Origin of the sequence: Mesorhizobium sp. Root695, from assembly GCF_001428185.1 — a bacterium.
Lineage (GTDB): Bacteria > Pseudomonadota > Alphaproteobacteria > Rhizobiales > Rhizobiaceae > Mesorhizobium.
This window is the reverse complement of sequence record NZ_LMHO01000002.1, coordinates 112,244-166,942: the sequence shown is the minus strand read 5'-3', so window position 1 is coordinate 166,942 and position 54,699 is coordinate 112,244. Positions and strand designations below refer to the sequence as shown.

Genomic DNA, 54,699 nt, shown 5'->3' with positions numbered 1-54,699 from the left:
TCGATGCCGGAGAAAGGCCGCCGGTCTAGATCGGCTCGCCCCTACCCCTCCACCGTCTCCAGCACGCTCAGCAGCGTGCCTTCCATATCCGGCTCGTCGCCGGAGCAGACGCACAGCATCTCGGCGTCGCCCTCGCCGACCGAGAGGTAGGCATGGCCCATGGTGGAATCGATGTAGACGCTTTCGCCCTGTTTCAGCCGCACCGGCGCGTACTGGTCGGTGTGCAGCTCGATCTCGCCCTTGAGCACGATCAGGAATTCCTCGCCGGCATGCTTGGTCAGTGGGCCGAACTCCTGCGGTGTGCGGGCGCGCGCATAGGCGTGGATCGGCACCATGCGCTTGCGCACCAGATCGGTGGCCAGATAGCGGTAGTCGTAGTTGCGGGTCAGCTGGCGCAGCGTGTTGGACTGCGAGGTCACCGAGCGACGGGTGCGCGCTGACGGCTGCTTACGGTCGCCGTTGAGCAACTCGGTGACATGGATGCCCAGCCCTTCGCAGATCTGCAGCAGCTTGTCGTAGCTCAGCGACATCTGGTCGTTCTCGACCTTGGATAGCGTCGAGACCGCAACGCCTGTGAGCGTGCTGACCTCCTGCAAGGTCCAGCCATGCGTTTTCCTGAGGCCGCGCAGGCAATCACCGAGGTTCGGTTGCTCCGACATCGTCAGCTCCATGGCGCGGCGATCACGCCGCCTGTCATTCCTAGGTAGTCGAACTCCCTGCCGCTATCAACAACGCTAACTATTTTCTTATACGCTAAATATTGACTGGATGCGAAATTATTTCTATCCCTAGTGGATGCAATCGAAGTCCCCCCAGAAAATCGTCGTCATCGGCGGCGGCATTGCCGGCCTCTCGCTGGCGGCAGCCGTGCAGCCCTGGGCCGAGGTCACCGTGCTCGAGCGCGAGCCGCAACTCGGCTACCACGCCAGCGGCCGCTCGGCGGCACTGTTTTCCGAAACCTACGGCAATGCGCTGGTGCGGGCGCTGTCGCTGGCCAGCCGGCAGGCGATCATCGATGGCGGCTTCGCCGCCCACCGGCGTGGCGCGCTGCATGTCGGCGGTGTCGAAGACAGTGCAGCCGTCGACCGCATGGCGGCCGAGATGCAGGCGCTGGTGCCCAGCGTTCGGCGCCTGTCGGCCACGGAAGTCACCGCGCTGGTGCCGGTCATCGCCACGGCAACCACCTGCGGCGGCGTGCATGAACCCGGCGCGCTGGATGTCGACACGGGAAAGATGCTTGCGGCTTCAGCCTCGGCGCTGAAGGCCGGCGGCGGCGTCATCCGCACCAGCGAGGAAGTGCTGGAGATTTCCCGCATCGCAAACGGCTTTCGCGTCGCGACCAATGCCGGTGCCTACCAGGCCGATATCGTCGTCAACGGCTCCGGCGCCTGGGTCGATGCCGTCGCCGGGCTGGCCGGTCTCTCCGGTCTCGGCTTCCGGCCGAAGCGCCGCACCGCCTTCCTGTTCGATCCGCCCGCCGGGACCGACATCAGCGCCTGGCCGCTGGTGGTTGACCTGCACGAACAGTTCTACTTCAAGCCGGATGCCGGCAGGCTGATCGGCTCGCTCGCCGACGAGACCGATTCCGAGCCCTGCGACGCGTATCCGGAAGACATCGACGTCGCCATCGCCGTCGACCGCATCGAACAGGCGACGTCGCTGCGCATCGGCCGTCCGTCGACGCCCTGGGCGGGCCTGCGCACCTTTTCGCCCGACCGCACACCGGTCGTCGGCTTCGACCCGCGCCTGCCCGGCTTCTTCTGGCTCGGCGGCCAGGGCGGCTACGGTTTCCAGGTCTCGCTGACGCTGGCGCGGCTGGGTTCGGCGCTGCTGCACGGCCAACCCCTGCCGGACGATCTCACAGCGCGCGGCGTCACCACGGCGGCGCTGGCGCCTGACCGTTTCCTCGCCGCGGCGGCGACGCCATGAAGTTCACCGGCCTGCCCTTCTCTCAACCCATAAAGTGTCATCAGGAGCGTTTGCGATGAAATCCACCGTTCTGCGCGCAGTGCTTACCTCGTCCCTGCTGGCCTCATCCGCCCTTCTCGGCGGGCAGGCTTATGCCAAAACCCTGGTCTATTGCTCGGAAGCCAACCCCGAGACCTTCAACCCGGCGATCGGCACCGCCGATTCCACCATGGATGCCGCCGCCAAGACGATCTTCAACCGGCTGGTCGAGTTCAAGCCCGGCACAACCGAGGTCGGCCCGGCGCTGGCCGAAAGCTGGGAGGTCTCGGCCGACGGCAAGACCTACACGTTCCATCTCAGGCACGGCGTGAAATTCCAGTCGAACGACCATTTCACGCCCTCGCGGGATCTCAACGCCGACGACGTGCTCTACACCTTCAACCGCCAGCGCGACGCCAACAATCCCTACCACAAGCTCGGCGGCGGTGCTTACGAGTACTTCAATGCGCTGGGCATGGGCACGCTGATCGACAAGATAGACAAGGTCGACGACTACACCGTGCGCTTCACGCTGACGGCGGCCAACGTCACCTTCCTGCCCGGCATCGCCCTCGACTATCTCTCCATCCTGTCGCTGGAGCAGACCGAAAAGATGGTCGCCGCCGGCACGCCGGAACTGATCGACTCGGAACCCGTCGGTACCGGCCCGTTCGTGCTGCAGGCCTATGTCCCCGACAGCCAGATTCGCTACGCCGCCAATAAGGATTACTGGCGCGGCGCGCCGAAGATCGACACGCTTGTCTTCGCCATCACGCCCGAGCCGACCACCCGCGTCGAGCGCCTCAAGGCCAATGAATGCCAGGTCGCCGCCCCGCCGCCGCCCAGTGCCGTCGCCGATTTGCGCACCGATCCCGACATCACCGTGCTCGACCTCAAGGGCCAGAACATCGGCATTCTCGGCTTCAATGTCGAACACCAGCCGCTCGGCGACGTGCGCGTGCGCATGGCGCTGGCCAAGGCCGTCGACCGCAAGGCGATCGTCGACGCCGTCTATGCCGGCGCCGGCACAGTGGCCGGCAGCGTCGTGCCGCCGGCACAGATCGGCGCCGTCACCGACGCCGGCATCGACTATGATCCGGATGGCGCGAAGAAACTGCTGAAGGAAGCCGGCCACGAAAGCGACCTGAAAATCAGCCTGTGGGCGATGCCGGTGTCGCGGCCCTACAATCCCAATGCCAAGCGCATGGCCGAGATGATCCAGGCCGACTGGGCGAAAGTCGGCGTCAAGGCCGAGATCGTCAGCTTCGAGTGGGGCGAATATCTCAAGCGCACCGCCTCGGGCGAACAGGACGCCTACCTGCTCGGCGGCAGCAGCGACAATGGCGACCCCGACAACATGCTGAGCTACCTGCTGTCCTGCGACGGCGTGAAGGGCGGCTCGAACCGCTCGCGCTGGTGCGATCCGGCCTTCGAGAAGCTTCTGCAGGACGGCCGCGTCGCCGCTGATGCGAAGCACCGCGCCGACATCTACGCCAGGGCGCAGGCGATCCTGAAAGTCGAGGTGCCGGTGGCGCCGATCGCCCATTCGGTGGTGGCGATCCCGATCCGCAAGAGCGTGCTCAACTACGTGCTCGACCCCTTCGGCCGGCAGAATTTTGCCGCGGTCGACGTGGCGGAGTGAAGCTTGGCGGCCCTGCCCTCGGGTTCGGCTCGAGGGCGCACCGACATGTATGAAACCAGCAATTTAGCGGCGAAAGCAGAATCCATGCGTGAAGACCTGAACGCCCTCCTGAATACCTATCTCGCCGACGGCGCGGTGGGCGCCTCGCTGGCCTACTCGACAGGCGCCGCACCAACCGCCCTCACCGCCGGCCTCGCCGACCGGGAGCATGGCGTTGCCGTCTCGCCCGACCGCCTGTTCAAGATCGGCAGTTGCACCAAGACCTTCGTTGCCGCGGCCCTGGTCAAGCTCGCCCAGGACGGCAAGCTCGATCTCGGCGCGCCGATCGCCTCCTGGTTTCCCGACCTGCCGGGTGCCGGCGCCATTTCGGTGCGCCAGTTGATCAACCATCGCAGCGGCCTGCCGGAGTTCGAATATTACATTCCGATGGACCCGAGCCGGCAGTGGACGCCGCAACAGCTGGTCGACATCGCCTTCGCTTCCGACAAGCAGAAGGCGCCGGGCGGTGCCGCCGTCTACAACAACACCGGCTATGTGCTTGCCGGCATGGTGATCGAGGCTGTCTCCGGCCAGCCGCTGGGCGGCTACGTCAGAAGCGCGGTGCTGCAGCCGCTCGGCCTGACAAACACGTGGTCGCCGGCCACCGAGGCCTTTCCGGAAAAGTCGATGGTGCGCGGCTACTACCACCGGCCGCCGCCGGCGGCGAATGCGCCCACCGACATCGCCTCGGGCGGCGAGATGTGGCGCATGGACGGCGTGCTGCCCTATTCCGACGACTTGCAGGATTCTTCCGATTCCTTCCCGTTCGGCGCCGCCTATGGCTGCGGCGACATGGTGTCGACGCCGTTCGACATGGTGAGCTTCATGCGCGGCCTGTTTTCCGGAAAGTTGCTGTCGCGGCCCTTCTTCGCCGAGATGTTCGAAGGCCGTGTGCCGGCGAGTTTCCCCGGCACGCGCATGCGCGAAACCGGTGCCGGCATGTTCCAGAGCGCCTATGCCGACCGCGCCTTCTACGGCCACCAGGGCAGCATTCCCGGCTACGTCGCCGTCATGCTGCACGACCCGCTCTCGGGGCTGACCATTGCCATGACCAGCAATGTCGGTTCCGGCAACCGGCTGTCCTTCCAGGCCAGCGGCTTGCATCCGGTGGTCGACAAGGCGATCCAGATCATTCTGGGGTGATGACCTCCAGCAAGGAGGTATCGATCGGCAGCTTTCACAGAGAGATAAGACGGCGGACGTCAGCTACCTCTGCGTCTTTCAAAGAGCTGGAGGTATCGTTCGAACACGAAAAGCCGATTGCGCCTTTGGCCCGTCACCTCAACCAGCACACCGTGGCTCATGAAATCAGCAATCAACGACGTGGCTGTGTTTGTCGTCGTATCCAGCAGAACGGCGACGCCTTTCACGTCAATCAACGGTCGTTTGTAGAGATGCCTTACAAGCCGTTGCGCGTTTCCTTGACGGCGATGACTGAAACGCGGCAGCGTTTCGCGCTCTATCCGCTCCTTAAGCACCAGAATCTGGCGAAACACATCGGCGGACGCACGCGCCGTCTCTTCAACTCCGTAGAGGAAGAAGATCAACCAGTCGCGCATGTGGTTGCCTTCGCGCACTGCCATAAGGTGATCGATGTAGGCGGTCTTGTTGCGTTCGAAATAATCCGAAAGGTAAAGCGCCGGTTTGACAAGGAGACCCTGCGAGGCAAGGTAAAGTGAGATCATAAGGCGGCCCAACCGGCCGTTGCCGTCTAGGAACGGATGGATGGTCTCGAATTGATAGTGGGCAATCGCGATGCGGATCAGCGGCGGCACGCGCAGGCTGTCGTCGTGGATGAATTTCTCCATGTCGCTCATAAGTTCAGATACGTGCTCATGATGCGGGGGCACGAACACAGCGTTTCTTAAGCTTACGCCAATCCAGTTCTGACTGGCTCGAAATTCGCCAGGCTGTTTGGTTTCGCCGCGCACACCTTGCATGAGGATGGCGTGTGTTTCTTTCAGAAGCCTGTTGGAGAAAGGCAGGCGGTCCAAACTGACAATGGCGCTATTGATCGCCTGGATGTAATTCTGCACTTCGCCCCAGTCGTCGCGTGCTTCCGGAGACAGGTCCTCCATCTGCTTGAAGGCGTCCTCGATATTGGTCTGGGTACCCTCGATGCGGCTCGATTGCGTGGCCTCCTTCGCGACATACATACTGATGAAGAAATCAATGTCAGGGACGAGTTGCGCGAACGCGTTCAATTCGCCCAAGGCACGGTCGGCTCGACCAAGGACGTCTATAACTTCAGGGTCGGAGACTATCCAGGGATGGTTGATCGAGGTCGGCACGAAACTGCGGTACTCTAATCGCTTTTCATAGCGCCCCGCCCTATAGGTCGACAGTTCCATATTTCAGAAAATACCCTCATTTCTGCAATAAGAAAATCCATATGTCAGATTCGGTCGACTTCCAACAGCTATTTCATTTTCAGACCAGGTTTCTGAAATAAGAGGCGCGCCTATTTCAGAAACTTCCACACCCCTGCTTGAGCGCTGAGGTAGCCCTCAATCTTCGTCGGTCCAGATCAGGCGCAGCAACCGAAGCAGCGTCGCCCGTTCCTTCTTTGTCAGCCGATGCAGGAACCGGTCCTCGTGCCGGCGCACCTGTTGCCGCCATCCGGGCATCGCCTCTTTTGCGGCCGGCGTCAGGGCGAGCATCTGCACGCGTTTGTCGCCGGCATGGTCGTCGCGTTCGACAAGCCCGCGCTCCTCGAGTTCGGCAAGCAGCGGCGCCATGTTGGCGCTCTTCATGCCGAGCAGGCGGCACAGTTCCGCGGCGCGGATGCCGGGCTTTTCGTCGATCAGCGCCAGCATACCATAGGTGACAGGGCGCAGCGCCGCGTCAGCCATCTCGACCGCGAAATCATTGAGCGCGAGTGACGAGGCGCGCCTCAGATTGTAGCCGATCTGCGCGTCGAGCGCGTCTTCGGGACTGGTGCGGAGCCGTGCCTTTTCCATGCTTCAACCGATCGCCGCGAACATCCCCTCTTGTCAAGCAAAAAAGACTATGCGACATAGCAAATATGATAGCTATGGCGCATAGCAACTTGCCAAGCGAAACGGGAGGACCTTACCGTGACCGAAGAGACCGTTGCCTTCGACGTCGAGAACGGCATCGCCTGGGTGCGCTTCAACCGGCCGGACAAGCGCAATTGCATGAACCCGGCGCTCAACCGGCGTATGATGGAGGTTCTCGACGAGCTTGAATTCCGCGACGATGTCGGCGTGCTTGTGCTGTCCGGCGAAGGCAGCGCCTGGTCGGCGGGCATGGACCTCAAGGAGTATTTTCGCGAGACCGAGGCCAAGGGTCTTGGCGCCATCCGCAAGGCGCAATCCGAAGCCTATGGTTGGTGGCGGCGCTTGCGCTGGTACGGCAAGCCGACCATCGCCATGGTCAATGGCTGGTGTTTTGGCGGCGGCTATGGCCCGCTCTTCGCTTGCGACCTTGCCTTTGCCGCCGACGAAGCGCAGTTCGCTCTGTCCGAGATCAATTGGGGCATCCTGCCCGGCGGCGGCGCCACCAAGGTGGTGGTCGACCTCCTGTCGATGCGCGATGCCATGTACCACGCGCTGACCGGCGAACTCATCGACGGCAGGAAGGCCGCCGCCTGGAAGCTGGTCAATGAAAGCCTGCCGCTGGCGGACCTGAAGGCACGTGTCACCGAGGTTGCGACCATCCTGCTGAAGAAGAACCCGATTGCCCTGAAGGCGACCAAAGACGCCATCCGCCGCGTCGCCGAGATGACCTATGACAATGCCGAGGATTATCTGGTCCGGGCGCAGGAAGCTGCCAATTCCTACGACAATGACGGCCGCAAGGAGGGCATTCGCCAGTTCATCGACGAGAAGAGCTACAAGCCCGGCCTTGCCGCCTACGACAAGGCAAGGTGATCGTGCAAGCATAAGGCAATCCTGGGGAGGAGCTGCGAATGCCGGCCTGGACGACATCCGATCCCGTGGCCCTGCACGCCAGGACGCAGCCGGATCGTGTTGCCTGTGTCGACCTGGCATCCGGCCGGCGCTGGACCTATGCCGCGCTTGACGAGGCCATCCAGCGCGCCGTCGCCGTGCTCGAAACCGGCCATGGCATCGAACAAGGGCAGCGCATCGCCACGCTTGCCCGCAACAGCGCAGACCTGCTTATCCTGCAGCAGGCCGCGATGCGGCTCGGCGCTGTCTTCGTGCCGCTCAACTGGCGGCTCGCCAATGCCGAACAGCACGCGATCCTGGCCGATTGCGATCCGGTGCTGCTGCTGCATGACACCGCCCTTGAGATGGCAACGCCCAAGGGCTGCGTGCCAAGCGAAGTCGCGGCCTTCGCGGCGGCAGTCGAGACACAGGTCCCGGCACCGCGCCGTCCTTTGCCGGCCAGCGATGCGCCGTCGATCATCCTCTACACGTCGGGCACGTCAGGCCGGCCGAAAGGGGTCGTCGTCACCGAGGCCAACGCCTTCGCCACCGCAGTCAATTTCGGCGTCCTGGGACGCGTCGGCAATGCCAGCGTCTTCCTCTGCGACGCGCCGATGTTCCATGTCATCGGCCTCATCACCAGCCTGCGTCCGCCGCTGCTGCAGGGTGGCACGGTGCTGATCTCGCCCGGCTTCGACGCCGGCCTCACCAATCGTCGCCTGGCCGATCCCACGCTCGGCGTCACCCATTATTTCTGTGTACCGCAGATGGCCAGGATGCTGCGCGACCATGCCGATTTTGCGCCTTCGAATTGGACCGCGCTCACCGCCATCTTCACCGGCGGCGCGCCCAATCCGGCGGCCGACATCAACTGGTGGCTGACACAAGGTGTGCGCATGGTCGACGGCTTCGGCATGACTGAAGCCGGCACCGTGCTCGGCATGCCTATCGAGGCCGACCGCATCGCCAGCAAGGCGGGCTCGGCGGGCCTGCCGGCGCCGACCATCGGCCTGCGCATCGTCGATGACGCTGGCCGCGATATCGCGGCCGGGGAACCAGGCGAGCTATGGCTGTCCGGTCCCAGCATCACATCAGGCTACTGGAACCGGCCGGACGAGACCGCGCGTGCCTTCACCGCCGATGGCTGGTTCCGCACCGGCGACATCGGGTGGCAGGATGAAGAGGGCTTTGTCACGCTCGTCGACCGCCGCAAGGACATGTTCATTTCCGGCGGCGAGAATGTCTATCCGGTCGAGGTCGAGACGGTGCTGCTCGACCATCCCGACATCGCCGAAGCAGCCGTGATCGGCGTCGCCGACAAGCGCTGGGGCGAAGTCGGGTGCGCCTTTGTCGTGGTGAAAACCGGTTGCGTTGTCGATCCGGCTGACCTGGCAAGCCACTGCGGTGCCCGCATCGCCCGCTACAAGGTGCCGAAGGAGTTTTTGCTCACCGATGCGCTGCCGCGCACCGCATCCGGCAAGATCCAGAAACACATTTTGCGCAGCTGGACAGCACCGGCCAGCGGGCAGACCTGAGGGCGCCGTTCAGACCGCAGGCGCACCGCGAAAGATCGCCACGGCCGCAGCGACGATTTCCGCATTGTCCTTCGCTGTAGTTCCGTCCGCAAGCGTGTTGCCGTCTTCCAGCCCGACCCGCGTCGACCAGCGCTTTTGATACGCAAGCGCGACGAAGGGCCAGACGGTGGCGTCGACGCCGTGCAGCAGGATCGGCCGCCGCACTCCGGCGCGTTCGAGCACCGCGGCAATGCCGTGCGCCTGGTCCAGCGCCGCCGGCAGGTCCTGGATGTCTATCTCGATCAGGATACGCAGCACCCGGTCATGATCGGCAAGGCCGACGAAGCGCTCTGCATCGGCGACCGCGGCAAGCCCGGCCTCGATGCCGACACCACGCTGTCGCAGCAGCTCCATCACGGCGGGCGCGTCTGCCTCCGATAGATTGACCGAGGCATAGTCGGGCAATTCCCGCCAGCCGGCGATCGCCTCTCGGGTCCGCTCGACATCGTTCTCGATCCAGGCGCCGGTTGAGACGCCGACCAGCGTGCCGGGACAGGCCCGGCGCACCGCCAGCACGGCGGCATTGACGGCGGCCAGGCTTTCGTCGCCGTCAGCGCCGCGCGGGTGGATGTGCAGTTCGGCCCCACCTGCGGCGACGCAGACGGCCGCGTCGCTCGCCATCGCCTCGGCAGTCAGTGGCAACTGAGGATGAAAATCGCGCGGACGCGCACCGTTGATGCAGGCCTGGACGATCATCGGTCTCACCTCGGACAAAGGGAGGCCGCAGTGTAGGCTGTGCGGCACGGCATGGCAAAGAGTTGGGCCGCGTCTATCCTGACAGCGCGGCCGTGGAACTGCGTCGCTGGCGGCGCCCTTCCCTGCAACATTGAAAGGCAAGGCCGCAGCGTCCCAAGGTCTCTTCCCACAACATTGGACAGCATTTGAATAAAAGCCGCCTGTGGATATTTACCCGGCGTTCCCTCGCCTCCGGCAAGGTATTTTAGGGTGGGATGATGGAGAGACCATTGACCAGCGATTTTTCAGCCGCCCGCATCCACCTCGAACGCGCCTATCACTATCTGCAGGGCAATGACGAGACGAGCCGCACGGCCTGTGACGCCCTCGATCTGTTGATCGAAACAGTGGCGGAAGCGCAGCACAGGCCATCCGAAGCTGGAGTACTGGAGTTTCCGCAACCGACGACGCGGCGAACCGGATAGAATATGTTGAGATTCAGGCCGGCCCGGCCTGAATCTCCTTGGATCACGATGCCTTGCGGGCCGCCACCACCCCGGTTGCCCGCGCGACAATCTGCTCGAGCGGCTCCGGCCGATGCAGCAGAAATCCCTGGCCATAGGCGACGCCCATGTCGCTCAGCATCGCCAACGTGTCCTGCCGTTCGATCTTCTCGCCGACCACGTCGCAGCCGAGGCTGCGGGCGATGCTGGTAATGGCCAGCACGATCTCGCGGTCGAAGCGGCTTTGCGTGATGTGCTCGATGAAGGAACCGTCGATCTTGATCGTGTCGACGGGGAAGCGCCTGAGATATTCGAACGAGCTCATGCCGGCGCCGAAATCGTCGAGGCTGACCCGGCAGTGCCGCTCGCGCGCCTTGCACACGAATTGTTCGGCGGCGTCGAAATTGGTGACGGCGGCGGTTTCGGTGATCTCGAAGCCGATGCCCGAATGCGGCGCCCCGGTTTCTTCGATAACGGTGTCGACAAAGTCCCACAACTGCGGATCGCTCAGCGTCTGCGCCGACAGGTTGAAGCCGAGCGTCAGCGCGCCCGAGCGCAGTGCAGCGCCATGCCGCGACAGCGCGGTGCGGATGATCCAGCGGTCGAGCCGCGACGCGATACCGAAGCGCTCGGCCACCGGAATGAACTCGCCGGGCGGCACCAGCCGGCCGTTGCGTGCGACGAGCCTGGCCAGCACTTCGACATGGCGGCTTTCCTGCCAGGGCCGGCCCAGCAGATGGATTTCCTGCCCGAACAGTTTCAGCCGCCCGTCTTCCATCGCATCGACGGTGTCGGCGGCGACGCGCGCGGCATTCAGCCCGCCCGATCCCGCTGCCGCTGCAGCGGAGAACACCGCGAAACGGTTGCGGCCAGCAGCCTTGGCCGCGTAGCAGGCGTCGTCGGCGCAGGCTAGCGCGTCGGCGACCGTGGTGTTCGCGTCGTCGACGAAGGCGATACCGATCGAGGCCGCCAGCTTGCGCGTCGACGCGGCCGGGCCGAGATCGGCCTCACGCACCGCGCCGAGCACCGCGGCGGCGATCCGCTCGGCCTGTGCGGCATCGCAATGCGGCACCAGCAGCGCGAATTCATCGCCGCCCAGCCGCGCCGCATGTGCAGCGGCCGGCAGGCAGCCGCGAATGCCGGCGGCAACGCTCTTCAGCGCCAGGTCGCCGGCGGCGTGGCCGGCAAAGTCGTTGAGCGCCTTGAAGTAGTCGAGATCGACATAGAACACCGCCAGAGGCGCACCCGCCGTGATATGGTCGGCGAGCAGCCGGTCGAAGGCGGAGCGGTTCCACAGGCCGGTCAGCGCGTCGTGACGGGCGGCATAGGCGAGTTCCTGTTCACGCAGTTTTTCCTCGGTGATGTCACGCACGGTGCCAAGGACCTGGCCAGCCGCACCGGCGGCGGCGATGAAGCGGACCAGCGATTCGACGTGGCGGATGACGCCGTCGCGCTTGATGATGCGGTACCGCGAGGCGGTGACTGCGTCCGAGCCGGGTGTCGGCAAATGCGCCTGCTCGGTGGCTTCCCTGTCGTCGGGGTGCAGGAAAGTATGCCAGAGATCGGCGGTCACCTCGTCGGCATCGGCGACGAGGCCGAATATATCCCTTGTGCGGGCGTCCCAATAGCTCTTGTTGGTGGCGAGGTCATAATGCCAGATGCCGGTGCCGCTGGCGGCGAGCGCCAGGCGGAAGCGCACATTGACCTGTTCGAGTTCGGCTTCGGCGGCCTTCTGCTTGGTGATGTCGGTCTGCACGCCCATTAGCCTGAGCGGTTTTCCCATCGCGTCGCGTTCGACGATGCCGCCGCGATCGAGCACCCACACCCAGTGGCCCTGCTTGTGCTTCAGCCTGAGCTCGGTCTCGATGGCGTCGGTCTGTCCGGCAATGTGTAGGTCGCCGCTGGCCAGCGCCCGCTCGCGATCGTCGGGATGTGTCAGCTGCAGCCACAGGTCGCTGGTGTTGGCAAGTTCGCCTTCATCATAGCCCAGCATCCGCGCCCAGGTCGCGGAATAGAAGCACTCGCCGGTCGCAAGATCCCAATCCCAGACGCCAAGATGGGCGCGCTCCAGGGCTTTTTCCCAGAACGTTCCATTGCGATTTTTCTTGTCTCGACCAGCCATTGTCGGTTTCGCTCATCCCCGCTAAGCGGCAATCTGCAGCAAAACCAGAGAAGAAACAGTTACCGCGTGGGGGCGCGGGATGATCCGCGCGGCGCCGCCGTTGTTTAGTCATTCGTGGTGCTCGCCGAACTGCGCCTGAATCGCGGCAAAAACAATCCGCCCAGTCTGTTATCACGCCGGTGCCCTCCCGCCTTTCGATTGGCCGGCAAGAACCGGAGTTTTGTGCCTGCCGGATCGTCCTAGTGCTTGCCTCAGGTCATCGGCGAAGACCGGTGATCCCCGGCAAAAGCATGCCGCCCAAAGTGCCCCGCGGTTTGGGAAAACGGCATGCGCGACAACAACAAGGACCTCCCAATGACCAAGCAAGAAGACAACAAGGCCGTCGTCGTCAGATGGTTCACCGACTTCTGGGGTGAAACCTGCGATCTGTCCGTCGTCGACGACATCGCGGCACCCGACATGCTGCTGAAATATTCGCTGCACGAGCCGCGCCGCGGCCGCGACGACATCAAGGCCTTCATGACCGACTTCCGCGCCGCCTTCCCGGACCTCAACTTCTGGGCCACGGCCGACCTGATCGCCGAGGGCGACTATGTTGTCGGCCAGTGGGAGGGCGGCGGCACGCATACCGGCCCGGGCTTCGGCGATTTCCTCGCCGGCTCGCTGCCGGCCGCCACCGGCCGCACCATGCGCTTCACCGGCACCACCGTGCTGAAGGTGGTCGACGGCAGGATCGTCGAGGAGATCGGCCTCGATGACGGCGTCGCCGCCCTAACCCAGCTCGGCCTGATCAAGGCCGCCTGATCGAGCCGCATGATTGAAACAGGGCCATCGCCACCCAGGCGATGGCCCTGTTTCAATCGTAGCCGAAGCCTGATGACACCGAAGCCTGCGACAGTTGAAACCAGCGCACGAAGGTGATGCCGGGGCGTTGCGACGCAACGTCTTCGTCAATGAATCCTTGCCAACAAAGTATGCATTATAACCATCTAATTTAGGAAATTTTACTTTCCTCACGGTGCAACCCGATGTTAATACTTGATCTACAAAATACTCCACAACAATCTTTTGGGCAGCTGGCGGGGTGTCCTTCCATGAATGAGCACACCGGTCAGCGCGGCGGCAATCGCCGCCCAGCTGCAATCCTTGACCCGGACATCGCGACAACCAGGAGCGGCTGGCTGCTGGTTGCCTTGTGTCTGACCTATGCCGTGACCGCTCTTTGCCTGCAGCCTGATCGCTACCTGCATCTGGCGCAATCCTATGCCGAGCCGTTCGCCTTCTTCCTGCCCGCGCTTCTGGCGGCTGGCCTCGGCGTGGCGGGGCTGGCGTTTGCCCGACATAACCCGACAAGATTCATCCTCGACATACTCAGGCAGCGTTGGCTCGCAGCCGCGCCCGTCATCCTCTTGTTCTTTCTTGGCGTCACCGCCTTCACCACCTTGAAGGTCGCCATTCCGGACACGATACCGTTCTACGCCGACCGTGCCCTGGCGGACCTCGATCTTCGGCTGCATGGCGTCGATCCCTGGACATGGGCGCACAGCGTCGTTTCCGAACCGATCTCGCTCGCCATTTTCGCCGGCTATGGATATGGCTGGCTCGTGCAATGGTTCGGCGCGGTTCTCTTCGTCGCCTTCTGGAACAATCCGGTCGGCCGCTTGCGCTATCTATGGGCGTTCGCGCTGACCACGATCCTGTGCGGCACCGTTCTGGCGACCCTGCTGTCGTCCACCGGCCCGATGTTCCACGACCAGTTCTACGGCGGTGACCGGTTTGCCGGGCTGCAAACCGCCCTGGCGCAGAACCGTTACGCCGCCGCGTCGGTCCATGTTTATGCCGACTATCTGCTTGCAGCCTACCAGAGTGGCCGCCCGGAACTGGGCGGCGGCATCTCCGCCATGCCAAGCATGCATGTCGCGATCGCCACGCTCAACGCACTCTTCCTGGCCGGCTTCGGCCGCCGGTGGGCAATCGCCGGCTGGTCCTTTACGGCGTTCATCCTGTTCAGCTCGGTTTACACCGGCTGGCACTATGCCGTGGATGGCTATCTCTCGATCCTTGTCGTGTCTCTGCTCTGGTACGTGACCGGACGCTTCGTCTTGCCGCAAGCGCGCCGGGATACCGCCGAGGTGGGATTGGCGATTCCGGACCAGGCGGCATAAAGACGCCGTGAGGAGCAGCAGCGGCACGTACAGCGGCCCAGCCTTTCCTCGCCGAAAGCGACCTTTGGGACGCAGCGTCTCGACTGACTCGGGAAAGCGGCCAGGCGGCATTGGCGCCGCCTGGCCTTGCCGGCTACTGGCTCGGCGCCATCGTGTGTTCGCATGACACTTTTGGGTTCATGTCGGCGAAAGTGCCGGTCGGATTGCCCTTCCAGGCCCAGACATGCAGTTCGTAGAATTCACCCAGGCCGTAGCGGTTGGGCGCACTGTTGAAATTGAACAGCTGTCCGTCCAGCGACGCCGGCCCCTTCGAGGTGATGTATTCGACCGCCACCAGTTGCAGCCTGCCGTCAGCCATCGGCTCGTACATCACCGCTTCAGGCCGGGCGATATCGATCTTGTCGTCCTTCAGATACTGGCCGTTGACATAGTGGATGCCCATGGCGCCGCCGGTGATGCCGCTGGCGCACGGAATGGGCGCATAGCCCTCGGCCGTAGCTGCCTTGACGTCGAGAAACCGGCTGTTGGCGGCCCGCACCTTGTCGGCCAGCGGATTGGCGCCGGACGCCCGCGCTGCTTCCTGATCCGCCCGTGCGAAAGTGGTGCAGACAGCCAGCATGGCCCCGGCCATGACAAACCTATAGCGAAAATTTGGTCTGTTGTGAAAGTTCGATATCATCTTCATTCCATTCTTCTTGAAAAAGCACAGCTGGCCGGCCGCCGAAAATACGGAGGCCCGGCAGGCAAGCGCTGTGACTGTTGTTGCTTGGAGATCCCGAAATCGCTGTGACGACTGCCAGGAAGGATCATCCCTTCGGCAAATACGGGATCGTTCCGGCCAGATCGGTGTTGTCGATCACCTGGAAACGGCTGTCGCTGCCGCCCTGACGGGCCGAAACGAAGGGCGCGTAGGCCGGATCGTTGGTGAAGGCGCGCGCCGCCGCCTCCGACGGGAACGCCATCAGGGCGATCAGCGTGGTGTCGAGCGGCTTGCCTTCAAGCGTCTTCACATTGCCGCTGCGCGACAGATACCTGCCGCCATGCTTGTGGACGAGATCATGCACCGATGCGGCGTAGGCCGGCACCCACTGCGGGTCGTTTATCTTGATGTCTGCGATGACGTAAGCGGTCATGGTAGTCTCCTGGTTGCGGTGCACAGGGTATCCGGTGCAGCCGGCCAAAGGGCTCGCATGGCAGGCCCCTCGCCAGCCAGTCCGCGATCTGTACTGGGGTAGTACAGTTTCCGTACTGGCCGCTTCATTCATGAAGGCCTAATGTTCGACCCAGGTTCGAGGGAGGGACAGAGATCATGGCCCAGCACGGATACAAACAGTTCTGCCCGCTATCGATGGCCGCCGAGGTGCTGTGCACCCGCTGGACGATGGTGCTGATGCGCGAATTGGTGGCGGGCTCCACCCGCTTCAACGACCTGCGCCGCGGCGTCCCCAAAATGTCGCCGACCCTTCTGTCGCAACGGCTCAAGGAACTTGAACTGGCTGGGATCATCGAGCGCAAGGAAGTGCTGGGCGAAAAAGGGATATTCGAATATCGGCTGACGGAAGCCGGCCGGGATTTGCGGCCGGTCGTCGAAGCAATGGGCTTCTGGGGGCAGAAATGGGTCGAGTCCCGGCTGTCGCTGAAGAACCTCGATCCGTCGCTGCTGATGTGGGACATGCGGCGCAATCTGAACCCTTCGCCGCTGCCCGAGGGGCGCACGGTGATACAATTTCTATATCAGGAGCTACCAGCGTCCAAACGGTCGTGGTGGCTGATCGTCGAGAAGCACGGCGAGGTCGATCTGTGCTGGTACGATCCGGGCTTCGATGTCGATCTTTACGTCTCGACCGACCTGCACACGATGACGGCGATCTGGATGGGATTGCTGACCGTCGAGAAAGCCGGTGCGAAGGTTGCCCTGACCGGCAACCAGGCCATCGGCAGGAAGATGCAGACCTGGCTCGGGCTCAGCCCGTTCGCGGTGGAACCCAAGCGTGCGGCTTAGGAAGCGAAGCGAGCACTCGACGTGGGCGATTGGTGGCGCTTGGCGGGAAACGGGTGGCGAGGCGGGCTTTTGGCGGCTTCAATGCGGTCATGTTCATCACCCTGGCCAAGAATCTGAAGTCCGCGCCGCTGCCGGTTGCCGACGATCCGCGCTGGGCGCGTATCGTTGCGCGCGAGAAGTCGGCCGACGGCGAGTTCTGGTATTCGGTGGCGACGACCGGCGTCTATTGCCGGCCTTCCTGCCCATCGCGGCGCGCCAACCCCAGGAATGTGCAGCTGCACGGCACGCTCGATCAGGCCAGGGCGACCGGCTTTCGCCCGTGCCGGCGCTGCAACCCGGATGGCCCGTCGCTCGAGGCCAGCAAGGCGGCGATGGTCGCCGCTGCCTGCCGCAGGATCGAGCAGAGCGAAGAAGAACCGTCGCTGGCTGAACTGGCTGATGCCACCGGCCGCAGCGCCGGTTATTTCCACCGTATCTTCAAGGCCGTTACCGGGCTGACGCCGAAGGATTTCGCCGCCGCGCACCGCGCCGCCCGGGTCCGCCAGGGCCTGGAAGACGGCGCCAGCGTCACGACGGCGATCTACGACGCCGGCTTCAATTCAAGCGGGCGTTTTTACGAGAAATCGACCGGCATGCTCGGCATGACGCCAACGCGCTATCGCGCCGGCGGCGCCCATGAAGAGATCCGCTTCGCTGTCGGCGAATCCTCGCTCGGCGCCATCCTGGTCGCCTCCAGCCAAAAGGGCGTCGCCTCGATCCTGCTCGGCGACGATCCCGACGCGCTGGTGCGCGACCTGCAGGACCGTTTCCCCAAGGCAGGGCTGATCGGCGGCGACCGCGACTATGAGGCGCTGGTCGCCCGCGTCGTCGGTTTCGTGGAAGTGCCGGCGCTCGGCCTCGACCTGCCGCTCGACGTGCGCGGCACCGCCTTCCAGCAGCGCGTCTGGCAGGCCTTGCAGGACATCCCCGTAGGCCGCACACTTTCCTATGCCGAGATCGCGCAGCGCATCGGCGCGCCGAAGGCGACCCGCGCCATCGCCGCCGCCTGCGCCGCCAACAGCCTTGCCGTCGCCATTCCCTGCCATCGCGTGATCCGCAAAGACGGCGCCCTGTCCGGCTACGCCTGGGGCGCGGAGCGCAAACGCGCACTGCTCGACCGTGAGGCGTCGTCGTCCGACAATGCCAACCTGCCGGTACGGGCCTGACGAGGACCGGCAATGCGCACGATGACAAGGTCTCCCACCGCCGATGCGACCAGCCAGACCCAAGCTGCCGGCAGCCGGCGCGCCCCTGACGCAAAATCACGGGTGATGACCGCCATCGGCCAAATGGTCGACGACGGCAAAGCCGAGTGGAGCCGCACCGCGACCGGCGATATCGAGCTGCGGCTTTTGACCGGTGAGGTGTTCGTGCTGGGGGAACTCGCTGTCACCCGTGTCGCGTGAGAACGGTTCAAAATCAGCGCTCTACGGCGCGCCCCTCTGTCCTGCCGGACATCTCCCCCACAAGGAGGGAGATTGGCAGTTCTGGCGCCGGCTCTCTTCTTGCGACGTTGAAGATTGGCGAAGGCCGTCGTGACGGCCAATCTCCCCACTCGTGGGGGAGATGTCCGGCAGGACAGAGGGGGCGCCGTAGAGCGCTTACCTTTCGCCGTTCATCCTCAGATCCTGAGATTCGAATTTGAAAGCAAGCACCGGAGTGAGCGCGAGAAGCCGTCTCTGTAGGGTTCACTCACAGACAAAGGAGTGAAGGCAATGAACCTCATGCAAACTCAAATGGCCGCACGGGCGACCGTCCACGACGCCCTCGACACCATCGCCTACGCCATCGGCGAATCCGCGATCGGCAACATCCTGGCTGCGCGCAGCCACATCGGCGTCTGCGCCATCCTGATCGGCTCGGACGCTGACGCGCTGGAGCAGGACCTTGGCGATCGCTTCTCCGGCAAGGTGCTGGTCGAGGACGAGACCACCTTGCGCGACGATCTCGCGGCAATCGCGCGCTTCATCGAGACGCCCAGCATCGGCCTCGACTTGCCGCTCGACATGCGCCACGGCACGCCATTCCAGCAGCGTGTTTGGGATGTGCTACGCACCATCCCATGCGGCGAAACCATCCCTTACACCGCACTGGCCCGGCGTCTCGGCCAGCCGAACGGCGCCCGCGCCGTGGCGACGGCTTGTGCGGCCAATGCGATCGCGCTGGGTATTCCCTGCCACCGCGTTGTCCGCGCCGACGGCACGCTGGCTGGCTACCGCTGGGGTGTCGAACGCATGCGTGCCCTGCTTAACAAGGAGGCTGCGATATGAACGCCCGTGCCAAAATTGCCCCATCGGTGGTCGAAGCCGCTCAGACGCGCGTTGGCGGGTACGACTGGCCGCCCCTTGCCGCCGAACTCGACGGCTTCGGCTGTGCGGTGATCGAAAAGCTGCTGTCGCCCGAAGAGTGCCGGCAGATCGCCGGCCTCTATCCCCGGGAAGAGCATTTCCGCAGCCACATCCATATGGCCAGGCACGGCTTCGGCAAGGGCGAGTACCGCTACTTCCGCTACCCCTTGCCCGACCTGCTGGGCGGCCTGCGCAGCGCGCTCTATCCCAGGCTGGCCGAGGTCGCCAATCGGTGGAACGAGCGCATGGGGCAAGCCATGCGCTACCCGGCGACGCATGCCGCGTTTCTCGAACAGTGCCATGCCGCCGGCCAGACGCGGCCGACCCCGCTGCTGCTGCAATATGTGCCTGGCGACTTCAACTGCCTGCACCAGGACCTCTATGGCGACCTCGCCTTCCCGCTGCAGGTGGCGATCCTGCTTTCCGAACCGGGCAGGGATTTCACCGGCGGCGAGTTCGCGCTGACCGAACAGCGGCCGCGTATGCAGAGCCGGGTCGAAGTGGTGCCGTTGTGCCAGGGCGATGCCGTTGTCTTCGCCGTCCACAACCGACCGGTGCAGGGAACCAAAGGCAACTACCGCGTCAATCTGCGCCACGGCGTCAGCCGCTTGCGCTCAGGCATGCGCCACACGGTCGGCATCATTTTTCATGACGCGAAGTGAGCGCTTCTCCCTCCTCCCCTTGTGGGAGAAGGGAAGGCCGCGCTTCATCCTGCGTCCTCGAAGACCAAATCCAGTATCCAGGGGCAGGCATAGTAGTCGGCAATGCGGTCGATGACGCCGCCATCGGTATGGATGCGCACGGGATACGCCGGCCGCCATTCCTCGCGATGCAGCCTGTCGACGACCAGCACGATCTCCCCTTCGATCGCTCCTTGCCGCATACGCCAAGGCTCGCCGCGCTCATATTCGACGAAGTAGGGCGAGCCCGACAGCAAGCCGTTGTAGCAGTCCGAGACCCGCAGCCGTGCATCGGCGCTAGCCATTGCCCGCACGCCGTCCCAGTCTCGCCTGTTGAACAATTCTACATAGCGATCGAGCAGCCGCGCCAGTTCGGGGTCGTGTGCCGGTGCCGCGGCCTGTTGCGCAGGCAAGGCGGCGAGCTTGGCGCGGCCGCGGTTGAGCGCCGATTTGACACCGCCTGATGTCGAGCCGACCAGCTCGGCGATTTCCTCAAGCGAATGGTCGAAGACATCCTTGAGCAGCACGCAAGCGCGCTCCTTCGGCGGCAGGTGCACGACCAGTCGCTCGATGGCGCGGCCCGCGCCGGGACCGGCGGGCTCGACAGGCAGCACGATCTCGTCGCTGGCATAGCCGGCCTCGGCCCGCTGTCGCGCCTGGCTGTTGCGGATAAAGTCGATGCAGCGGTTGTGGGCTATGCGGAACAGCCAGGGCCGCAGCGCCTGCGCATCGTCGAGCTGTTCGATCTTGCGATAGGCCTCGAACAGCGCCTCCTGCATGATGTCCTCGCCGTCGAGGGCCGAACCGGTCATGCGCGCGCAGTACCGGTGCAGCTTGATACGCAGATGCGACACCGTCTCAAGGAACGCTGCGTAGCGCAGATCGAACAGGCCTTCGGGGACGAGGCGCGGCTGCATGCCTCGCCTCGTTTCACGGGATTTGCGGATCTGCTGGTTCATAGCGGCACGTCGGTCAGCGTCACTACACCATTGCGCGAGTGCAGCACTTCCACAAGCACGAAGCACGATGCGACCAGCCAGCGCATGCTCATGCTGCCCTGTCGCCGGCAGCTTTGTCACGCGTAGCTGACAGGCCCAGTTTCGGCCGCACCCAGGTGGCGAAGCGGCCGATCGCGTCGTCGGCTTCCGGCGCCCGGCCTGCCATCATCTGGAATGAGTGCAACATGCCCTCGAAGACGTCGAGCCGTGTCTCGACCCCAGCCTGCCTGGCGCGCTCGGCGAACATGCGGCTTTCGTCGACCAGCGTCTCATCCGCACCGGCCTGCAGGAACACAGGCGGAAAGCCGGTGAGGTCGGCATAGAGAGCGCTGACCTCCGGATCGAGCCGGTCGCCGTCACCGATGAAGTTGGTCACCAGCCAGTCGACGGCGGCCTTTGCGAAGGCCGGGTCCTTCTCGCGGTTGGTCTCGTAGCTGGCGCCGGTCAGCGCCATGTCGAACCAGCCGGAGATGATCAGCGTCGCGGCAGGCAGCGGCCGCCCTTCGGCCCGCAGCCGCTGCAGGACTCCATAGGTCAGGACCGCGCCGGAGGAATCTCCGGCGATCACGATCCGCCCGGAGTCGAAGCCCTGGTCGATGAGCCAGTTCCAGGCGGTCATTGCCGCCTCGAGCTGCCCCGGATGCTTGGCCTGGTGCGCCAGCGGATAGTCGTAGAGCAACGCCCTGCAGCCCACGGCCTTGGCCAGATGGCCAACCAGCTTGCGGTGCGTGTAGATCGAGCCGCCGATGAAGCCGCCGCCATGCGCATAAAACAGCACACGCCCCTCGTCGGCGCCCTTCGGCGCGATCCACATCGCCGGCACGCCGCCGGCATCGACCTCGATATAGTCGACGCCGCCCGGTTCGCCGGTCAGCGCCGTCCAATGCGTGTCGTTGAAGTCGATGATCGCTTGCGGGCTGGTCAGTTTGCCCGCATTGTCGGCGATCGCCGCGTAGTGGTTCCTGTTTGCCTCGCTCTGTACGCTTGCCATGATGGTCTCCTGGGGATTGCGGATCGCGGGCCGCGCGACCTTCGAAGCCTAGGACGAACGAGTGGGCAAAAAGGATACGTCGCAGCGAATGCTTTTTTCACGGAGCGCGGTTAACCCTTGCCGCCAAACATCGCGGCATGACGCCGGGCGAATTCGATAAACGGTGTTGCCCGCACGCCGAACATCTCGTGCGTCGCCAGATGCACCCGCGATTTCGGCCGCCGCAGCCGCTCCGCCAGCTGTTCGTCCAGCGCATCGGCGAAGCCGGGCGAAATCCCGGAGGCGAGCAGATTTCTCCGCCGCACTTCAGGGCTGACGTCGACATAGCGGACCGGCTTGCCGATCGCCTGTGATATCCGTTCCGCCACGTCGCTCATGGTCAGTGCCTCCGGCCCCGTCATGTCGAGGCTCTCGCCTTCGTGGCCGCCATCGCGCAACAGTCGGAAGGCCACCTTGGCGATGTCCTCGACGTCGACGGGCGACAGTTCGGTATCGCCGAGCGCGAGAGTGAACGCACCCTCGGCGGCAATGGCCGGCGCGTCGCGCAGATAGACCTGCATGAACTGGCTGGGGCGCAGATGCGTCCACGCCATGCCTGCCCCTTCCAGATAGCGCTCGGTCTCCTCGTGCATGCGCGTGAAGCGGAATTTCGTTGCGTCATAGCCGATGTTGGATTCCGCGCCGGAAAACTTCACCACATGGGCAACGCCGGCCTGCTTGCAGGCATCGATGAAGCGGCACTGCGTTTCCGTCATGTCCTCAGCGGCGGTCGAAATCATCAGCACGCGGTCGACACCGTCGAGCGCGGCGCCCAGCGTTTCAGGCCGGCGCATGTCGCCCTCGATCGGTTCTACACCGGCAAGCTCGTCAAGGCCCGCCGCCGATGCCCGGGCCGGATCTCGTACCAGTGCCCTCACCTCATGGTTCTCCCGTGCGAACTCCCGCACGATCGACTTGCCGTTCAGGCCCGTGGCGCCTGTCACCAGGATCATGATCTTCTCTCTCCGTTCGGGATTGTCGCGGCTTGCCTGTCAGGCGACCGCACCTTGAAGACGAAGAAACGCGGGCAAAGGATTCCATCCAAACATTTTTTGTCGGCGGATGCCTTTCACGCCTTCCTCATCTCGCCGATGCGTAGCGGTTGACCACCATGCCGCAGGCATAGGCCTTCGAGCCGAGCAGGCGCAGGGTTTTGAAACCACCTTGGTCGAAGATGCGGCGTCCGGCGCCCAGCACCGCCGGGTTGATGAATAACTGGAACTCGTCGACCAATCCGGCCGCGATCAGCGCCGACGCGAAACCTGCCCCGCCGAACACGACCATGTCGCTGCCCTCGCCCGCCTTCAGCGCGCTGACCTCACGCGGCAGGTCGCCGCTGGCCACCCTCGTGCGCTCCCAGGCCGATTGCTTGAGCTTGTCGCTCAGCACCACCTTCCGGGCGTCGACGATGCGTTGCGCAAAGGCATAGAACGGATCGCGCGGAAATTTCTTCGCCGCGTTGCCCCAATGGGTGAGATAGCCCTCCTGCGCCATCTTGCGGCTGAGCAGGATGGTGTCGATACCGGCGAAGACGGCGTTGAAGTCCTGCTTCAGCTCGCCGTCCCAGGCGCTCTCGTCACCCCATTCCCAGAGCTGCCAGGGATGGTCCTCATTGGCGCCGACAAAGCCGTCGACCGACATCTGCATCTGAAGGATCAGCTTTCTCATCATCATTCTCCTCGGTTTGTCCCTGCTCAAAGCGTGCGTCCGGCGAGCCGTCGCGATCAACGTTATATGGTTTACATTTGGAAGCATTGACGCACGGCCAAAATGGTGTCAATAGTAAAGTGATTTAAAAATGGAACCATAGATGTCGACGCGCGAAAAATCCGGCTGCCCGATCAACCTGTCGCTCGAACTCGTCGGCGACCGCTGGACGCTGCTCATCATCCGAGACCTGGTCTTCGCCGGAAAAAGGCATTTTCGCGAATTCCTGCAATCCGACGAAGGTATCTCCTCGCGCACGCTGGCCGAGCGGCTGCAAACCCTTCAGGACGAAGGCATCCTCACCAGAAGCGACGACCCGACGCATGGGCTGAAGACGGTCTACCGGCTGACCGAAGCCGGCATCGACCTCTTGCCAGTGCTGGCGACGCTCGGCGCCTGGGGCAGCAAGCACCGCAAGGCCGACGACAAGCTGGCTCGCATCGCCGAAGAGCTGACGGCCGGTGGCGAGGCGGCGCTGGAACAGATGAAAACGGCGCTGAGGGCCGAGCATATTGTCTAGGCAGGGCGCTCAAGCCGAACCGGCGCGGCTCTTTGCTGCACAAATCGCTCTCCACTTGACAATGATCCGCCTTTGTTCTCTATTTGTTCAGATCTATCAGCAACTGCGGATGTGCGGTCGGGATGGAAACGACAGCCACCATCCTGCATGCCGATCTCGACGCCTTCTATGCCTCGGTCGAGCAATTGCTCGACCCGTCGCTGCGCGGCAAGCCGATCGCGGTGGGCGGTGGCGTTGTGCTCGCTGCCTCCTATGAGGCACGCGCCTTTGGCGTGCGCGGCGGCATGCCGGGGCGCAAGGCGCGTGAGCTTTGCCCGCAGCTGATCTTCGTCGGCGGCAATTTCAGCCATTACCAGCGGCTGGGCGACGCGGCGATAAAAGTGCTCGACGATTTCACCCCGCTGGTCGAGCGCATTTCCATCGACGAGGCCTTTGCCGATGTCGCCGGCTGCACGCATCTGTTCGGGCAGCCAGAAGAGATCGCCACGACCATCCGCCGCCGCGTGCGATCCGAACTCGGCCTGCCGATCTCGATCGGCGTGGCACGCACCAAGCATCTGGCCAAGATCGCCTCGCAGGTGGCCAAGCCCGACGGGCTGGTCGTCGTCGAGCCTGGCACGGAGATCGCCTTCCTGCACGATCTGCCGGTCGGGCTGATGTGGGGCGTTGGCCCGGCGACCAAAGCGCGGCTGGGCGAAATCGGCGTCGAGACCATCGGCCAGTTGGCCAGGACGCACAGCGGCACGCTGACGCGGCTGCTTGGTCCCGCCGCCGGCGAGAAGCTCGCCGCCCTGTCCTGGAACCGCGACCCGCGGAAACTGGAGACGAAGCGCCGGGCGCATTCGGCCGGTGCGCAATCGGCGCTTGGCCAGAAGCCCGCCGTGGCTGATGTCATCGTGCCCACTCTGCTGCATCTGGCCGACCGCGTCGCCAGCCGGCTGCGCGCCAAGGCGCGGCCCGGCCGCACGGTGACGGTGCGCGTGCGCTTTGCCGGTCTCAGCGCCGTCACCCGCTCAATCACCCTTGACCAGCCGATCTCGGCGACAACGATGTTGGCCGAGATCGCCGGCGATCTGGTGCGCGGCGTGCTTGCCGACCACCGCCAGGAGAAGACGATCTCGCTGCTGGCGATCTCGGTATCGCACCTGGAGGAAAGCCTCGAGCTACAGCTCGAACTGCCGCTCGGCCTCGCGGACGAGAAACGCCGTCCCGGCACGAAGAAGGGCCTGGCACGCTTCGGCGCCGACCGCGCCATCGACAAGATCCGTGAGCGCTTCGGCAAACAGGCGGTCGGCTACGGCACGGTGGCGCTGGACGCGGCGCGCTCGGTGCCCGACGAATTCAGGGAGCTGGCGCAGAAGGAGCTGTGAGCGCGGTTGACGCCATCCTGAATGTGACCGCGTCGGCATTGTAACCGAGGGGCGGCAGGCCGTGAAAAATCTTGATCTCCTCACTGGTGGCTATTCGAGTAAGATGTCCCTGACACAAGCCATGGAATCTCATGTTCGCACCCTTCATCGTTTGCGCGTTGGTCACAGCTCTCAGCGCGGTTGTCAGTCTCGGTTTCTCCTTGGCTGCCGTCATGAACGAAACCGGCAGCGCCCGGACGGTGGCATTGTACGGCTGTGCACGCAGCGCAGCTTTGGTGGTCGTAAGCGCCGTGCCATTTTTTACGGGTTCGACGGAATGGCTTGAGGCCATCGCCTGGACAACGATCCTCGTGCAGGCTGGAGATGCCGTCATAGGCGCCACGATCGACGATCGGATGAAAACCTTCGGCCCGGCCGGCGCATCGCTCGCCAACCTTCTGGCTCTCCTATGGCTCATCCAGTCTGTTCAATGAGATCACGACAAACAGCTTCAGCGCGCGATATCGGTGCGGCTGGAGCGTCTTATTCCGTCTCTTCACCATCCCAGTACCGCCTCACCGCAGCCATGTCGAAAATGCCGTCGCGCCGGCGCAAGGCGTCGACCGCCATCTTGTTGGAATCGGGATAGACGCAGACCTCGTTGGGATTTTTCTCGCCGATCATCAGATAGCGGCACGGTCCCGTGCCGCTGTTGAGGAAGGAATGCCCGACCGCCAAACCGGCGGGAAAGCAGACATAGTCGCCGGCCTTCATCTCGTGGCGCTCATCGCCAAGCAGCAGCGTCACCTGCCCTTCCAGGATCAGCGCATGCTCCTCTTCCAGCATGTGGTAGTGCCTAGGCGCCAGGCGCATGCCGGGGGCCGGCGCCTCGATCAACATGCCGACATGATAGTCGGGCCGTCCCAAGGCGGCATAGGTGAGGTGTTTGGACTGACCACCGAACCGCGCCCCCTCGCCTTCCTGTTTCCACTCGACAGCATCGCTGGCGACCGGCGGGACCGGAGTGGCTGCTGCCTTGGTGACTCCGGCCATCCCATCCGACGGCAAGGGGTCGCCGGCGGCAAGGCCGGTGTTCTCGCCGTCCCAATAGCTTCGGGTTGCCGAGAGATCGAAGATCGCGCGGCTGCCCAGCGCGCGCACCAGCACCTTGTTGGAGGCGGTGTAGACGACCACGTCGTTCGGGTTGCGCTCGCCGACGATGACATAGCGGCACGGCGCGTCGCTGGTGTTGATCAGGCAATGCCCCGCCGCCGCACCCGCCGGAAAGCAGATGTAATCGCCGGCCTTCATCGCATAGGGGGCGTCGCCAACATGCGCGGTAAGCATCCCTTCGAGGATGAAGACATGCTCCTCCTCGAAAATGTGGTAATGCGCCGGCGAGGTCTGCTTGCCAGGCGGCAGCTCCTCGATCGCCACGCCAACATGGTAATTCTCGCCGAGGGCGGCCTGCGAAAGATGCCGGTAGCGCACACCGAAGCGCGGCACATCGGACCATTCGGTCCACGGCACTTCATCCGATGCGAATGGCACGGGCGCTTTGTCGTCTGCCATAGGGCCTCCTGGTCCTGTCGCCTGCCCTCGTCGCGACGGAACAAAGCTGCCGCTTCCGACGTCATCGCCAAGCGGTGTTCGCCACGCTCCTGACGGAGCCGGACAGGAGCCGCTTGTCTCAGCCTCGGATCGCCTTACCGGCTTGCTGCAGCAGTTCGAACGCGGCGAAGCGCTTCGCGTGCCAGTCGGCCAGCGCAGCATTGGGATGATAGAAGTCGCCGAGTTCCGACATGCCGGCCATCGCCGTCGCCACATCCCTATAGGTTCCGGCGGCGACCGCGCCGAGCATCGCCGAGCCGAGCAGCACCGGCTCCGGCGAAGTCGACGCCGCCACCACCATGCCTGTCGTGTCGGCAAGCAGCTGGCGCACCAGCGGGCTTTGGCCCGCGCCGCCGCTGACGACTATGGTGTCGACGGGAATGCCCTTGTCATGCTCCGCCCGCACGATCTGGCGCGCGCCGTAGCCCAGCCCGCAGACCCCGGCGACATAGAGCCCGACCAGGCTGTCGAGACTGGTGTCGAGATCGAGCCCGGCAATCAGGGCGCGTGCGTCCGGGTCGGCGAAAGGCGCGCGGTTGCCGAGAAATTCCGGCACGACATGGATGCCGCGGACCAGCGCCGGCGTCGCCGCGGCCCCGTTGCGGCTTTGCGCCTGCAGCGACAGCCAGGCGCTGAGGCTAAGCCCCTCGGCATGTGCCTTGGCCGCCGCCTCGCCGGCCGCCGGGTGCATGCGCACCAGATGATCGATGGCCGCACCGGCCGCCGATTGGCCACCCTCGTTCAGCCACAGGCCCGGCACCATGGCCGAGAAATACGGACCCCAGACGCCGTCGACGAAGGCCGGCTCGGCGGTCGACGACATGGTGCAGGCCGAGGTGCCGAAGACATAGGCCATGCGCGACAGCACGCTGCCGAAGTCGCCCCGCGCCCCGACCGTGCCGACGCCGCCGGCATGCGCATCGATCAGCCCGGCGGCCACCGCGATGCCGGGGACTAGGCCAAGGTCCGACGCTGCCTGCGCGGTCAGTCCACCGCCGAGGGCGGCACCGGCCGGCACGATCTCGGTGCCGATGCGCGCGAATGCCTCGTCGGCCAGGCTCCCAAGCCCAATCTTGCGGAAATAGGTCTCGTCCCAGCGGTCTTCATGCGCCAGATAGGTCCATTTGCAGGTCACCGTGCAGACCGAACGGGCAAGGCTGCCGGTCGCCCGCCAGGTGAGAAAGTCGGCGAGGTCCATGAACTGCCAGGCGGCATTGAAGGTGGCGGGCAGGTTTTCGGCCAGCCACAGGAGTTTCGGCGTTTCCATCTCCGGCGAAATGACGCCGCCGACATAATTCAGCACCGCCTCGCCGCTGCGGTTGATGCGGCGCGTCTGCTCGACCGCGCGATGGTCCATCCAGACGATGATGTTGCGTTCGGCATTGCCCGATTTGCTGACCGCCAGCGGCACGCCGCCTTCGCCCAGCACCACCAGCGAACAGGTGGCGTCGAAGCCGATGCCGGCGATCGCCTCGGGCGCTACCTTAGCCTGTGCGACGGCGGCGCGGGTGGCAACGCACACCGCCCGCCAGATATCATTGCTCGACTGCTCGACAATGTCGCCGGCCTCGCGCCAGACCTCGATGTCCTGCTTGGCCGAGGCAAGCAGGTTTCCGGTGTGGTCGAACACCCCGGCCCGCGCGCTGCCGGTGCCGACGTCGATGCCGAGATAGTGGGGCATTGGGGGGAAACCTTCGATTTAGGGAATAGGCAGTAGGGAATAGCGAATAGGTAAGTCGTTGGATTCTTCCCTATTCGCTACTCCCTATTCCCTATTCGCTCAGAGATCATTGCTCTGCGGCAAAATCACCAGATCCCGGATCGTCACGTTGCGCGGCCGGGTCAGCATGAACATGACCGCCTCGGCCACTTCGCGCGGCTGCATCAGGCCGCCGGCGGCGAGTTCTTCCTCGAGCTTGGCCTTCGGCCAATCGCTGACCAGCGCCGTCACCACCGGGCCGGGCGCCACCGCACCGACGCGCAGGCCGTGCTTGGCAACCTGCCGGCGCACCGTGTGGACGAAGGCCTGCACGGCGTGCTTGGAGGCCGTGTAGATCGGCTCCCAGACCACCGGAACCAGTCCGGCGATCGAACTGGTGACGATGATGTCGCCGGTCTTGCGTTCGATCATGTGCGGCAGCACCGCCTGGATCGAGCGGAAGCAGGCATTGATGTTGAGATTGAGCATCCGGTCCCAGGCGTCGGGATCGCCGGTCGCCACCTCGCCGCCGACATAGGCGCCGGCATTGGCATGGAAGATATCGAGCTGGCCGGCCTTCTCCAGAATCTGCGGCATCATGCTGGCGACGCTTGTCGGCTGCATCAGGTCGATCACCAGCGGGATCGCCTTGGGGCCGAGTTCGGCGCACAGGCTGTTCAGCGTCGCCTCGGCGCGGTCGACCAGCACCACGGTGGCGCCGGCCGCCAGCATGTATCTGGCGCATTCGAGGCCGATGCCTGATGCCGCGCCGGTGACGGCGGCAACTTTTCCGGACAGTTCTTCGCTCATGTCTTGCTTCCTGTTGATAGGTTCAGGCCCGGCCATGCGAGACACGCGAGCGGCGTGCCAGCGAGTCGACGATGACCGCGATGGCAAGCACGGCGCCGGTGATCATGTACCGAAGCGACGAGGACAGATCGAGCAGCGTCAGGCCGCTGGCGATCGACTGGATGACGATGATGCCGAGCAGCGCCGAATAGGCGCTGCCGCGGCCGCCGAACAGGCTGGTGCCGCCGATGACGGCCGCCGCGATGGCGTTGAGGTTGACGTCGCCGGTGCCGGCCTGCTGGCTGGCCGAGGCCAGGCGGGCCGCCGACAGCACACCGCCGAAAGCGGCCAGCATCGAGCACAGCACGAAGGCGCTGGAATAGATCAGCCGCACATTGATGCCGGCGCGCCGTGCCGCCTCGCGGTTGCCGCCGACCGCCGACATCGAGCGGCCCCATTTGGTCCGTGTCAGCGCGTAGTGCATTGATATGACCAGGCCGACGAACAGGCCGAACATCCACGGAATGCCGCGCGCCTGGTTGAGATAGAAGACGATGAGTTCGAGAATGACCGTGATGACGGCCGCTCGCGTGATGAGACCGCCGGTCGAGGGCGCCGACAGGTTGGCGGCGCGGCGGCGCGCGACTGTGCGCAGGCCGGTGACCAGCATGACGATGCCGGGCACGGCCGCCAGCCCGAACGACACGAACTTCGGCATCATCAGCAGCTGGCCGAAATTCACCAGGTTCGAGCCGTAAGGCAGGTTGATCGAGCCGGTCGAGCCGAGGATGTAGAGCTGCAGGCCAAGCACCGCCAGCAGGCCGGCCAGTGTCGAGACGAAGCTCGGCATGCCGAGCCGGTTGAACAGCAACGCGTAGAGTGCGCCGATGAAGCCGCCGACGGCGACGGCGGCAAGAATGGCGAGCGCCACCGGCCAGCCCTGGTTGACCCACAGCGTGCCCACCATCGCCGAGGCAAAGCCGCTGATCGAGCCGACCGACAGGTCGATTTCGCCGACCATCAAAACGCAGACGATGCCGAGCGCGATGACGCCGACGGTGGAGCAATCGAACAGCAGATTGACCAGATTGCTGCTCGACAGGAAGATCGGATTGATGCTGGCGAACACCGTCCAGATGATGACCAGCCCGACAATCACCGGCAGCGAGCCGAGATCGCCCGAGCGGACCCGGTCGAAGAACCTGCGGATGGCGCCGCCGATCCCCGCCTCGTGCTTGACGCGGACATCGGCGCGGTCGAGCTGCGGCGGCACGGGGGCCGCCTGTTGCACGTCGCGGCTCATGGGCGTGACTCCCCTTTTTGATCTTGCAGGACGGTTTGATCCTGTCGCGCCTGCCGGCGCTCGGCGCGCCGAGACACTGAATTGTTCGAGGCGCCGGTGATGGCGCTGACCAGTTCCTGATTCGAGGCATCGGGCGAGAAGATGCCGTTGTTGCGGCCAAGCCGCAGCACGACGATGCGGTCAGCTACCGCGCGCACGTCCTCCATGTTGTGGCTGATGATGACGACGCCGAGGCCACGGTCGCGCACACGCTCGATCAGGTTGAGCACTTCCGCCGTCTGCGCGACGCCGAGCGCAGCCGTCGGTTCGTCGAGCAGGATGAGCTTGGGTTCGAGCAGAAGCGAGCGGGCGATCGCCACCGTCTGGCGCTGGCCGCCCGACAGCGACGCGACGACTTCGCGCACACTGGGGATGCGCGCCGACAGCTCGTTGAGCAGCGTCCAGGCACGCACTTCCATCGCCACCTCGTCCAGCCGCAGCGGGCTGAGTTCACGGCCGAGGAAGATGTTGGCGACAATGTCGAGGTTCTCGCATAGCGCCAGGTCCTGGAACACGGTGGCGATGCCGAGCGTCAGCGCCGCACTCGGGTCGGCAAGCGTCACCGGCTCGCCACGAAAGCTGATATTGCCTGAACTCGGCTGATGCACGCCGGCCAGGATCTTGACCAGCGTCGACTTGCCGGCGCCATTGTCGCCGACCAGCGCCACCACCTCACCGGCATGGACATCGAGATCGATGTCGGTGAGTGCCGAAACGGCGCCGAAATTCTTGGAAACACCGCGCAGGCTGAGCACCAGCTCGCCTGCCGGAACCGGTCCGTCCGGGATATCGATCATGCCAGGAAGCCTTTCAAAACCGGTTCAAAAATATCGGATGAGCGCTGCCTGGCCGCGGGCGGCCAGGCAGCGGAGCGGGCAAGGGTCGCGGTCAGTTCCCGATGCCCAGCTTCTTGCAGCCTTCCGCGTAACGATCGACGCAGAGTTCGGCCGGGGTGTTGATCTTCTTGTCGATGATCTCGGCCTTCAGGTTTTCCTGCGTCACCACCGCTGGCGTGAACAGCTGCGAGGGCGTGTCGTACAGCGTCATCTCGGCCTTAGGCGTTTCGCCCGAAAGCAGCTTGACGGCGATGTTGGCAGCGGCTGCCGCCACGATCTCGCTCGGCTTGGAGATGGTGTTGTACTGGTCGCCGGCGATGATCAGCTGAAGTGCTGCGATCGTCGCGTCATTGCCGGTCACCGGCGGCACCGGATCGACGCCGGCCGCCTTGAAGGCCGCGATGGCGCCGCCACCGGTGCCGTCATTGGCGGCAACGACGCCGAGGATTTTTGGTCCGAAGCGGGTGATCTGGCCGCCGGCCCATTGCTGCGCCTTCGGCGGCGCCCATTCCGGCGTGTCGTATTCGGCCAGGATTTGGTAGCCGCTGTTGTCGAGGCCTGCATGGATGCCCTTCTTGATCAGGCCGGCCGCCGCGTCCGTCGGCGAGCCGTTGATCTGCAGCACGCCGCCGGTGGCCGGATCGACCTTCAGCGCCTTCAGGTGCTCGACCAGCGAGTCGGCGATGGCCTTGCCGATGCCTTCATTGTTGAACGAGACATAGAAGTCGGCCGGTGCTGTCGGGATCGGCCGGTCATAGGCGATGACCTTGATGCCCTGGCTCTGCGCGAGCTTGACCAGCGAGGCGGCGGCGGTTGAGTCGACGGGGTCGAGCACGATCGCCTTGGCGCCCTGCGAGATCACCGAGTTGAACTGCTGCTGCTGGCGCGAAGCGTCGGCGTCGGCGTTCTGGTAGAGCACCTTGCAGCCTGGGCACAGCTTCTTCATCTCGGCGGCAAAGCCGGGATAGTCATGCTGTTCGTAACGGGTCGAGGCCTGGTCGGGCATCAGGAAGGCGACGGTGGCATCGGTGACCTCAGCGGCCCTGGCGATCGCGGCGGTGCCGGCCAGCAGCGACAGCGCAAGGGCTGCCATGCCGGCGGATTTCCCGGGGGATTTCAATGAAAGTTTGGTCATTCGGTCTTCTCCGTTTCTGGATATGGTTGTAAGAAGGTCGTTGACGTTGGTGTGGAGACACGCGTCCGCCCTCGCCCCCAACTGCAATTGGGAACTAGGGCTCGGCGCCGACCTTTCGAGTCCGCGCCCACATCCTCCGCTGACGGAGGATTTTTCAAGACAAGCGCTCTCCATCGCGGACCGCTCCATGCGGTCCACGTTGTCATGCGAAAAAGTGTTGTTCCTCCCTTGGTTCCTCCGTTAAGCGGCTTTGCCCGCGTTGATGTTGTCGGCCAGCAGCCGCCTGAAACGCGAGGGCGGCATGCCCTTCTCCGCCAGGAACTGCCGGTTGAAATTGGACAGATTGTTGAAGCCGACCTCGTAGCAGATGTCAGTGATCGAGGCCTGCTCGTCGCTCATCAGGATCTGGCAGGCGAGGTTGATGCGCAGCCGCTTGACATACTGCACCAGAGACATGCCGGTGTGACGGCGAAACGAGCGCGAGAAGGCACCGGTCGACTGGCCGGCAATGGCCGCAAGATCCGCCTCGTCGAACAGCTGCGTCAGGTTCTCCCTGATATAGGCGAGCGCCTTGTTCATGCCAGCGGTCATGTAGCCTGACGGATCGGGCCGGTAGCTGGCGCTGGCCAGAAGCTGGAATTCCTGGACGCGGCTGAGCAGGCCAACGATCATCATGAACAGCTCGATGCGGCGCACGCCCTGCGCCTGCATCATCTCTTCCATCAATGGCGCCAGCGCCTTGCTGGTGCGGCTGGAAAACAACACGCCGCGACGCGACGCCTCGAGCAGATGCCCGAGCCCCGCCAGCTCCGGCAGCACTTGCATGGCATCGCCGATGAAGCTTTCGGAAAACTGGATGATGCGGCCGCGTAGCGGGATCGAGCTGTCTCTCGGGATATCGCTGACCCAATTGTGCGGCAGGTTCGGCCCTGTCAGCACCAGATTGCCCGGCTCGAATTCGCCGATGAAGTCGCCGACGAAATAGCGGCCATTGGTGAAGATCACCTGATGCAGTTCATATTCGGGATGGAAATGCCAACGCACCGTGTGGAAGGGGTAGCCGTGCGACCACGCCTTGAAGGACTCACCGCGTCGTATCTGGACAACTTCCAGGTCCGGTTCCATGTCCGTTTCCTCCCGGGCCGGCACGGATCGTTGCCGCATTCGGCCCACATTCCCTAAACCGGCCGAATTGGTTTCGGCTCTGCATTTCAAGAGCCACGGTATCGGCTCATGACAACAGGCGCCACCACGATTCAAGGCAACGGATGATACTTTTTTAACCGGGAAGGGATGCTCAGAGGCGATATTCGGGCAGGACAGGTCAGTCTTGCTGACGCGCCGGCCACGGTTCGGGGCGGACGCCAACCGCCCCTGCCCATCGCCTCTCACCCGAGCCGCGCAGCCGTCCACGCCCCGCCCGCCGCGGGAATGAGCAAGAGCTGGCACGATTGACTATCGGGAATTCGGCGTTCCATATCTCAGGAAATAGAAAATTTGTTCCGGGAGGAGGAATGGAGCTTCAACTCAACGGCAAGGTGGTGCTGGTCACCGGCTCGACGCAAGGCATCGGGCGCGCCATCGCCGAGACGCTGGCGCGTTCCGGCGCCGGCGGCCTGCTGGTCACCGGGCGCGAGAAAACGCGCGGCGACGCTGTGGCGGAAGAGCTTTCGCAGCTTGGCACACCAACGCTCTTCGTCGCCGCCGACCTCGCCGACCCGGCAACTCCCGCTTTGCTGGCGCAAGCCTGCATCGACCGCTTCGGCCGCATCGATGCGCTGGTCAACGCCGCCGGCCTGACCGACCGCGCGTCCTTCCTCGATGCCGATCTCGACGGCTGGGCCTCGCTGTTCGCCGTCAACGCGCGCGCACCGTTCTTCCTGATGCAGGCGGCTATCGCCGACATGAAGAAGCGCGGCCAGGGTGGCGCCATCGTCAACATCCTGTCGATCAACGCGCATTGCGGCTCGCCGGAACTCGCCGTCTACTCCGCCAGCAAGGGCGCGCTGGCGACGCTGACCAAGAACGCGGCCAACGCCCACCGCTTCGACCGCATCCGCGTCAACGGCATCAATGTCGGCTGGACCGACACGCCGGCCGAACGCGTCATGCAGGCCGACACGCTGGGCAACGGTCCGGGCTGGCTCGATGCCGCCAACGCCTCGCAGCCTTTCGGCCGCCTGTTCTCGACGAGCGATATCGCAAACCTCGCCGTCTTCCTGCTTTCCGATGCGGCCGGACCAATGACCGGAACGCTGGTCGACCAGGAACAGTGGGTGATCGGGGCGAACCGGTGAGCGCACCCCAGCATCGTCAACGAGCGCTGGACCATCAAATTCGCCATTCCGCTGCCGGCTGCCAACGCGCTGCTGCTGTTCGTGCCGCTGGCGGCGCTGATCGTCTTCACGCTCGCCCGCACCGGCTTCGGCCGCCTGCTCTACGCCGTCGGCGACAATGAACGCGCAACGCGGCTGTCCGGCGTGCAATACTGGCAGGTCATAACAGCGCTCTATGTGATCTCCAGCGTGCTCGCCGGCATCACCGGCCTGCTCTACATCGGCCTGATCAAGGCCCCATCGCTCTCGCTCGCCGAACCGCTGGTGCTGCCCTCGGTGGCCGCAGCCGTCATCGGCGGCACCTCGATCTTCGGCGACCGCGGCGACTACACCCATCATCGGCGTCCTGATCCTGACCGTGCTGACGACGCTGCAGATGCCGGAGGGCGCAAGGCGGATTCTGTTCGGGCTGATCGTGCTTTTCGTGACGGCGGCTTATTTGCGGATTGTCGAGGAGCGGTAATACCAGAAGGGTCAAGATGGCGGCCTATGGAGATAACAAACAAGGCCCACAAGACAGCGACAAGCGCGTCCAATTCATGATCCCAATTTCAAATACTGAATAAATCTATTGCACGACATACCGCCAATATGCAGAAATCCGCATCTAGAAGCGGGGGCTGATTAGTATGTCGAAAAAATTCGAGAAAAAGCTGGCGCTATCTTTTGACGACCCAGACAATTCCGCAGCCCGAGGACAAACGTTGATGCTGCACCCTATTTAGACTGGTGATTTCGAAAAGCTGTTGCATCCGCCCTTCGGAAACCAAATCGCCACGAGGCATCGAGTTTCCCATCAAATCTCTTTTGGCAAGAAAGCGCTATTCCATGATTCCCACCAGACTTTCAGCCCTTGCCCTCGCGAGCCTTCTCGCCGTGGGCCTTGCAGCGCCCGCCCATGCGCTCGAATGTCCATGGCAATTGCGTTTCTGGCTCGGCGTGGACACCAATGGCAGCGCCATGGTCCACAGCGGGCAAAAATGCGTATTTCCCATGAACGCCAGCGGTACCCTCAGTCTAAAAATCGTTTCCCGCCCTAAGCATGGAGTGGTCACCCTCCCCAACCGCTCGACCATCGCCTATCAGGCGCAAAACGGCTACAAGGGCACAGACACCTTTGTCTTCGTCGCCACCGGCAAAAGCCAAGTCAATCACGGCCAGTCGACAATCACCATGACCATGAAGGTTGACTGAGCAATCATCATGGCAATTCGCGTTGCTTTGCTATCGGCCGTTTGCCTGAGCGTCGCCGCATCTCTTATGTCCTTGGCTGCGATAGCGTCGGCCGCCGGGAAACAGCAGGCGCCCGGCGAGTGGCCGATGAATTTCGCTCTGGTTCGCAACGGCGATTGCACGCAAACCTGCGTTCAATGGATATCAGCCGAAGGCGCCATAACACGCGACACCGCCAGACGGTTCAAGACATTTCTGAAGCGGCTGAAGGGCAAAAAACTGCCTGTGGTGTTTCAGTCTCCCGGTGGGGACGTGGTTGCCGCGCTAGCGATTGGACGCATGATCCGGAGCGCCGGCCTGGAAACAGCAGTGGGCAGAACGCAGCTGAACGGCTGCCCGATGCTGGTGCCGCGCTGTCCCGAAAAAATCGTTGAGAACGGCTGGTCGCAAGGCGAGGTCCATTCAGGGGGCGCCTACTGCTTCTCGGCTTGCCCGCTAGCTCTCATGGGCGGCCAAATCCGCGCTGCGGCTCCTGGTGCCCGCATCGGCCTTCATCAAGTAACGATCAACGGCTACAGAGGGCCCGAGCAGGCAGCAAAAAGAGACCTTAACGCAATTTCGACGCGGTCCGACCCTGCGTTGAAACAGATGCTTTCCAGCTATTTCGAAGACATGGGCGTCAGCAGCCAGGATGTGTTCGCCATGATGGGACTGGCGACACCTTACGGTTTTTACTGGGTCCAAAGCACCGAAGCTCTGAAATCAGGCATCATTACAAAGGTCTTCGCGTACGCCGATGACCCGGGCTACATCATCAGCGGAACCGGCATGGCGCCTGCGGCCGCTCCGCCGGCGACGGACATCGTGCAGTGAGAGGGATCTGTCGCTCGCCAAACCGCTGGTGCTGCCCTCGGTGGCCGCAGCCGTCATCGGCGGCACCTCCATCTTCGGCGGCCGCGGCGGTTACACCGGCACCATCATCGGCGCGCAGATCCTGACAGTGCTGACAACCCTGCTGACCATCCTCCAGATGCCGGAGGGGGCAAGGCGGATTGTGGAGGAGAGGTAGGGGGGTGGATTGAGGCGGATGGCTGCTTTGGGCCGAAAAGCGGACTGTCCACTACTAGATGGCAGCCTCGCGAAAGCAGTCGTCGCGCCTGTGATCAAGCCAAAACTCGAGGACAGTTCGAGTCTCTCCCGGTGCGTCATTCGTGAAAACTGGGCACTCCTGTCGGAGACGCCCCGCCGCCCGTTGCCAGACCCTCCAGATGCCAGCTTGGTTGAGGTCAATCGGCAACTTCTGTTCCCACAACGCCCGCTTGCCTTAGGCCACCGTCAGACCGGCGAACTGCTCGATAACGGCCAGGCGATAGGCCATGATGTCGATGGAACAACTTCGAAAACGCGGCCGCGGTCTCGTAGCCGACACGGGTCGCAATCCGTGCAATCCCCTCGTCGCTTGTTTCGAGCAGAAACGCGGCCTCCGACATCCGGCGTGCGATCAGATATCGGTACATGGACTCGCCAACGAGCTTAGTGAAGCGAGCCGAAAACGCCGAACGACCAAGTCCCACGCTTTGCCCGAGGTCGCCAAGGGTCCAGGGCCGATCCGGTCGTTCGTGGATCAACTGAAGTGCCGGTCCTATGTGCGGGTCCGCCATCGCCCCCAGCCACCCGCCTTCTCCGGGGCCGAGCGACTTGATCCAGCTTCGCAACACCTCGACGAAGAGCACTTCAGTCAGACGTGAGAGCGCGACGCCTTGTCCGGGACGCTCGAACGCCGCCTCGCTCACCATGCGTTGCAGAATAGCCTCGAGCCATCCTCCGTCTTCCGTGGGCTTCAGAAGAAGCACGGGCGGAAGCAATTCCAAAACGCTACCGCGCGAGGGCCGTGCCACTGTGAAATTACCACAGATCATCGTCGCGAGCGGCTGCTCGCCGCCTCCGTGACGAACGAGGCCAAGACGCCCGGCTAATCGATCGATGTCGACAATCGCTACCGGCTCCGTCTGGCTATCCGAGTAGATCACATGGGGCTCGCCACGCGTGACGACAACAAAGTCGCCCTCGGTCATGTGGAGCTCTCGTCCCTGTTCGAGCGCGAGCGTAGCCGAACCACGGCTGAGATAGTGGAACAGGGCGTAGGGGCGCTTTGGCAGCGCGAGATTCCAGGGATGGCCGAGCTCGAAGTGGAACAGCAAGGTTCCGCCAAGGCGAACGCGATCGAGCACTTCAGCGAGGATGTCCATTCCCCAATGTTAAAACGACGGACGGTCAGACACAATATTCGGACGATTGATGCCTAACGTCCGAATGCCCCATGTACTACCTGATCTCAAGTCGAGCCAACAGATCGGGCGGCAAACCATTGCGCAAACGGCAGATGGGAGAACCGCGACTTTTGCCGACACGCCTGCCCTATCCCCGGACTCGCGTCGTCCGTCATCTCAACAGGAGCAATCAATGCGATATCTTCTACTCTCAGTCGCCACCGTCCTCATGGCCGGAGCAACAATTGCCGCCCCCGCCCAATCAGCTCAACTGCCAAAGGGGGCGGCTCACAACATCGTGCTCGTCCATGGCGCTTTCGTCGACCAGACGAGTTGGAAGCCTGTTGCCGATATCCTCACGAAGAAGGGCTACAACGTAACGCTCGTTGAAAACCCGCTCACCTCCCTCGAAGCGGACGTTGATGCCACCAAACAGGCGCTCGCGAAACAGAATGGCAAGACCGTTCTCGTTGGCCACTCCTGGGGCGGCGTTGTCATCACGCAAGCAGGTGACGATCCGAAGGTCTCGGCGCTCGTCTATGTCTCCGCATTCGCGCCCGACGTAGGACAATCCCTGGCCACCCTGGCAAAGAGCGGTCCGGCAACCGAAGGCGGCGCGGCGATTCATCCCGACGAAAAGGGCGACCTCTACATCGATCCCAAAGTGTTTCCTTCGGCAGTCGCGGCTGACCTTCCTCCGGAGATCGCCGAATCCTTGGCAAGCCATCAGCTCCCGTTGAACCATACGGCGTTCGAGGCTCCCGTTAACAAGGCAGCTTGGCACGACAAGCCGACGTTCTATGTGATCAGCACGAAGGACAAGGTCATCGCACCCGAGGTCCAGAAGATGTTCGCCAACAGGATGAAGGCCAAGACGACGGAGGTCGCCGGCAGCCATGCCTCCCTCGTCGTCCACGCGAAGGAAGTCGCCGCGGTGATTGAAAAGGCCGCACTCGTGAAGTGACGATACCGCTCCCGGCACTTTCGTGCCGGGAGCACCACGCGTGCTCGGCGAACTACGGAATGCCTTGGACCGCGAGCGGCTCAGGCCTCGCCAAAACCGCAACAGCTTCTCTCACTCAATTATTTAATACCAAGCATCCGGAGGATGACATGACTGAGTTCGACACGGCGAGCCAGGACGACGCCACGCTAGAAACGGCGCCCACCCGTTACATCGAAGGCAGCGGAATCCGCTTCGCCTATCGCCGCCTCGGCCCATCGACCGGAACGGCGCTGGTTCTCCTGCAGCATTTCTCTGGCAACATCGACGCGTGGGACCCCGCCGTCGTGAATATCCTGGCCGCCGATCGACCGGTGATCGTTTTCGATAACGCTGGGGTCGGCCGCTCGACAGGCCAAACGCCGGACAGCATCGAGGCGATGGCGCGAGACGCGGTCGCTTTTATCGAACTGCTCGGCCTCTCCGAAGTCGACATTCTGGGCTTTTCCCTCGGCGGCTGCGTCGCGCAGCAGATCGCCGCCGAGCACGGAACGCTGGTCCGCAAGCTCATCCTCGTTGGCACCGCTCCGAAAGGCGGAGAGGAACACCTCTTGGCGGTTCTGCAGGACGCGTTTTCCCAAAACGAGGTGCCGGACCCCCGCCTGCCGCTGTTCTTCACGAAGTCCTCGGCCAGCCAGTCGGCCGGCCGAGCGTTTCTGAAGCGGGCTAAGGTGCGTAAGGAAGATCGGGATACCGATAACGGCAGCACGGTGACCGATCCGCAGGCCAAGGCGCTTATTACCTGGTGCGCCACACCTGATCCCGAGCACGCCATTCTGCGCGCCATCCGCCAGCCCGCCCTCGTGGTCAGCGGCAGCCACGACACCATGCTGCCGGCGGACAACGCCTACGCAATGTTCAAGGCTCTAAGCAACGCCCAGCTGGTCCTCTATCCCGATTCCGGTCACGGCTCGCTGTTTCAGCACCACGAATTGTTCGTAAGCCACGTCCGGACCTTCCTGGAAGCTTGACCGGCGTTGCCTAATCCCGGCGCCATCGAGCGCGCCTTTATTCATGAGAGCTGTTGCGGAGAGAGAAATGACAATCGCCAAGGTCGAGGTTGAGCGTCTCAGCCTGACGTCTTCCAAACCATTCGACGCCGTTGTGGCCGCACTCAAGTCAGCGGTTGGCCAACCTGACATGGTCGAGTTTTTCAAGGCGACGAGGGCTGCAAATTCCTTCTCGGATTTGGAGCGCGTTGTGCAAAGCGGCCTCGGCCGCACAGGTCTCATGCTCTTCGCGGAATTCGACTTGGGCGCCATTCTGCGCCGCGAAACTGGAACCGAGACTCTCAAGAGCATGCGGTTTCTGGTGGGCAATCCACTCATTATGAAAGAAATGGTCAAGCACGTTCCCGACGCTGGATCTTACGCCCCAGTCACAGTCCTTCTCGATCAACGTCCCGATGGCGTGCATGTCTCCTATGACAAAATGGAGAGTTATCTTCTCTCCTATGGCAGTTTGGAGGCTCTTGCTGTCGCCCGCACTCTTGATGCGAAAATCACAACCTTGTTACGCGAATGCGCAAGCTAAACTCTCCTGATGACGCTTCAGACGGATGGAAGTGAGAGTCCGTCCAGAAAACGCATGAATTACGAATTACGGTAACAGTGCACTCTCTACATCACCCTCATCGGCCCCTCACCTACCCCGCACCATCCCCCCAATCCCCTCCAGCAGCACCCCCTGCTCCCCCACCCAGAACCAGTGATCCTCCCCCTCCACCTCGACAAACCGCGCCCCCGGTATCCTCGCCGTCAGATACCGCCCGGCCTCGACCCGCACGGCGCGGTCGCCGGCGCGGTGCAGGACCAGCGTCTTGGCCGAGACTTTTGACAGCAGAGGCCGCACATCGGCATCGCGCAGTGCCTGCAGCAGGCCGGCGACGGCGCCGGGGCTGGAGGCGGCCCGGAGCAGGCCGGCCCACCAGGCGCGCGCCTGGCGGTCGGAGGCGACGCTCGGCGCGAAGGTTTCGATTTCGGCTGGGCCGCCCCAGCCGGCGAGCAGGCGCTGCTGCCACAGATCGTATTGCGCCGCCGTGAGCGCGAAGGGATAGTCGGGCGCATGGCTGCCCTTGGCGAGCGAGCCCCACAGAACGAGGCCGGTCAGGCGGTCGGGGTGGTCGACGGCGAAGCGGATGCAGCCCGGCCCGCCCTCGGAGGCGCCGACCAGCACGGCCCGGCGGCTGCCGGCCGCATCCATCACCGCCAGTATGTCGCGCGCGGTCGCCTCGACGGTCGGGCGGGCGCCGACGCGGTCGGACAGGCCCATGCCGCGCCGGTCGAACAGGATCAGCCGGCCAAGCCGCGACACGGCATTGAGCCAGGCGCGGCAGCTCCTGTCTTCCCAGATGCGCTCGACATGCGAGATGAAGCCAGGCACCAGCACGATATCGGCCGGGCCGCTGCCGACAGTCTGGTAGGCGATATGGATGCCGTCCACCTCGACATAGCGGGTTCTCGGCACCTCGGCATCGCTCGCGCGCAGCAGAGCGAGCGTAGCGGGGTCCGGCGCCACGCCGAGTTCGTCGCGCAGCAGCCGCGTGCAGGTTTCGCCCTGGCGCTCGGCCGCCGCCCGGTCGCCCGCCGCCAGATGGGCGCGGATCAAATGGCGATGCGCGCTTTCGCTCAAGAGGTCGAGGGCGGCAAGGCGCGTGGCATGCATTACAGCGTCGCGCGGTTCGCCCCCGGCGATCTTGGCTTCCACCAGCCGCTCCAGCGCCTGCACCAGCCGGCTGCGCAAGGCCTCGCGGCGGAAGAACACCCATTCCTCGAATTCGGGACAGTCCGGCAGCGAGAAGCCGGCGAGATAGTCGCTGGTGTAGAGACCGGCGGCATCGTCGAGAAGACCGGCGTCGCAGGCATGCTCGAAGGCGCTTGCATCGGCCTCGACGGACAGCGGCGCGCGCACCATGAGGGATGCCGCACTGGCTGATATGACCTCCTCGCCGAACGCGATGCGGATCTTGTACAGCGTGCGCCGCAGCCGCGCGCGTGCGGCCTCCGCGTCGGCTTCGGGCCACAGCAGCGTGGCGGCGACCTCGCGCGCCACGGGTCCGCCGGCTTCGGCGAGGTAGATAACGAGCGCCGCCGCCTTGCGCAGGGCAAGCTCTATCGGCCGCCCGTTCAGCCGGAACTCCGGAAAACCCAGAAGTCTGAGTTGTATCAGCTCCATCGATCCGCACGCGGCCGGGCAAGGGTTTCGAGAGGACGTTGAGGGGACGCCGGCCGTCTATCCCCGGTTTCGAGCCGATCCGGCCCGATCAACTCCCTTGGAGCGAGAAATGTCACCGGTCAATACATCAAGCCATCGCACATCAGAACCACTTACCCTCGGCGCCCCTGCCACCGGGCATGGAGGCTGAGCCATGTGCCAGACCTGCCTCTCCTGGTATGCGCGTTGCGTCGCCCCCTATTTCGTCCATGCCGGCTGCTCGGCCGGCGCCTTCGCGCGGATGCGCGGGCGCGTCATCCCGCGGGCGCAAGGTGTCGTCGTCGAAGTCGGCTTCGGCTCGGGCCTCAACCTGCCCTATTACGAAGCCGCCAGGGTAGAGCGGCTGGTCGGCGTCGATCCCGACGGCACCATGCTAGGCCTTGCCGCACCGAAGAGCCGCGCCTCGCCCTTTGCCGTCGAATGCATCCGGGCCAGCGGCGAGAGCCTGCCTTTGGCGGATGGCTTCGCCGACACGGTGGTCGTCACCTATGCCTTCTGCACCATTCCCGACCCTCAAGCCGCGCTGAGCGAAATCCGGCGCATTCTGAAGCCGACGGGCCGGCTGATCTTCATCGAGCACGGCCAGGCCGAGGGACCGCGTTGCCGCCGGTGGCAAGAGCGGCTGAACGGGCTGTGGGGATCAATTGCCGGCGGCTGCCACCTCAACCGCGATCCGCTGCGCCTGATCGGAGGGGCGGGCTTTCGCCTGCTCGAAGTCCAGCACGGGCGGTTTCCTTTGCCCCTCTGGCAATTGGGCAGCCATCACGCCGGCATCGCGGCGGCTGGCTGACCGGTCTTTGCCGACCCCCCCCGAAACCGACGAGCGACCTCGGCATCGCCGCGGGGCCAACCGCCTCGCGGCACGTCTGCCGAAACCCGGCTCGGCCCGTCGCATCGAGCACATCGTCGTCAATAGCTCGCCTATCCCCCAGCCAGCCTCGGCAACAAAAAAATCTCCGCCCCCTGCGGCAGTTCCTTCGACCACGTATCCCGATAGATCGTCCCGTCGATGGCGACGGCGATGCCTTTGTCGATCCAGGGCTCGAGGCCGGGATACTGTTCAGCCAGCTTCCTGAACAGCTCCCTTATGTCCTTGGCCTCGATCTCGACCTTGCTGTTGCCTCCGGCGAGCGCGCCAAGCGAGCCCCAGAGCGTTACTTCGACCATTCCCGTTCCGCCTCGATCGCCGCCAGGATGCGCGGCGGCGACATCGGGATATGCGTCATCCGCACGCCCGCGGCGTTCGACACCGCATTGGCGATCGCCGCCAGCGGCGGCACGATCGACGTCTCGCCGACACCGCGCACCCCATAGGGATGGTTGGGGTTGGGGATTTCGAGGATCTGGGTGTCGATCATCGGCAGGTCCGAGCAGACCGGGATGCGGTAGTCGAGGAAGCCCGGATTCTGCAGCCGCCCGTCCTTGCCGTAGATATACTCCTCGTTGAGGGCCCAGCCGATGCCTTGCGCGGCGCCGCCCTGGTACTGTCCCTCGACATAGGTCGGGTGCACCGCCTTGCCTGCATCCTGCACCACCGTGTAGCGGATGACCCTGGTGGCGCCAGTCTCGGGATCGACCTCGATATCGCAGATATGGGTGGCGAAGGAGACGCCGGCGCCATCGGCGACGAGTTCGCTGTGGCCGGCGATCGGTCCGCCGGTCTTGCCCGACTCGACCGCGATCTCCTTCAGCGACAGCTTGCCGAGATTGCCGTGCTTCTCGCCCTTGGCAACCGCGTGGCCCATTTCCCAGACCACGTCGTCGACGGCGATGTCCCACATCTGCGCGGCGCGCTCGCGTAGGATCTTGATCGCATTGCGGGCGGCCGAGATCGTTGCCATCGAGGACGAGAAGGTTCCGCGGCTGCCGTCCGTCATGTCGTTGTAGCCGAGGCTGGAGGTATCGGCGACAACAGCCTTGACGTGCTCATAGGCGATGCCGAGTTCCTCCGCCGCCACCAGCGACAGCGACGCGCGTGAGCCGCCGACGTCGACGGTTCCGACGGCAAGCGAGACCGAGCCGTCCATGCCGATGTTGAGGTCGGTGCAGGTCTGGCCGCCGAAGTTGAACCAGAAGCCGCAAGCCATGCCGCGACCCTGGTTCTCGCCCAGCGGCGCCTTCATATGCGGATGGCTCTTCACCGCCTCAAGCGTCGGGCCGATGCCGATCGGGCCGTAGACCGGGCCGTAGGACGACCTAGTGCCTTCCTGCGCGGCGTTTTTGATCCGGAAATCGACCGGGTCCATGCCGATCATCTTGGCCAATTCGTCGACCGCGCTTTCCACCGCGAAGGCGGCCATCGGCGCCGAAGGCGCGCGGTAGGCCGCCGTCTTCGGCCGGTTAACCAGCACTTCGTAGCCGACCGTCTTGACGTTATCAAGCTTGTAGCAGGCAAACGCCGTCATCGCGCCGATCTCGGCCCAGGAGCCGGCATACGGGCCGCAGCTGTAGCGCAGCGTCGCTTCGGCGGCGGTGATCGTGCCGTCCTTGCGGGCGCCGATCTTCACGTCGATCGAGGTGGCGCTGGTCGGGCCGGAGGCGCGGAACACCTCGTCGCGGGTCATCACCAGCTTCACCGGCCGTCCAGCCTTGCGCGACAGCGCCAGCGCCACCGGCTCGGCCCAGACATGGGTCTTGCCGCCAAAACCGCCGCCGATCTCCGACGAGGTGACGCGCAGTTTCGAGGCTTCCATGCCAAGCAGCTGGGCGCAGTGCTGGCGGTAGACGAAATGGCCCTGCGTGCAGACCCAGAGATCAGCGGTGCCGTCGGAGCTGAAATTCGCCACGCAGGCATGCGGCTCGATATAGCCCTGGTGCGTCTGCTCGGTCTTGAAGGAGCGCTCGACGATGAAGTCGGCTTGCCCGAAACCCTGATGGACATCGCCATGGCCAAACTGGCTGCGCTTGGTGACGTTGGAGGGTTTTACCGGCTTTTCCTCAAGACCCTCGGTGAAGATGGCATCGTTGATCAAGGGCGCCTTGTGCTTCGCCGCCTCGTCGACATCGGTGACATGCGGCAAAAGCTCGTACTCGACCTCGATCAGCTTCAGCGCCTGCCTGGCGGTGCGGGCGTCGATCGCCGCCACCGCGGCCACCGCGTGGCCGTCATAGAGCGCCTTCGTGCGCGCCATGCAGTTGTCGAGGACGTCGTACATGGCGGCGTCGCCATTGGTGAGGTCCGGCAGGTCGGCCGCGGTGATCACCGCCTTCACGCCGCCGAGCTTCTCCGCTTTCGACGTGTCGATCTTGATGATCCTGGCGTGGGCGTGCGGGCTGCGCAAAATGCGCCCGACCAGCTGGCCGGCCATGTTGAAGTCCGCGCCGTAGCGCGCGCGGCCCGTCACCTTGTCGACGCCGTCGGGACGGATCGGGCGTGTGCCGACGGAGGTGAATTTGCGTCCGGAAAAACGTGGATCGAAATTCATCTCATGCTCCCTTCATCACGATGGCCGCGTCCTGGACGGCGCGCACGATCTTGTCATAGCCGGTGCAGCGGCAGAGGTTCCCGGCGAGGCCGAAGCGGATTTCTTCCTCGGTCGGATCGGGGTTCTTGGCCAAAAGGTCCTTGGCCGCGATCAGGAAGCCCGGCGTACAGATGCCGCATTGCAGCGCCGCGTGCTCGAGGAACTTCTGCTGCAGCGGATGCAGTGTGTCGCCATGCGCCATGCCCTCGATGGTCTCGACGCGCCGCCCTTCGGTCTCCGCGCCGAGCACCAGGCACGAGCACACCAGCCGGTCGTCGAGGATGACGCTGCAGGCGCCGCAGTCGCCGGTACCGCAACCTTCCTTGGCGCCCGTCAGTCCCAGCCGATCGCGCAGGACATCGAGCAGCGTCTCGTCCGGCTGGCACAGGAACTCGACGCTGTCGCCATTGATTGTGGTTGAAACTGCTACACCAGCCATCATTTTCCTCCTGCGCGTGCATAGGCGGTCGTGGCGGCCCGCTTGGCCAGCACGCCCGCAACTTTCCTTCTGAATTCGACGGTGCCGCGCTTGTCGTCGATGGGACGACAGGCCCCCGCGCAGACCTTGGCGAGCCGCTCCAGCGTCGCTTCGTCCAGCCTGGAGCCGATGAGCACCTGCGCGGCCTCCTCGACCAGAAGCACCGTCGCCGCTACGGCGCCCAGCGCCACGCGGGCCGATTTGACCACACCGTGCTCATCGAGCGTCAGGTTCACGCCGGCGCTGACCACCGCGATATCCATCTCCGTGCGTGGAATGAACCGGAGATACGCATCGCCCGAGCGCGGCGCGCGCTTGTCGAGCAGGATCGCCTCGATGATCTCGCCTTTGGCCAGCGACGTCTTGCCCGGCCCGGTCGGCACGCCCTGCACGGGAATCGTGCGCCTGCCCGCCGGTCCGACAATCGATGCCCTGGCGCCGGCGGCAACCAGCGCCGGCACGCTGTCGGCGGCAGGCGAAGCGTTGCAGAGATTGCCTGTTATGGTGCAGCGTCCCTGCACCTGTTTCGAGCCGATCAGCTTGGCGGCCTCGACGACGCCAGGCCATGCCTTCTTCAGCGCAGCGCTCTCTCCCAGGACGGCGCAGGGGACCGCGGCGCCGATGCTGAAGCCGTCTCCGGTTTCCGTGATCTCGCTCAAGCCGTCGATCGCCTTGATGTCGACGATCAGGTCGGGTTCGATGAAGCCGCCTTTCATCCTCACCAGAAGGTCGCTGCCTCCCGCGAGAATTGCGGCCGTACCGGACGAGCCGGCCAACTGGCCAACGGCATCTTCCATTGAAAGCGGACGTATGTAGCGCATCGTCTCCCCTTGATCATAGCGATTTCAGCGACCGTTATAAACAGTCTCCTCATAATGACCATCCGGTTCCGTATCGCGGCATTGAGCCAGGCGCCCAACCTGAATTGGCGTACGCCGTGCGAACCGGAAATCATTGAGAAAGCCCAGCTTGGAGCAAATTCCTGGTTTCCTCAAGGGTTTAAAACGTTAGGCTAGCGTGGCGAACCGGAACCCTCCGCCCTCCGTGCATTTCAGTGGATCGTGAACAAGCCCATTTTCAACACCACTTCCAACGGGTCAGCGGCAGGCTGGACAATCAAGCGCGGTGAATCGCCCGTCATTGGCACCGCGATCCACAGCGGCTGCGATGTCGGGTCCGTTTGCCAATCGCTGCTGTCCATCTCCAACGCCGACCGGCTGCGTGAAGAGGACCCCTTCACCGAACAGTTCATCACCGATTTCCCGACCCAGGTCATTGTTCATCGATCGCGCTTTCAAGTCGATCTGAACCGGGCGCGCGAGGCTGCGATCTATCTGTCGCCGGACCAGTCCTGGGGCTTGAATGTGTGGCAAGAGCCACCGGCCGAGGAGATCATGAACGAATCCCTCGCGTTTCACGACGCGTTCTATGCCGCGCTCAAGCGTGTCCTCGTCGATGTCGAAAAACGCTACGGCAGGTTCGTCCTTGTCGATGTCCACAGCTACAACCACCGGCGCGAAGGGCCCCAAGGCGTGCCCGCGTCTCAAGATGGCGCGCCCGATATCAATATCGGCACATTCTCGATGGACCGCGAGCGCTGGGCACCGGTTGTCGACGCTTTCATCGAGGCGCTTCGCGGCCAGCGTTTCAACGGCGAACCGATCGATGTGCGCGAGAACGTGTCCTTCCAGGGCAAGGGCGAACAGACCCGCTTCGTCCATGCCAATTTCCCGCAAACCGGGTGTGCCATCGCGGTCGAGTTCAAGAAGATCTTCATGGACGAGTGGAGCGGCGAACCCGATTGGAGCGCAATCGAGCGGCTGCGCGCCATGCTGGCGTCGACCGTGCCCGTCCTGGAGTCGGTCCTGCGGGCCGCGCGATGAAGCCGTCGAACCCACGTCTCCATTGGTACTGGTCGAAGCGGATATGGGCGCGCATTTCCGGGACGGCAAGCCGATCCGCCGCGAATTCGGCAACGGCAACCGTTTGCACATCTACCGCCATGTACACGACGGATTTGCCACAAGTGTTGTCGTTGCGCTGGAGGAGCAGCTGAAGCTGCGCCAATCCTAAGGAAAGACCATAGCGAATTCGCAGTTGGCGACGCTTTGATCACTTGCAATGAAAATGGGCCGCAAGGTCGGCGTTCGCCGCAAAACAGGCACGGCCATCGATTTCGGTGGCGAGATACACCTACCCTGACCGGTGTCACCGCGACCGATCTGACGGCCGGGTGTGGGATCGACGTCGTTGCTGGCTCCCCGCGCGTGCCGAGGTGAGCGCATGCAAGGCGGCTTCTAACCCCACAGCGCCCTATCCGCCCCGCCTCACAGCGCCAGGCTCCCCTGCTCCACCTCCGCAGCATTTGGATCGCCCGGTGCCGTCGCCCAGGCCAGTTCGACCAGCGTCACGGTGCGCCGGCCTGTTCCGTCCAGTTGGCAGACGATGAGGCCTTGCTCCTCGATATAGGTCAAGAGACGCCGGGCGCGGCGCAGCGAGTGGGAGCCGTAGGCACGCGCGATCGCGGCGTCGCTCGGGCACGGCCAGCCCTCCTTTGCCGCACGCGCGATCATCATGAACACGCCCTGCATGTCGTCGGGCAGCAGCGACGCGCGGACGGAAACGTCCCGCCATGCGTCATCCTGCGTCGTCTCGGAGCCGAGGCCGGCGCGGGCGCGCGTCAGCATGCGGCGGAACTCCGGCAGGTCGGGCACGACCGAGGCGAGGCCTTCGATGCGGCAGCGGACCACGAATTCCTGATAGAGCACGCCGATCACACGGAAACCCGCGTCGGGTTGCGCCAGGATGGCGCGCAGCACGCGGTCGACGCGCTCACGACGCTCCGCCAGATCCTCGGCGCTGACTTGCGGCTCCGCCGGTTCGGGGCGGATTTCCAAGGCCGCTGACTTGGCCGCCATCAACTGGTCGAGCAGGTCCGGCGACGTCGTGCGGCGCGGCGCGCGCACCGTCTCGGGGGGCGGCGCCGCCAGGATGATGGCGCGTGCATCCTCCAATGCCGCTTCCGGCATCGCCATCAGCCGCGGTGTGCCGTTGCGCGGGCTTGTATCGGTCGGGCCGATGCGCAGGCCCAGCGGACGGCGCGACAGCGCCGGGCCGAGCGCCATGAACTGCCCGCGCTCCAGGTCGCGAAAAGCCTCCGCCTGGCGCCGTTCCATGCCCAAAAGGTCGGCGGCGCGCGCCATGTCGATATCGAGGAAGGTGCGGCCCATGAGAAAATTGGACGCCTCGGCGGCGACGTTCTTGGCGAGCTTGGCCAGCCGCTGGGTGGCGATGATGCCGGCCAGCCCGCGCTTGCGGCCACGGCACATCAAATTGGTCATGGCGCCGAGCGAGAGCTTTCGTGCCTCGTCGGAAACCTCGCCGGCGACCGCCGGCGCGAACAGCTGCGCCTCGTCCACCACCACCAGCATCGGGTACCAGTGGTCGCGGGCGACCTCGAACAGCCCGCCGAGGAAGGCGGCAGCGCGCCGCATCTGGTTCTCGGCGTCGAGCCCTTCGAGATTGAGCACGGTGGAGACGCGATGGATGCGCGCCCGCTCGCCGGCCGCTTGCAGGCCGCGCTCGGTATGCTGCTCGGCATCAATCACCAGATGGCCGTAACGATCGCCCAGCGACACGAAGTCGCCTTCGGGGTCGATGATGGTCTGCTGCACCCAGGGCACGCTCTGCTCCAGGAGGCGCCTCAGCAGATGCGACTTGCCGGAGCCCGAATTGCCCTGCACCAAAAGCCGGGTCGCCAGCAGTTCCTCGAGATCCAGGTTCGCCGGGGCGCCTGCGGTCGTGTGTCCCATCTCGATCGCAACGGTCATCTCGACTCAGGCGCTCCTTTCGCAGATGGGCTTATCAACTGGGTCACAGCCCGTCGAGCGCGCATGGCCGGCAGTTCAGCGTTGCGCACAGCTGTCCTGACGCGGTCTGTCGGGTGAACCCTGTGGATAGTAACCAGTCGTTCACCATGGGCCAGCGTTCCGATTGCAGGCGCCCCGCATCCGGTTAGCCTGACCTTGCACCGCGTCCCCAACGTGATGCGTCCCAACCCCGCCCGCTTGGCGACCGACGTTTCAAGTTCCCTCTCCAAGTATATGTCGGTCGCCAACTGCGCCTGATCCCGCCAAGTTCTGGCATCGTACAGAGCCGCTCAGCGGCGCAAACTTTGGGTTGACCCCTTCGGACCGCAAGGCGACACTCCACCCAACGAACAGGTGCTAGGAGGAATTGCGATGGACGAGCCCGAACGGTGGCGCCACATGTCGACGGCGCCGAGGGATGGCAGCCGCATCCTGGTCACGGTGCGCCCGTCCGAACAGGGGCCGGCGGAAGTCGACCTCGCCTATTGGTCACGCGCCGACCAGTTCGCCTCGGAAGGCTGGCGCGCGTCGGACTCCTCGCCAGGGCGCGTCGTCGAATACGCCGAACCGGAACTGAAGTGCTGGATGCCGTTGCCGACGGCCAACCTCAGCCGTGCCTCGATGCCAGCACCTTGGGAAGGTGAAGACGCCCAGCAACTCGACGGCTCGGGGATTTGAGCGGGTGCAAGAGTTTGGCGAAAGCGGTCGAACTGCCGATCTCCCCTCAAGTGGGGGAGATGTCCGACAGGACAGAGGGGGGCGCCGTAGAGCGCCAACATCGATAACCACCGAACACTGACCATGCCTCACACACCATTGCCCCCGAAACACCGCGCAAACGCGAGGTCGATGCGTAAAGTCATGACCGGCGCCGAGTTGAAGCTCTGGAACGAGCTTCGTGCGCACAGACTGATGGGCCTTGGCGTTCGGCGACAATTTCCAATCGCTGGCTACATCGCCGACTTCGCTTGTCCAGAGAAGACGATGATCGTCGAGCTTGACGGCACCCAGCATGCGGAAACCGACGCTCTCACAAGTGACGAAGCAAGGACATCACGTCTGGCGCAGGATGGCTGGACCGTGCTGCAGTTCTGGAATGACGATGTCATTCGAGACATCGACAATGTCTGCCAACATATTGTTATCAGCGCAGGTTTGGCCGACACGTCCTGACACGTTGGCGGGGCAGCGCCCCCCTTACATCTCCCCCACGAGGGGGGAGATTGGCAGTTCGGCCGCCGGGCCCCTTAGAACAAAAACGCGGCCGTAGCGGGGTTCGGCCCGGTGCGCCCGTCGGGCGAATCCATGCCCCGGATCGTCTGCAGATCCTGGGCATCGAGCTCGAAATCGAAGACATCGAAATTGGCGACGATGCGATCCCTGCGGATCGATTTTGGAATGACGATCAGCCCCTCCTGGAGATGCCAGCGGATGATCGTCTGGGCGACAGACTTGCCATGCTTTTTTGCAATGCTTGCCAAGGTCGGATCGTTCAGCAGCCGGCCGCTGCCCAGCGGGCTCCAGCTTTCGATGCGGATGCCGTGGCTGGCATGAAAGTCCCTAAGGTCGCGTTGCTGGAAACGAGGATGCAACTCGATCTGGTTGACGACGGGCGTCACGCCGGTCTCTGTGATAATCCGCTCCAGATGGTCCTGGTTGAAATTCGAAACACCGATCGACTTGATGCGGCCGCCTTGCCTGAGCTCGACCAGCGTCTTCCAGGCCTCGCCATATTTGTCCAGGCTGGGCACCGGCCAGTGGATCAGGAACAGGTCGAGCTGCTCGATGCCGAGCTTGCCCATCGTCTCGTCGAACGCGCGCAACGCCGCATCGCGCTGGTGCGTGGCGTTTCGCAGCTTGGACGTGATGAACAGCTCGCGGCGCGGCACGCCGGCGCTGCGTATCGCCTCTCCGACCCCCTCCTCGTTCTGGTAACCCTCGGCGGTGTCGATCAGGCGATAGCCGGCCTCAATGCCCCAACCCACCACTTCAGCGGTGATATCCTGGTCGACCTGCCACACGCCAAGGCCGAGCTGGGGAACGGCGGAGCCGTCGTTCAACGCAATCTGTGCAGGCATGGTGGGCTGTTCAGGCATGGCGGGGTCCTTTGCAAAGCTGGTCCAGGCGGTCCGCCCGGTGCACAGCCTATCTAGGTTCGACAGGGGGCGCGGCCAGCCGACAGCGACAAATTGTCGAAGTTCGCCTGCAAGTGTGACCTCGGTGTCAGCCTCACCGCGGCCGGCGCACCGCCCGCACCACCCCGGCGGATGTGCTGCCGCAGTAGAGGCGGTCGCCGCCATCGGATTCAAGTCCCGACACGCCCATGCCGGCCGGCATGTCGAGCTTCTCCAGTACCTTGCCTGATTGCGGGTCGACGCGGCGCAGGTCACTGTAGTCGCCTTCCCAGGTGGCGTGCCACAGTTCGCCGTCAACCCATGTCACCCCGGTGACGAAACGGTTGGATTCGATGGTGCGCAGGATTGCGCCGGTCTCCGGATCGATCTGGTGGATCTTGCGCTCGCGATATTGCCCCACCCACAGCGTCCCTTCAGCCCAGGTCAACCCGGAATCACCGCCGCCGCCGGGCGCCGGAATGGCCGCCAGCACCTGGCCGGTATCAGGGTCGATCTTCTGGATGAGCTCGTTGGCAAGCTGGAAGAAATGCTGGCCGTCATAGGCGGTGCCGGCATGTGCCGCGACATCGATCGAGCGCAGCGCCTGCCCGTTTTCCGGATCGAAGGCGTTCAGCTTCTCGCCCGAGGCAAACCAGACGTTGTTGCCGTCAAAGCTCACCCCATGCACCCTCTCCACTTCCGGAAAGGGTCCGTATTCGCGCAGGATTTCGGCCGCCGACTGTTTCATGTCTTGATCCTCACTGAGATGGTCTGATGTCCCTTACTAACCACTCGGCAACGGCGCCGGGAGTAACAAGGTGGTCGTGAATCCCGCCACCGGCGGCGTCATCCAGCGGCGCGCCCGTCCGTGCCCGAAAAACTGCACCTTGCCGGCCTCGCCAAGCTGCTCCAGCGCACGCTGCACGCTGCGCTGGCCGATGCCAAGCGCCAGCGCCAGCGCAGAGGACGCCCAGGATTCACCATCGGCAAGGAAGGCCAGCACCGCCGCGTGCCGCTCCTCGATAGGCCGCGCCAGCACCAGCACCTCGCGCGCCTGGCGCGGTGCCAGCGCGAAACCCTGGCTGGTCGCGTCAATGTCGGCCAGCCCCCGCAGTTCGGCGCGCAGCCGGCCGATCTCGACCCGCAGCCGCGCCCGGTGCGATTCATCGGCGTGCCTGCCGCTGAAGGCTTCGGCGATTAGCCTCGCCCTCGACACATCGCCTGGCCATGCTTCGGCGAGCGCGCGTGCCAGCGCAAACAGCACCGGCCGCGTTGCCAGCGAGACCGTGACTTCCTGCCTGCGCACGACATAGCGGAAACTATCGACCAGCAGCGCCGGCGACGCCTGCAACGCCTCGACGTCCTCGAGCAGCAAGGGGCGCTGCTCGCCACCCGCGATCAGCCGCGCGGCCGGCGTGTCCAGCGCCAAGAATGCGCTGTCGACCTCCGCGATCAGGCCCGCAATGCCGGCCCGGCGAGCGGCGTGGCGTGCCCACTCCAACGCCCTGCGCGCCGGCTTCGTCTTCAGGCGCCGTATCGCGATGCCGGCGACCGCGAGTTCGTGCGCGGCGCGCGAGGCCGGCGGAAGCGGCGCCGGGTCGAGCCCGGCCAGCACGTCTTCAGCCTCGTCGAGACGGCCGATCAAAAGCAGGCGCCGCACCTTGAGGTGGCCGGCATGCCCGGCGTTCAGCCGGTCGCCGTGCTTTTCCAGAGTTGCGCGCGCCGCATCGAGCGCCTTGGCCGGCCAGCCGAGGTCGCGCGAGACCAGCGCGATCTCGGCCTCGGCGACGACGCATCTGGCGCGCGCCACCGCTTCTTTCGGGCCGAAGCCACGCGCGGCCCTCCGCAGCAGCGCCTTGGCGCGATCGAGATCGCCGAGCTGCGCCATCGCAATGCCGCGCAGCGCCAGCGCCGGCGGGTCTTCGCGCAAGGCGACGCGATCCAGCGCGCCGAGCGGATCGCCCCCGGCCAGCGCCAGTGCTGCCGCGGTGATCAGCGAGTCCATTCAAATCCCGTCACACTTGTAACTCCCACCCCCGCGCGTCACCGCCCTAACTTAAGCCAGCACAGTCAACCAGCAAGCCGTGCCGGCAACCAACGGCACGCCAACGGAGAA

Annotated in this window: 56 protein-coding genes and 2 pseudogenes (1 of these 58 running past the window's edge); 30 read left to right on the top strand and 28 right to left on the bottom strand. The window is 64.3% G+C overall.

Annotated features, from left to right (window positions below; all coding sequences use genetic code 11):
* On the top strand, positions 1 to 29 hold the 3' end of the coding sequence (gene gcvA, locus ASD99_RS03880) for a transcriptional regulator GcvA (protein ID WP_056591942.1). Its footprint begins 871 nt before the window's first position; the window shows 29 of its 900 coding nt (coding positions 872-900); the start codon falls outside the window, past its left edge; the stop codon is at positions 27 to 29.
* A gap of 12 nt (positions 30 to 41) precedes the next feature.
* Here the strand turns inward: gcvA and ASD99_RS03875 are convergent, their stop codons facing one another.
* A complete protein-coding gene (locus tag ASD99_RS03875) occupies positions 42 to 659 on the bottom strand; it encodes a helix-turn-helix domain-containing protein (RefSeq protein WP_056592219.1) in 618 nt (205 codons plus the stop codon).
* Between the two features lie 136 nt (positions 660 to 795).
* Between ASD99_RS03875 and ASD99_RS03870 the strand changes: the two genes are divergently transcribed.
* From ASD99_RS03870 to ASD99_RS03860, 3 genes are all read left to right on the top strand, one after another.
* On the top strand, positions 796 to 1,929 hold the full coding sequence (locus ASD99_RS03870; RefSeq protein ID WP_057142787.1) for an NAD(P)/FAD-dependent oxidoreductase: 1,134 nt from the start codon (positions 796 to 798) through the stop codon (positions 1,927 to 1,929).
* A 55-nt stretch (positions 1,930 to 1,984) separates the two neighbouring features.
* Complete coding sequence (locus tag ASD99_RS03865; RefSeq protein ID WP_057142786.1) at positions 1,985 to 3,589, top strand: ABC transporter substrate-binding protein; 1,605 nt, start codon at positions 1,985 to 1,987, stop codon at positions 3,587 to 3,589.
* Between the two features lie 84 nt (positions 3,590 to 3,673).
* Positions 3,674 to 4,771, top strand: coding sequence for a serine hydrolase domain-containing protein (locus ASD99_RS03860; RefSeq protein ID WP_057142785.1), 1,098 nt, complete (start codon positions 3,674 to 3,676; stop codon positions 4,769 to 4,771).
* Between the two features lie 59 nt (positions 4,772 to 4,830).
* On the opposite strand, the gene ASD99_RS03855 is transcribed toward ASD99_RS03860, so the two are convergent.
* Both ASD99_RS03855 and ASD99_RS03850 read right to left on the bottom strand, forming a co-directional pair.
* The gene (locus ASD99_RS03855) at positions 4,831 to 5,979 is read right to left on the bottom strand and encodes a Fic family protein (protein ID WP_057142784.1); all 1,149 of its coding nucleotides are present in this window, start codon (positions 5,977 to 5,979) and stop codon (positions 4,831 to 4,833) included.
* A gap of 156 nt (positions 5,980 to 6,135) precedes the next feature.
* Positions 6,136 to 6,588: a MarR family winged helix-turn-helix transcriptional regulator gene (locus ASD99_RS03850; protein ID WP_057142783.1), complete on the bottom strand. Its 453-nt coding sequence runs from the start codon at positions 6,586 to 6,588 to the stop codon at positions 6,136 to 6,138.
* A 117-nt stretch (positions 6,589 to 6,705) separates the two neighbouring features.
* Here ASD99_RS03850 and ASD99_RS03845 point away from each other — a divergent pair, with 117 nt between their 5' ends.
* Both ASD99_RS03845 and ASD99_RS03840 read left to right on the top strand, forming a co-directional pair.
* Positions 6,706 to 7,521, top strand: a complete 816-nt coding sequence (locus ASD99_RS03845) for a p-hydroxycinnamoyl CoA hydratase/lyase (RefSeq protein WP_056591921.1) — start codon at positions 6,706 to 6,708, stop codon at positions 7,519 to 7,521.
* Between the two features lie 38 nt (positions 7,522 to 7,559).
* Positions 7,560 to 9,074 (top strand): AMP-binding protein, encoded by a 1,515-nt coding sequence (locus ASD99_RS03840; RefSeq protein WP_057142782.1) that lies wholly within the window; start codon positions 7,560 to 7,562, stop codon positions 9,072 to 9,074.
* A gap of 9 nt (positions 9,075 to 9,083) precedes the next feature.
* Here the strand turns inward: ASD99_RS03840 and ASD99_RS03835 are convergent, their stop codons facing one another.
* A complete protein-coding gene (locus ASD99_RS03835; RefSeq protein ID WP_057142781.1) occupies positions 9,084 to 9,809 on the bottom strand; it encodes a 3-keto-5-aminohexanoate cleavage protein in 726 nt (241 codons plus the stop codon).
* 269 nt (positions 9,810 to 10,078) lie between these two features.
* On the opposite strand from ASD99_RS03835, the gene ASD99_RS03830 reads away from it, so the two are divergent.
* Entirely contained in the window at positions 10,079 to 10,273 is a 195-nt protein-coding gene (locus ASD99_RS03830; protein ID WP_056591913.1) for a hypothetical protein, read from the top strand.
* A 43-nt stretch (positions 10,274 to 10,316) separates the two neighbouring features.
* Here the strand turns inward: ASD99_RS03830 and ASD99_RS03825 are convergent, their stop codons facing one another.
* Positions 10,317 to 12,413 (bottom strand): EAL domain-containing protein, encoded by a 2,097-nt coding sequence (locus ASD99_RS03825; protein WP_057142780.1) that lies wholly within the window; start codon positions 12,411 to 12,413, stop codon positions 10,317 to 10,319.
* 354 nt (positions 12,414 to 12,767) lie between these two features.
* Between ASD99_RS03825 and ASD99_RS03820 the strand changes: the two genes are divergently transcribed.
* Together ASD99_RS03820 and ASD99_RS03815 are read left to right on the top strand one after the other, a co-directional pair.
* Positions 12,768 to 13,217 carry an ester cyclase gene (locus ASD99_RS03820; protein ID WP_057142823.1) on the top strand — a complete coding sequence of 150 codons (450 nt, stop codon included), beginning with the start codon at positions 12,768 to 12,770 and terminating at the stop codon, positions 13,215 to 13,217.
* A 290-nt stretch (positions 13,218 to 13,507) separates the two neighbouring features.
* Positions 13,508 to 14,578 carry a phosphatase PAP2 family protein gene (locus tag ASD99_RS03815; RefSeq protein ID WP_057142779.1) on the top strand — a complete coding sequence of 357 codons (1,071 nt, stop codon included), beginning with the start codon at positions 13,508 to 13,510 and terminating at the stop codon, positions 14,576 to 14,578.
* A gap of 133 nt (positions 14,579 to 14,711) precedes the next feature.
* Here ASD99_RS03815 and ASD99_RS03810 read toward each other — a convergent pair whose 3' ends face one another.
* Positions 14,712 to 15,209 carry a hypothetical protein gene (locus ASD99_RS03810; RefSeq protein WP_057142822.1) on the bottom strand — a complete coding sequence of 166 codons (498 nt, stop codon included), beginning with the start codon at positions 15,207 to 15,209 and terminating at the stop codon, positions 14,712 to 14,714.
* Positions 15,210 to 15,384: 175 nt separating this feature from the next.
* Positions 15,385 to 15,711, bottom strand: coding sequence for a DUF1330 domain-containing protein (locus tag ASD99_RS03805; RefSeq protein WP_056591901.1), 327 nt, complete (start codon positions 15,709 to 15,711; stop codon positions 15,385 to 15,387).
* A gap of 176 nt (positions 15,712 to 15,887) precedes the next feature.
* Here ASD99_RS03805 and ASD99_RS03800 point away from each other — a divergent pair, with 176 nt between their 5' ends.
* The 5 genes from ASD99_RS03800 to ASD99_RS03780 all read left to right on the top strand — a co-directional run bounded on the left by ASD99_RS03800 (position 15,888) and on the right by ASD99_RS03780 (position 19,629).
* Complete coding sequence (locus tag ASD99_RS03800) at positions 15,888 to 16,580, top strand: winged helix-turn-helix transcriptional regulator (protein WP_056591898.1); 693 nt, start codon at positions 15,888 to 15,890, stop codon at positions 16,578 to 16,580.
* 89 nt (positions 16,581 to 16,669) lie between these two features.
* Positions 16,670 to 17,785 carry a bifunctional DNA-binding transcriptional regulator/O6-methylguanine-DNA methyltransferase Ada gene (ada, locus tag ASD99_RS03795; RefSeq protein ID WP_057142821.1) on the top strand — a complete coding sequence of 372 codons (1,116 nt, stop codon included), beginning with the start codon at positions 16,670 to 16,672 and terminating at the stop codon, positions 17,783 to 17,785.
* Positions 17,786 to 17,797: 12 nt separating this feature from the next.
* Complete coding sequence (locus ASD99_RS03790) at positions 17,798 to 18,025, top strand: hypothetical protein (protein ID WP_057142778.1); 228 nt, start codon at positions 17,798 to 17,800, stop codon at positions 18,023 to 18,025.
* 309 nt (positions 18,026 to 18,334) lie between these two features.
* Positions 18,335 to 18,889, top strand: coding sequence for a methylated-DNA--[protein]-cysteine S-methyltransferase (locus ASD99_RS03785; RefSeq protein ID WP_057142777.1), 555 nt, complete (start codon positions 18,335 to 18,337; stop codon positions 18,887 to 18,889).
* Positions 18,886 to 19,629 carry a 2OG-Fe(II) oxygenase gene (locus ASD99_RS03780; protein ID WP_056591887.1) on the top strand — a complete coding sequence of 248 codons (744 nt, stop codon included), beginning with the start codon at positions 18,886 to 18,888 and terminating at the stop codon, positions 19,627 to 19,629. Before ASD99_RS03785 ends, ASD99_RS03780 begins: the two co-directional genes overlap by 4 nt.
* Before the next feature lie 44 nt (positions 19,630 to 19,673).
* Here the strand turns inward: ASD99_RS03780 and ASD99_RS03775 are convergent, their stop codons facing one another.
* The 4 genes from ASD99_RS03775 to ASD99_RS03760 all read right to left on the bottom strand — a co-directional run bounded on the left by ASD99_RS03775 (position 19,674) and on the right by ASD99_RS03760 (position 23,343).
* Complete coding sequence (locus tag ASD99_RS03775; RefSeq protein ID WP_244482952.1) at positions 19,674 to 20,564, bottom strand: sigma-70 family RNA polymerase sigma factor; 891 nt, start codon at positions 20,562 to 20,564, stop codon at positions 19,674 to 19,676.
* Positions 20,565 to 20,694: 130 nt separating this feature from the next.
* Positions 20,695 to 21,636, bottom strand: coding sequence for an alpha/beta hydrolase (locus tag ASD99_RS03770; RefSeq protein WP_056591881.1), 942 nt, complete (start codon positions 21,634 to 21,636; stop codon positions 20,695 to 20,697).
* 110 nt (positions 21,637 to 21,746) lie between these two features.
* Positions 21,747 to 22,628, bottom strand: a complete 882-nt coding sequence (locus tag ASD99_RS03765) for an SDR family oxidoreductase (protein WP_056591880.1) — start codon at positions 22,626 to 22,628, stop codon at positions 21,747 to 21,749.
* Between the two features lie 127 nt (positions 22,629 to 22,755).
* Positions 22,756 to 23,343 (bottom strand): dihydrofolate reductase family protein, encoded by a 588-nt coding sequence (locus ASD99_RS03760; protein ID WP_056591877.1) that lies wholly within the window; start codon positions 23,341 to 23,343, stop codon positions 22,756 to 22,758.
* Positions 23,344 to 23,485: 142 nt separating this feature from the next.
* On the opposite strand from ASD99_RS03760, the gene ASD99_RS03755 reads away from it, so the two are divergent.
* The 3 genes from ASD99_RS03755 (at position 23,486) to ASD99_RS03745 (ending at position 25,745) form a co-directional block, all read left to right on the top strand.
* Positions 23,486 to 23,902, top strand: coding sequence for a winged helix-turn-helix transcriptional regulator (locus tag ASD99_RS03755; RefSeq protein WP_057142776.1), 417 nt, complete (start codon positions 23,486 to 23,488; stop codon positions 23,900 to 23,902).
* A gap of 122 nt (positions 23,903 to 24,024) precedes the next feature.
* Entirely contained in the window at positions 24,025 to 25,272 is a 1,248-nt protein-coding gene (gene dinB, locus ASD99_RS03750) for a DNA polymerase IV (RefSeq protein ID WP_056591872.1), read from the top strand.
* 131 nt (positions 25,273 to 25,403) lie between these two features.
* Entirely contained in the window at positions 25,404 to 25,745 is a 342-nt protein-coding gene (locus ASD99_RS03745; protein ID WP_200950964.1) for a hypothetical protein, read from the top strand.
* 49 nt (positions 25,746 to 25,794) lie between these two features.
* Here ASD99_RS03745 and ASD99_RS31780 read toward each other — a convergent pair whose 3' ends face one another.
* From ASD99_RS31780 to ASD99_RS03710, 7 genes are all read right to left on the bottom strand, one after another.
* Positions 25,795 to 26,823, bottom strand: a complete 1,029-nt coding sequence (locus ASD99_RS31780) for a cupin domain-containing protein (protein ID WP_082583143.1) — start codon at positions 26,821 to 26,823, stop codon at positions 25,795 to 25,797.
* A 118-nt stretch (positions 26,824 to 26,941) separates the two neighbouring features.
* Entirely contained in the window at positions 26,942 to 28,543 is a 1,602-nt protein-coding gene (locus tag ASD99_RS03735) for an FGGY-family carbohydrate kinase (protein WP_057142775.1), read from the bottom strand.
* A 99-nt stretch (positions 28,544 to 28,642) separates the two neighbouring features.
* A complete protein-coding gene (locus tag ASD99_RS03730) occupies positions 28,643 to 29,371 on the bottom strand; it encodes an SDR family oxidoreductase (protein WP_057142820.1) in 729 nt (242 codons plus the stop codon).
* A 22-nt stretch (positions 29,372 to 29,393) separates the two neighbouring features.
* Entirely contained in the window at positions 29,394 to 30,653 is a 1,260-nt protein-coding gene (locus ASD99_RS03725; protein ID WP_056591862.1) for a sugar ABC transporter permease, read from the bottom strand.
* A complete protein-coding gene (locus ASD99_RS03720) occupies positions 30,650 to 31,489 on the bottom strand; it encodes an ATP-binding cassette domain-containing protein (protein WP_057142774.1) in 840 nt (279 codons plus the stop codon). Before ASD99_RS03720 ends, ASD99_RS03725 begins: the two co-directional genes overlap by 4 nt.
* Positions 31,490 to 31,580: 91 nt before the next feature.
* Complete coding sequence (locus ASD99_RS03715; protein ID WP_057142773.1) at positions 31,581 to 32,663, bottom strand: sugar ABC transporter substrate-binding protein; 1,083 nt, start codon at positions 32,661 to 32,663, stop codon at positions 31,581 to 31,583.
* A gap of 240 nt (positions 32,664 to 32,903) precedes the next feature.
* Positions 32,904 to 33,788, bottom strand: coding sequence for an AraC family transcriptional regulator (locus tag ASD99_RS03710; RefSeq protein ID WP_057142772.1), 885 nt, complete (start codon positions 33,786 to 33,788; stop codon positions 32,904 to 32,906).
* A 389-nt stretch (positions 33,789 to 34,177) separates the two neighbouring features.
* Between ASD99_RS03710 and ASD99_RS03705 the strand changes: the two genes are divergently transcribed.
* The 5 genes and pseudogenes from ASD99_RS03705 to ASD99_RS31775 all read left to right on the top strand — a co-directional run.
* Entirely contained in the window at positions 34,178 to 34,960 is a 783-nt protein-coding gene (locus tag ASD99_RS03705; protein ID WP_057142771.1) for an SDR family oxidoreductase, read from the top strand.
* 63 nt (positions 34,961 to 35,023) lie between these two features.
* Positions 35,024 to 35,462 (top strand): annotated as a pseudogene (locus ASD99_RS03700) (ABC transporter permease); the annotation flags it as partial.
* Between the two features lie 365 nt (positions 35,463 to 35,827).
* The gene (locus ASD99_RS33105) at positions 35,828 to 36,193 is read left to right on the top strand and encodes an Ig-like domain-containing protein (RefSeq protein ID WP_156388921.1); all 366 of its coding nucleotides are present in this window, start codon (positions 35,828 to 35,830) and stop codon (positions 36,191 to 36,193) included.
* Between the two features lie 9 nt (positions 36,194 to 36,202).
* Complete coding sequence (locus ASD99_RS03695; RefSeq protein ID WP_056591849.1) at positions 36,203 to 37,045, top strand: hypothetical protein; 843 nt, start codon at positions 36,203 to 36,205, stop codon at positions 37,043 to 37,045.
* A gap of 7 nt (positions 37,046 to 37,052) precedes the next feature.
* A pseudogene (locus ASD99_RS31775) lies at positions 37,053 to 37,241 on the top strand (ABC transporter permease); the annotation flags it as partial.
* A 217-nt stretch (positions 37,242 to 37,458) separates the two neighbouring features.
* Here ASD99_RS31775 and ASD99_RS03690 read toward each other — a convergent pair.
* Entirely contained in the window at positions 37,459 to 38,421 is a 963-nt protein-coding gene (locus ASD99_RS03690; RefSeq protein WP_056591844.1) for an AraC family transcriptional regulator, read from the bottom strand.
* Between the two features lie 214 nt (positions 38,422 to 38,635).
* Here ASD99_RS03690 and ASD99_RS03685 point away from each other — a divergent pair, with 214 nt between their 5' ends.
* The 3 genes from ASD99_RS03685 (at position 38,636) to ASD99_RS03675 (ending at position 40,978) form a co-directional block, all read left to right on the top strand.
* Positions 38,636 to 39,406: an alpha/beta fold hydrolase gene (locus ASD99_RS03685; protein ID WP_057142770.1), complete on the top strand. Its 771-nt coding sequence runs from the start codon at positions 38,636 to 38,638 to the stop codon at positions 39,404 to 39,406.
* A gap of 149 nt (positions 39,407 to 39,555) precedes the next feature.
* Positions 39,556 to 40,416, top strand: a complete 861-nt coding sequence (locus ASD99_RS03680) for an alpha/beta fold hydrolase (protein ID WP_057142769.1) — start codon at positions 39,556 to 39,558, stop codon at positions 40,414 to 40,416.
* A gap of 67 nt (positions 40,417 to 40,483) precedes the next feature.
* Entirely contained in the window at positions 40,484 to 40,978 is a 495-nt protein-coding gene (locus ASD99_RS03675) for a DUF302 domain-containing protein (protein ID WP_056591837.1), read from the top strand.
* A 108-nt stretch (positions 40,979 to 41,086) separates the two neighbouring features.
* Here the strand turns inward: ASD99_RS03675 and ASD99_RS03670 are convergent, their stop codons facing one another.
* A complete protein-coding gene (locus ASD99_RS03670; RefSeq protein WP_057142768.1) occupies positions 41,087 to 42,619 on the bottom strand; it encodes an alpha/beta hydrolase in 1,533 nt (510 codons plus the stop codon).
* 193 nt (positions 42,620 to 42,812) lie between these two features.
* Here ASD99_RS03670 and ASD99_RS03665 point away from each other — a divergent pair, with 193 nt between their 5' ends.
* Entirely contained in the window at positions 42,813 to 43,448 is a 636-nt protein-coding gene (locus tag ASD99_RS03665) for a class I SAM-dependent methyltransferase (RefSeq protein WP_056591831.1), read from the top strand.
* 131 nt (positions 43,449 to 43,579) lie between these two features.
* On the opposite strand, the gene ASD99_RS03660 is transcribed toward ASD99_RS03665, so the two are convergent.
* Genes ASD99_RS03660 through ASD99_RS03645 form a run of 4 tightly spaced genes read right to left on the bottom strand, consistent with a single transcriptional unit; the run spans position 43,580 to position 47,421 of the window.
* Positions 43,580 to 43,825 carry a MoaD/ThiS family protein gene (locus ASD99_RS03660; protein ID WP_056591828.1) on the bottom strand — a complete coding sequence of 82 codons (246 nt, stop codon included), beginning with the start codon at positions 43,823 to 43,825 and terminating at the stop codon, positions 43,580 to 43,582.
* On the bottom strand, positions 43,813 to 46,083 hold the full coding sequence (locus ASD99_RS03655; RefSeq protein WP_057142767.1) for a xanthine dehydrogenase family protein molybdopterin-binding subunit: 2,271 nt from the start codon (positions 46,081 to 46,083) through the stop codon (positions 43,813 to 43,815). The genes ASD99_RS03660 and ASD99_RS03655 overlap by 13 nt, the downstream gene beginning before the upstream one ends.
* A gap of 1 nt (position 46,084) precedes the next feature.
* Entirely contained in the window at positions 46,085 to 46,561 is a 477-nt protein-coding gene (locus tag ASD99_RS03650) for a (2Fe-2S)-binding protein (protein ID WP_056591822.1), read from the bottom strand.
* On the bottom strand, positions 46,561 to 47,421 hold the full coding sequence (locus tag ASD99_RS03645) for an FAD binding domain-containing protein (RefSeq protein WP_056591820.1): 861 nt from the start codon (positions 47,419 to 47,421) through the stop codon (positions 46,561 to 46,563). Before ASD99_RS03645 ends, ASD99_RS03650 begins: the two co-directional genes overlap by 1 nt.
* 237 nt (positions 47,422 to 47,658) lie before the next feature.
* On the opposite strand from ASD99_RS03645, the gene ASD99_RS03640 reads away from it, so the two are divergent.
* Both ASD99_RS03640 and ASD99_RS33100 read left to right on the top strand, forming a co-directional pair.
* Positions 47,659 to 48,483, top strand: a complete 825-nt coding sequence (locus ASD99_RS03640) for an N-formylglutamate amidohydrolase (protein WP_057142766.1) — start codon at positions 47,659 to 47,661, stop codon at positions 48,481 to 48,483.
* Positions 48,484 to 48,526: 43 nt separating this feature from the next.
* Positions 48,527 to 48,673, top strand: coding sequence for a hypothetical protein (locus ASD99_RS33100; RefSeq protein ID WP_156388920.1), 147 nt, complete (start codon positions 48,527 to 48,529; stop codon positions 48,671 to 48,673).
* Positions 48,674 to 48,927: 254 nt separating this feature from the next.
* On the opposite strand, the gene ASD99_RS03635 is transcribed toward ASD99_RS33100, so the two are convergent.
* Positions 48,928 to 50,430, bottom strand: coding sequence for an ATP-binding protein (locus ASD99_RS03635; protein ID WP_057142765.1), 1,503 nt, complete (start codon positions 50,428 to 50,430; stop codon positions 48,928 to 48,930).
* 411 nt (positions 50,431 to 50,841) lie between these two features.
* Between ASD99_RS03635 and ASD99_RS03630 the strand changes: the two genes are divergently transcribed.
* Both ASD99_RS03630 and ASD99_RS03625 read left to right on the top strand, forming a co-directional pair.
* The gene (locus ASD99_RS03630; RefSeq protein WP_056591812.1) at positions 50,842 to 51,147 is read left to right on the top strand and encodes a hypothetical protein; all 306 of its coding nucleotides are present in this window, start codon (positions 50,842 to 50,844) and stop codon (positions 51,145 to 51,147) included.
* A 123-nt stretch (positions 51,148 to 51,270) separates the two neighbouring features.
* Positions 51,271 to 51,642 (top strand): endonuclease domain-containing protein, encoded by a 372-nt coding sequence (locus ASD99_RS03625; RefSeq protein ID WP_082583142.1) that lies wholly within the window; start codon positions 51,271 to 51,273, stop codon positions 51,640 to 51,642.
* A gap of 74 nt (positions 51,643 to 51,716) precedes the next feature.
* On the opposite strand, the gene ASD99_RS03620 is transcribed toward ASD99_RS03625, so the two are convergent.
* The 3 genes from ASD99_RS03620 to ASD99_RS03610 form a co-directional block, all read right to left on the bottom strand.
* Positions 51,717 to 52,565 (bottom strand): aldo/keto reductase, encoded by an 849-nt coding sequence (locus ASD99_RS03620; protein WP_056591805.1) that lies wholly within the window; start codon positions 52,563 to 52,565, stop codon positions 51,717 to 51,719.
* Between the two features lie 133 nt (positions 52,566 to 52,698).
* Positions 52,699 to 53,331 (bottom strand): PQQ-binding-like beta-propeller repeat protein, encoded by a 633-nt coding sequence (locus tag ASD99_RS03615; protein ID WP_056591801.1) that lies wholly within the window; start codon positions 53,329 to 53,331, stop codon positions 52,699 to 52,701.
* A 36-nt stretch (positions 53,332 to 53,367) separates the two neighbouring features.
* Positions 53,368 to 54,588, bottom strand: a complete 1,221-nt coding sequence (locus ASD99_RS03610; protein WP_057142763.1) for a hypothetical protein — start codon at positions 54,586 to 54,588, stop codon at positions 53,368 to 53,370.
* Positions 54,589 to 54,699: the final 111 nt, after the last annotated feature.

Bases quoted from the DNA above. Each gene is read 5' to 3' on its own strand.
- ASD99_RS03875 (WP_056592219.1), bottom strand. From the start codon at position 659: ATGTCGGAGCAACCGAACCTCGGTGATTGCCTGCGCGGCCTCAGGAAA.
- ASD99_RS03870 (WP_057142787.1), top strand. From the start codon at position 796: ATGCAATCGAAGTCCCCCCAGAAAATCGTCGTCATCGGCGGCGGCATT.
- ASD99_RS03865 (WP_057142786.1), top strand. From the start codon at position 1,985: ATGAAATCCACCGTTCTGCGCGCAGTGCTTACCTCGTCCCTGCTGGCC.
- ASD99_RS03860 (WP_057142785.1), top strand. From the start codon at position 3,674: ATGCGTGAAGACCTGAACGCCCTCCTGAATACCTATCTCGCCGACGGC.
- ASD99_RS03855 (WP_057142784.1), bottom strand. From the start codon at position 5,979: ATGGAACTGTCGACCTATAGGGCGGGGCGCTATGAAAAGCGATTAGAG.
- ASD99_RS03850 (WP_057142783.1), bottom strand. From the start codon at position 6,588: ATGGAAAAGGCACGGCTCCGCACCAGTCCCGAAGACGCGCTCGACGCG.
- ASD99_RS03840 (WP_057142782.1), top strand. From the start codon at position 7,560: ATGCCGGCCTGGACGACATCCGATCCCGTGGCCCTGCACGCCAGGACG.
- ASD99_RS03835 (WP_057142781.1), bottom strand. From the start codon at position 9,809: ATGATCGTCCAGGCCTGCATCAACGGTGCGCGTCCGCGCGATTTTCAT.
- ASD99_RS03825 (WP_057142780.1), bottom strand. From the start codon at position 12,413: ATGGCTGGTCGAGACAAGAAAAATCGCAATGGAACGTTCTGGGAAAAA.
- ASD99_RS03820 (WP_057142823.1), top strand. From the start codon at position 12,768: ATGACCAAGCAAGAAGACAACAAGGCCGTCGTCGTCAGATGGTTCACC.
- ASD99_RS03815 (WP_057142779.1), top strand. From the start codon at position 13,508: ATGAATGAGCACACCGGTCAGCGCGGCGGCAATCGCCGCCCAGCTGCA.
- ASD99_RS03810 (WP_057142822.1), bottom strand. From the start codon at position 15,209: ATGGCCGGGGCCATGCTGGCTGTCTGCACCACTTTCGCACGGGCGGAT.
- ASD99_RS03805 (WP_056591901.1), bottom strand. From the start codon at position 15,711: ATGACCGCTTACGTCATCGCAGACATCAAGATAAACGACCCGCAGTGG.
- ASD99_RS03800 (WP_056591898.1), top strand. From the start codon at position 15,888: ATGGCCCAGCACGGATACAAACAGTTCTGCCCGCTATCGATGGCCGCC.
- ada (WP_057142821.1), top strand. From the start codon at position 16,670: ATGTTCATCACCCTGGCCAAGAATCTGAAGTCCGCGCCGCTGCCGGTT.
- ASD99_RS03790 (WP_057142778.1), top strand. From the start codon at position 17,798: ATGCGCACGATGACAAGGTCTCCCACCGCCGATGCGACCAGCCAGACC.
- ASD99_RS03785 (WP_057142777.1), top strand. From the start codon at position 18,335: ATGAACCTCATGCAAACTCAAATGGCCGCACGGGCGACCGTCCACGAC.
- ASD99_RS03780 (WP_056591887.1), top strand. From the start codon at position 18,886: ATGAACGCCCGTGCCAAAATTGCCCCATCGGTGGTCGAAGCCGCTCAG.
- ASD99_RS03775 (WP_244482952.1), bottom strand. From the start codon at position 20,564: ATGCAGCCGCGCCTCGTCCCCGAAGGCCTGTTCGATCTGCGCTACGCA.
- ASD99_RS03770 (WP_056591881.1), bottom strand. From the start codon at position 21,636: ATGGCAAGCGTACAGAGCGAGGCAAACAGGAACCACTACGCGGCGATC.
- ASD99_RS03765 (WP_056591880.1), bottom strand. From the start codon at position 22,628: ATGATCCTGGTGACAGGCGCCACGGGCCTGAACGGCAAGTCGATCGTG.
- ASD99_RS03760 (WP_056591877.1), bottom strand. From the start codon at position 23,343: ATGAGAAAGCTGATCCTTCAGATGCAGATGTCGGTCGACGGCTTTGTC.
- ASD99_RS03755 (WP_057142776.1), top strand. From the start codon at position 23,486: ATGTCGACGCGCGAAAAATCCGGCTGCCCGATCAACCTGTCGCTCGAA.
- dinB (WP_056591872.1), top strand. From the start codon at position 24,025: ATGGAAACGACAGCCACCATCCTGCATGCCGATCTCGACGCCTTCTAT.
- ASD99_RS03745 (WP_200950964.1), top strand. From the start codon at position 25,404: ATGTTCGCACCCTTCATCGTTTGCGCGTTGGTCACAGCTCTCAGCGCG.
- ASD99_RS31780 (WP_082583143.1), bottom strand. From the start codon at position 26,823: ATGGCAGACGACAAAGCGCCCGTGCCATTCGCATCGGATGAAGTGCCG.
- ASD99_RS03735 (WP_057142775.1), bottom strand. From the start codon at position 28,543: ATGCCCCACTATCTCGGCATCGACGTCGGCACCGGCAGCGCGCGGGCC.
- ASD99_RS03730 (WP_057142820.1), bottom strand. From the start codon at position 29,371: ATGAGCGAAGAACTGTCCGGAAAAGTTGCCGCCGTCACCGGCGCGGCA.
- ASD99_RS03725 (WP_056591862.1), bottom strand. From the start codon at position 30,653: ATGAGCCGCGACGTGCAACAGGCGGCCCCCGTGCCGCCGCAGCTCGAC.
- ASD99_RS03720 (WP_057142774.1), bottom strand. From the start codon at position 31,489: ATGATCGATATCCCGGACGGACCGGTTCCGGCAGGCGAGCTGGTGCTC.
- ASD99_RS03715 (WP_057142773.1), bottom strand. From the start codon at position 32,663: ATGACCAAACTTTCATTGAAATCCCCCGGGAAATCCGCCGGCATGGCA.
- ASD99_RS03710 (WP_057142772.1), bottom strand. From the start codon at position 33,788: ATGGAACCGGACCTGGAAGTTGTCCAGATACGACGCGGTGAGTCCTTC.
- ASD99_RS03705 (WP_057142771.1), top strand. From the start codon at position 34,178: ATGGAGCTTCAACTCAACGGCAAGGTGGTGCTGGTCACCGGCTCGACG.
- ASD99_RS33105 (WP_156388921.1), top strand. From the start codon at position 35,828: ATGATTCCCACCAGACTTTCAGCCCTTGCCCTCGCGAGCCTTCTCGCC.
- ASD99_RS03695 (WP_056591849.1), top strand. From the start codon at position 36,203: ATGGCAATTCGCGTTGCTTTGCTATCGGCCGTTTGCCTGAGCGTCGCC.
- ASD99_RS03690 (WP_056591844.1), bottom strand. From the start codon at position 38,421: ATGGACATCCTCGCTGAAGTGCTCGATCGCGTTCGCCTTGGCGGAACC.
- ASD99_RS03685 (WP_057142770.1), top strand. From the start codon at position 38,636: ATGCGATATCTTCTACTCTCAGTCGCCACCGTCCTCATGGCCGGAGCA.
- ASD99_RS03680 (WP_057142769.1), top strand. From the start codon at position 39,556: ATGACTGAGTTCGACACGGCGAGCCAGGACGACGCCACGCTAGAAACG.
- ASD99_RS03675 (WP_056591837.1), top strand. From the start codon at position 40,484: ATGACAATCGCCAAGGTCGAGGTTGAGCGTCTCAGCCTGACGTCTTCC.
- ASD99_RS03670 (WP_057142768.1), bottom strand. From the start codon at position 42,619: ATGGAGCTGATACAACTCAGACTTCTGGGTTTTCCGGAGTTCCGGCTG.
- ASD99_RS03665 (WP_056591831.1), top strand. From the start codon at position 42,813: ATGTGCCAGACCTGCCTCTCCTGGTATGCGCGTTGCGTCGCCCCCTAT.
- ASD99_RS03660 (WP_056591828.1), bottom strand. From the start codon at position 43,825: ATGGTCGAAGTAACGCTCTGGGGCTCGCTTGGCGCGCTCGCCGGAGGC.
- ASD99_RS03655 (WP_057142767.1), bottom strand. From the start codon at position 46,083: ATGAATTTCGATCCACGTTTTTCCGGACGCAAATTCACCTCCGTCGGC.
- ASD99_RS03650 (WP_056591822.1), bottom strand. From the start codon at position 46,561: ATGGCTGGTGTAGCAGTTTCAACCACAATCAATGGCGACAGCGTCGAG.
- ASD99_RS03645 (WP_056591820.1), bottom strand. From the start codon at position 47,421: ATGCGCTACATACGTCCGCTTTCAATGGAAGATGCCGTTGGCCAGTTG.
- ASD99_RS33100 (WP_156388920.1), top strand. From the start codon at position 48,527: ATGGGCGCGCATTTCCGGGACGGCAAGCCGATCCGCCGCGAATTCGGC.
- ASD99_RS03635 (WP_057142765.1), bottom strand. From the start codon at position 50,430: ATGACCGTTGCGATCGAGATGGGACACACGACCGCAGGCGCCCCGGCG.
- ASD99_RS03630 (WP_056591812.1), top strand. From the start codon at position 50,842: ATGGACGAGCCCGAACGGTGGCGCCACATGTCGACGGCGCCGAGGGAT.
- ASD99_RS03625 (WP_082583142.1), top strand. From the start codon at position 51,271: ATGCCTCACACACCATTGCCCCCGAAACACCGCGCAAACGCGAGGTCG.
- ASD99_RS03620 (WP_056591805.1), bottom strand. From the start codon at position 52,565: ATGCCTGAACAGCCCACCATGCCTGCACAGATTGCGTTGAACGACGGC.
- ASD99_RS03615 (WP_056591801.1), bottom strand. From the start codon at position 53,331: ATGAAACAGTCGGCGGCCGAAATCCTGCGCGAATACGGACCCTTTCCG.
- ASD99_RS03610 (WP_057142763.1), bottom strand. From the start codon at position 54,588: ATGGACTCGCTGATCACCGCGGCAGCACTGGCGCTGGCCGGGGGCGAT.